Below are 55,037 nucleotides of genomic sequence, written 5' to 3'. Positions count from 1 at the left end.
TGGGCAGCGCCATTCCCGCCGACCAGCAGCAGCGCTACCAGCCGCGCGCGCTGGCCAGCGAGGACACCGACTGGCATCTGGAGCGCCTCTACGGCGAGATCGCGGAAGAGCTGGGCGCCAGCCTGATAGCGCCGCATTACTCGCGCTACCTGATCGACCTGAACCGCCCGCCCGAGGACACGCCCATGTACCCCGGCGCGGCCAACACCGAGCTGTGCCCGACGCGCTTCTTCACCGGCGAGCCGCTCTATCTGGAGGGCCAGGAGCCCGATCTGGCCGAGAAGCAGCGCCGCCGCGAGCAGTATTGGCTGCCCTACCACCGCGCCCTCACGGCCGAGATGAACCGGCTCAAGAGCCTGTATGGCCACGCCCTGCTGTTCGATGCGCACAGCATCCGCTCCGAGCTGCCCTGGCTGTTCGAGGGCCGCCTGCCCGACCTGAACCTGGGCACCGCCGAGGGCAGGTCCTGCGACCCCGCCATCACCGCGTCCTTAAGTGATCTGCTCGCCTCGCAAAGTACCTACAGCCAGGTGGTGAATGGCCGTTTCAAGGGCGGCTTCATCACGCGCCACTATGGCCAGCCGCAGCAGGGCTGGCATGCGGTGCAGATGGAGATGTGCCAGTGCTGCTATATGAGCGAGCAGCCGCCGTACGACTACGCACCGGCTCTGGCGGCCGGGGTGCAGCCGCTGATGCGGGCGCTGCTGCTGCGCCTGCTGGCCTGGAGGCCCGCCCCATGAGCCCCGCACGGCCGCCCGAAGGGGCGAACTCCCGCTTGGCGGGACAGCGCGCAGCGCGAAGGGTGCCCCAATGAGCCGCCTCTACTTTGCCCGGCAGGCCTGGGTGGGCGGCGGCTGGCAGCGCGATGTGCTCCTGCGCGTGGATGGGCGCGGCCATTGGGCCGAGATCCTGCCGGGCCAGCTGAAGCCGGTGGCGGCCGAGGAGCTGCCCGGCCCGGTGATCCCCAGCCTGGTCGATGCCCACAGCCATGCCTTCCAGCGCGCCATGGCCGGCCTGGCCGAACGGCGCGAGGCGGGCGAGGATGATTTCTGGTCCTGGCGCGACCGCATGTATGGCCTGGCCCTGCAGCTGAACCCGGCGCAACTGCAGGCGATCGCGGCCCAGCTCTATCTGGAGCTGCTGCGCGGCGGCTATACCCAGGTCTGCGAGTTCCACTATCTGCAGCACCAGCCCGACGGCTCGCCCTATGCCGACGAGCTGGCGATGAGCTGGGCCCTGGCCGATGCCGCCGAGCAGGTAGGCCTGGGCCTGACCCTGCTGCCGGTGCTGTACGCCCGCTCCGGCTTCGGCAAGCCGGGGCTGCGCGAGGACCAACGCCGCTTTGCCACCGATGCCGCCTGGGTCTGGCGTGCCAGCCAGCGTGTGCAGGCGGCCGGCCGGCCGCTCGTCAGCGCCGGCGTGGCCCTGCATTCGCTGCGCGCCGCCAACACCGAGGACATCCGCGCCCTGCAGGCCCTGGTGGGCGATGCCGATCTGCCCATCCACATCCACATCAGCGAGCAGCAGCAGGAGCTGCGCGACTGCCTGGCCGCCACCGGCCAGCGCCCCATGCAATGGCTGTGCAATGAATTCAAGCCCGATGCGCGCTGGCATCTGGTGCATGCCACGCACAGCACGCCCGCGGAGATTGCCCAGGTGGCCGCGAGCGGTGCCAGCGCGGTGATCTGCCCCGGCACCGAGGGCAATCTGGGCGATGGCCTGTGCGACCTGAGCGGCTGGCTGGACGCCGGCGTGCCGATCAGCATGGGCTCGGACAGCCACGTCACGCGCGCCTGGGTGGAGGAGCTGCGCTGGCTGGAATATGGCCAGCGCCTCGGCCTGCAGCAGCGCAATGTGGCGGCCGCGCCGGGCCGCGGCGAACCCGCCACCGCGGCGCGCCTGTTCGAGGCCTGCGTGCGCGGCAGCGCCGCCCCGGCCGGTTTCAAGCAATGGGGGCTGGAGCCCGGCGCGCGCGCTGACTTCCTGGTGCTGGACACGCGCTGCTCGGGCCTGCTGGGCGTGCCGGCCGCGGCACGGCTGGACGCGCTGGTGTTCGCCAGCCAGGGCGAGGCGCTGCGCGAGGTCTATGTGGCGGGCGAATGCCGGCTGCGCGAGGGTCAGCATCCGGCCCAGGCAGGGGTGGCGGCGGCGTTTGAGGCGAGCATGAAGGAACTCTGGGGCAAGGACTGACCCCCTAGAATTCCTGGTAGGGCCAGGGGTTTCACTGCTACGCTTAGCGCTCAAATGCCAGTCGCTGGGGGTATGCCATGCTTGACCTGCGCAACTACACGATCCGGGCTCGTCTGTATCTGCTGGCCGGCCTGGCCATCGTCACCATGCTCATCATCGGCGGCAACGGGCTTTACAGCCTGGCCCAGGCGCGCGCCGACTTCACCCACTATGTGGACAACGACGTCGAATCGCTGGCCCAGCTCGCCACGGTGCGCGCCGGCGTCGGCAATCTGCGCCGCTACGAGAAAGACCTGCTGATCAATCTGGTCGACACCAAGGCGGTGGAGAAATACCGCGGCGAATGGGAGCACAGCTACCAGACCGTGGCCAAGGGCCTGGACGTGATCGAGCAGCTCAATATCGCGCCGCAGGCCAAGAAGATGCCGCCCGAGCTGCGCAAGTCCCTGGCCGACTACCGCAGCGGCCTGCAGTCCATCATCGAGCGCGTGCTGAAGGGCGAGTTCCCCGACACCGCGAGCGCCAACCGCGCCACCGAGCCGATCAAGGGGCCGGTGCGCGCGATGGATGCGCAGCTGGCCGAGATGACCAAGCTGATCACCGAGCATGGCGACGAGGAGGTCAAGCGCCTGGACGCGAAGGAGCACAGCATCCGCTTCTCGCTCAGCGCCGTGATCCTGGTGGGCGTGCTGGCGATCGGCACCTACACCTTCTTCAATATCCGTTCCATCCTGGCGCCGCTGACGCATGCGGTGGAGAGCTCGGAGCGCATGGCGCGCCAGGATCTGAGCCAGCGCATCCAGGTGCAGGGGCGCGACGAGACCGCCGCGATGATGCGCGGCGTGCAGGGCATGCAGACGGCGATACGCGAGGTGGTGTCGGGTGTGCGCAGCGCCACCGACAGCATTGCCACTGCCTCGGCCGAGGTGGCCACCGGCAGCCATGACCTCAGCCACCGCACCGAGCAGGCGGCCTCCAATCTGGAGGAGACGGCCTCGGCGATGGAGCAGCTCACCGCCAGCGTGAAGCACAACGCCGAATCGGCCGGGCAGGCGAACCGCTTGGCCAGCGAGGCGGCCGAGGTGGCGCAGCGCGGCGGCGCGGTGGTCAGCGATGTGGTGGCCACGATGGACCGCATCAGCGCCTCCTCGCGCAAGATCAGCGACATCATCTCGGTGATCGACGGCATTGCCTTCCAGACCAGTATCCTGGCGCTCAACGCGGCCGTCGAGGCGGCGCGCGCCGGCGAGCAGGGGCGCGGCTTTGCGGTGGTGGCCAGCGAGGTGCGCAGCCTGGCGCAGCGCAGCGCCGAGGCGGCCAAGGAGATCAAGGGCCTGATCACCAGCAGCACCGAGAGCGTGGAGGCCGGCGCGGCCCTGGTCGCGCGTGCCGGCGAGACCATGCAGGACATCATGAGCTCGATCGGCCGCGTCAGCCATATCGTCGGCGAGATCAGCCATGCCACCGCCGAGCAGAGCTCGGGCATCAACCAGATCGGCATGGCGATCAGCCAGCTCGATCAGATGACGCAGCAGAACGCCGCGCTGGTGGAGCAATCGGCGGCGGCGGCGCAGAGCCTGCAGCAGCAGGCCGACGAGCTGGCGCAGACGGTGGCGGTGTTCAAGCTGGCCTAGGGCCTGGACCCTAGAGAATCTCCACGCGGTTGCGGCCGGCGCGCTTGGCGGCATAGAGGGCGTGGTCGGCGCGGTCCACCAGCAGCTTGGCCTGCTCGGGCGGCGCGCCGCCGGTCAGGCCCAGGCTGATCGTCACCGCCAGGCCCGGTGCCAGGTCTTGCCAGGAATGCGCGGAGATCGCCACGCGCAGGCGCTCGCAGATGTCCTGGGCCTGCAGCAGCGGCAGGCCCACCAGGGCGATCATGAATTCCTCGCCGCCGACGCGCGCCAGCAGGTCTGCGCTGCGCGTGTTGTAGCGCAGCACCCCGGCAAGCTGGCGCAGCACCTCGTCGCCCACGCCGTGGCCGTGGCGGTCGTTGATGTCCTTGAAGTGATCGACGTCCAGCATCGCCAGGCAGATCACGCTGTGCTCCTGGCGGGCGCGCTCCAGCAGCACCGGCAGGGCGAACTCGGCATGGCGGCGGTTGTGCAGGCCGGTCAGCACGTCCTCATGGGCGGCGCGTCCCCATTCGGCGGCCTGGTGGCGCAGCCGCTCCTGCTCGCGCTCCAGCCGGGTGGCGCGCTCGCGCTCGCGCCGCGCGTCCACCAGCGCGTGCTCGGCGCGCGCATGGGCCTGCTCGACGTCCTGACGTATCAGCATCACCTCGGTCTGCAGCGCCATGGTCTCGCGCGCGATCTGGCGCTCCAGTTCGGCATGCTGCTCCAGATAGGCCAGCGCGGCCTCGAAGTCGCGCCCCGCCTTGCTGGCCTCGTAGAGCGCATGGATGAGCTTGCGGCGCAGCGCCGGTGGCAGATGCTCGCGCCGCTGCGCCAGTATCAGCATCAGGCTGGCCACGCAGGCCTGGTGCTGGCCGCGCAACATCAGCAGCCAGGCGCGCTGCATCTGCGCCTGCAGCTCCAGCGCCAGATAGCCGTGGCGGTGGGCGAGGGCCTGGTATTCGTCGATCAGGGCCACGCTGTCCTCGTGATCGGCCATGCCCAGCATGGCTTCGACCAGATTCGACAGCGCCACCGTGACCTGGAACTCGCTGCGCGAGGCGCGCGCCTGCGCACTGGCCTGCTCGGCAAGCGCACGGGCCTGGCTCAGGGCCTCGGGCAGCAGCTTGGCCTCGCTGGCGCCGTTGTGGGCCTCGGCCGCGAGCTGCAGCCAGAAGTAGGCGAGGTTGTTGAGGCAGGAGAAGCTCAGCTCGCCATCGCCCAGCGGCGTGGCTACCTCGAGCGCCTGCTGGGTGCTTTCGCGCGCCTGGGCGATGTTGTCCATGCTGCCATAGGCCACGCCCAGGCGGTTCAGCGCCCAGGCCTCCTGCACGCGGTTGCCGGCGCGGCGCGCCGCCTTGAGGGCATGCAGGGCGGCGTCCAGGGCATCGCGCCCCATCAGCAACTGGGCATAGACATAGGACAGCGAGGTCTGGGCCTCGGCCACCAGCCGGGGTTCGTCCATGTGCTGGCACAGCGCCACCGCCTCGCTGGCGCAGCGCACGCTGTCCTGCAGATTGCCCAGGCGCGGGTAATGGTGCGCCAGCAGGGCCAGCACGCGCGCCCGTGCGGTGTCGTCATGGCATAGGGGCAGGGCCTGCTGCAGCGCCGCAACGGCATCGACGTAGTCGCCCCGCAAGGCGTGCTGCGCGGCGGCGCCAAGCAAGGCATCGAAGTCGGGGTGGCTGGTTTGGCGGAGGGATCCCATGTCGGCGCAGGCTGCTGCCGCCCAGCATCGGGCAGCGGCCCGCCCGCGTCAAGCCGCTGTGGGGACTTCGCGACCGGCCGTCCCGGCATCGGCCAGGCTCACGCGCACCTGGTTGCGCCCGGCATGCTTGGCGGCGTAGAGGGCCTGGTCGGCACGCTCCAGCAGCCGGCCATGTTCCTCGGCGGTCTTGGCGCAGGCCAGGCCGATGCTGACGCTCACCGTCAGCTCGGGCGCCAGCGCCTCCCAGTCGTGCCCGGCAATCGCGCTGCGCATGCGCTCGCAGATCTCGCGCGCCTTAGCCAGCGGCGCCCCCAGCAGCGCGACGACGAATTCCTCGCCGCCGATGCGCGCCATCAGATCGGCGCTGCGCACGCTGGTGCGCAGGTGCTGGGCCACGGCGCGCAAGACCTGGTCGCCCATGGCGTGGCCATAGCGGTCGTTGATCTGCTTGAAGTGATCGAGGTCCAGCATCGCCAGGCTGAGCGGCTGGCCCTGGCTGATGGCGCGCTGGCTCAGCACCGGCAGGGCCTGGTCGGCGTGGCGGCGGTTGAAGAGGCCGGTGAGCACGTCCTCCACGGCAATGCGGCCCAGCTCGGCGGCCTGGCTGCTGAGGGCCTCGTGCTCGTGCAGCAGGCGCTCGGCGCGTTCGCGCTCGCGCTCGGCATCGCGGCTGGCGACGTCGGCGCGCGCCTGGGCCTGCGCCACTTCCTCGCGTATCAGCAGGGCCTTGCTGTGCAGGGCCAGCTTGTCCCGGGCCCAGCGGCGGTCCAGCTCGGCCAGCTGCTCGAGGCATTGCAGGGCCTCGTAGTAATCGCCTCGCTGCTTGTGCAGGCCGACCAGCATGTGCACGGCGCGACGCTTGAGCTTGGGCGGCATGCGATCCAGATCGGCCGCCAGCAGGCTGCGCAGGATGGCGATCGCGCGCCCCGCCTGATCGCCCAGCTGCAGTAGCCGCGCGCGTTGCAACTGGGCGTGCAGCACCAGCCAGGCAAAACGATGTTCCTGCGCCAGTGGCAGGTACTCGTCGATCAGGGCCGCGGCCGTGTCGAGCTCGCTGCCGGAGAGCAGGGCATCGACGCGATTCGCCAGCGCCGCCGCCCGCCAGTGCACATTGCCCGAGGCGCGGGCCAGCTGGCAGGCCTGCTCGGTCAGCTGCAGGGCCCGCAAGGCATGACCCTGGGCGCGCGCGTCCTGATGTTCCAGCAGGGCCTCGTGCTCGGCCAGGCTGGCAAAGCAGCAGAGGTTGTTGATGGCCGCGAAGTGCAGCTCGGCCAGCTCCTGGCGCTGCGCGATCTCGAGCGATTGGGTGGTCGAGGTCTGGGCCTGCTGCAGATCGCCCAGGGCTTCGTAGGCCAGGCCGATGCGGTTCAGTGCCCAGGCCTCCAGCTCCGAATTGCCGGCCTCGCGGGCGCTGTGCAGGGCGCGCAGGCCGGCCTGCAGGGCCTCCTGGCCCATGCGCAGCATGGCGTAGCAGAAGGAGAGCGCGCAATGCGCCGTCGCCAGGCCGGCCAGCCCGCTGGGCAGGCGCTCGAACAGTTGCACCGCCTCATGCGCCGCGCGCAGCCCCTGCTGGCTCTGGCCCAGGCGCGGGTAGTTGACGGCCAGGCGGTTCAGCAACTGGCCGCGCAGGCGCGGGTGCTCGGGGGCGAGCTCGGCCAGCAGGTCTTCCAGCAGGGCGACAGCCTGCGCATGCTGGCCCGCGGCCATCATGGCGTCGGCTGTGGCCATGCCGGCCTTTGCTGCGCTGCTGTCTGACTCCACGCCGCCAACCCCCTTGCCCGGATCTGCGTCCGGGCCGGATCAGCTTCCACCCGCGGCCGAGCAGCGTCAAGCCCGGGAAAACCTTGGCCTTGCCTTCAGCCCAAGCCTCAGCCCTGGCCGACGAAGGCGCGCAGTTCGCCGGCCATGCGGGCCAGCGAAGGCTGGTGGATGTACATCATGTGGCCGCCCTCGAAATAGCTGACCCGGATGCGGTCCTGCAGGCTGTGGTGCAGGCCCAGGTGGCTGAGCGTGTAGTCGCCCGCCGCATGCGGGGTGGCGAGGTCGTAGTAGCCGCTGGCCACGTAGACGCGCATGTCCGGGTTGGCGTGCAGGGCGCGCCGCAGGCTGTCGCCAGCGGCGATGTATTTGTTCTCGAAGCCCTTCCAGGACCAGGTCTTCCACAGCGGCGCATGCACGAGATAGGGGCTGTCGCTGCGGTAGTCGAGCTTCTCCACCAGCAGGCGGTTGATGCCGGAGGCATAGGCGCCGATCAGCTGGTTCATGCTGGCGTCTTCCTCCGGATGCTCGCCGGCATCGTCCTTGTCCAGGCCGAGGAAGCGCGAGTCCAGCCGGCCCACGGTCTGGCCGCGCGCGCGCAGCAGCTCCTTGAAGAAGCGGAATTCGTCCACGCGCAGCCGGCAGCGCAGCACGAACTCGATGCAGAGGCCGCTGTACATCGCCACCTGCTCGGCAATGTGCTGGCGCTCGGCCTCGGGCAGGCGCGAGCCCTGCATCAGGGCCAGCGTGTAGTCGCCGTTGGCGAAGGCCTCGGCCGCCGCCACCACCTCCTTCAGGGGCTTGTTCTGCAGCGTCGGCCGCAACGCCTGGTGGTACCAGGCGGTGGCCGCGTAGGTGGGCAGGTAGAGCGGGTAGGGCAGGTCGTTGCCATGGTCGAAGCTGAGGGTCTGGAAGTCCATCGCCAGCGAGACCAGCATCAGCCCGTTCAGGTAGATGTCGTGCTTCTCTTGCAGATGGCGCGCCAGGCCGGCGGCGCGCGTGGTGCCGTAGCTTTCGCCGATCAGGTACTTGGGCGAGCCCCAGCGCTCGTTGCGCGTCACGTAGAGGCGGATGAATTCGCCCACCGAATCCAGGTCGCGCTGGTAGTCGTGGAACTCGGCCGGTTTCTCGCCCTCGGCGACGCGCGAGTGGCCGGTGCCGACCGGGTCGATGAAGACCAGATCGGAGTCGGTCAGCAGGCTGTACTCGTTGTCGGTGAGCTGGTGCGGCGGTGCGCCGCAGTGGCCCTTGTCGTCGCAGGGCACGCGTTGCGGCCCCAGCAGCCCGAGGTGCAGCCAGACGCTGCTGGAGCCGGGCCCGCCGTTGAAGCTGAAGGTGAGGGGGCGCTGCTGAGCATCCTTCTTGCCCGTCTTCAGCGTGTAGGCGATGAAGAACACCGTGGCGCGGGCCTTCTCGCCCTTGTAGCCTTCCTTGCCGTCGCCAGCCTTGGCTTCGCCCGCATCAGGTTCGCGCAACACCAGGGTGCCGCAGGTGGCGGTGTACTCGAGCGTCCTCTTGCCGATCTGCAGTTTGTGCTCGGTGCTGACGATGCGCTCCACGGGGGCGGGCTGGTCGCCGGGCTTGGGCTCGGTGCTGGCGGCGTCATTGGGCATGGAGTCTCCGGGGGGCGCGGCTAAAGTGCCAGCCATGCACTCTAGCGCTCAATCCACAGGCCTGCCGCTGATCGGGGTCGACTTCAGTAGTTCCCCCAGTAAGCGCAAGCCCATCACCCTGGCCCAGGGGCAGCTGCGGGGTCAGGTCTTGCTGTTGCAGGGCCTGCGCCTGTTCGACACCCTGGCCGGCCTGGGCGACGAGCTGGCGCGCCCCGAGCCCTGGGTCGGCGGCTTCGACTTTCCTTTCGGCCTGCCGCGCGAGCTGGTGCTGGCGCTGGGCTGGCCGACCGACTGGCTGGCGCTGATGCAGCATTACTGCGCCCTGCCACGCGCGCAGATCCGCGCGCAGTTCGCGGCCTTCTGCGCGGCGCGCCCCGTCGGCGGCAAGTTCGCGCACCGCGCCTGCGACCTGCCGGCCGGTTCCTCGCCCAGCATGAAATGGGTCAACCCGCCGGTCGCCTACATGCTGCATGCGGGCGTGCCGCTGCTGCTGCAGGCGGGGGCGCTGCTGCCGGGCCTGCATGCCGGTCTGCACTTTGGCGATAGGCGGCGCGTGGCGTTGGAGGCCTATCCGGGCCTGCTGGCGCGCGAGCTGCTGGGCCGGCGCAGCTACAAGAGCGACGAGCGCGCCAAGCAGACCGATGAGCGCCTGATCGCCCGCAAGGACCTGCTCGAGGCCCTGGAGCGGGGTCGCAGCCGGCTGGGCCTGCGCTTGAAGCTCAGCCATGCGCAACGCGACGAGCTGGTGGCGGACGCCAGCGGCGACAAGCTGGATGCCGTGCTGTGCCTGCTGCAGGCGGCCTGGGGCGCGCAGCGCGAGGGCTGGGGGCTGCCGGCGGGCATCGATCCGCTGGAGGGCTGGATCGTGTCGGCCTAGCCAGGCGACTTCACTTGCGCATGAGGGTGGACTTGCCGAACAAAGATTCGATCAGGTCCACCGCCAGCAGCGCGGTCTTGTTGCGTACGTCCAGCGCGGGGTTGAGTTCCATCACGTCCAGCGAGGCCATGCGCCCGGTGTCGGCAATCATTTCCATGCACAGCTGGGCCTCGCGGTAGGTGGGGCCGCCGGGGATGGTGGTGCCCACGCCGGGAGCGATCTCGGGGTCGAGGAAGTCGACGTCGAAGCTGACGTGCAGATGGGTGTTGGCGTCCAGCGTGGCGAGCGCCAGCTCCATGGTGTGGCGCATGCCCATCTCGTCGATGTAGCGCATGTCGAAGACCTCCAGGTCCTGCTCATGCACAAAGCGCTTCTCGCCCTCGTCGACGCTGCGGATGCCGATCTGGCGTACCCATTTGGGGCTGATGGCGGGCACATGGCCGCCGATCTCGATCAGCTCCTGGGGCCCGAAGCCGCACAGGCAGGCCACCGGCATGCCGTGGATATTGCCGCTGGGGGTGAGGGCGCTGGTGTTGAAGTCGGCATGCGCATCCAGCCACAGCACGCGCAGCTTCTTGCCGGCCTCGCGGCAGTGGCGCGCCACCGCGCTGATCGAGCCCAGGCCCAGGCAATGGTCGCCGCCCAGCAGGATGGGCAGGCGGCCCAGTTGCAGCTCGGCATAGACGGCCTCGTGCACGGCGCGGTTCCAGGCCGTCACCTCGGGCAGGTGGCGGTAGCCATTCACCGGCGGCTGCCAGGGGTTGTAGGGGCCGCTGAGGTTGCCGCGGTCCACCACCTCGACACCGTGGCCCTCCAGCGTCTGGGCCAGATTGGCCACGCGCATGGCCTCGGGGCCCATGCTGGCGCCGCGCGCGCCGGCGCCGATGTCGGTCGGGGCGCCGATGAGGGAGACGGATCGGAGGATGGTCATGATGGACTCTGGCTCAATCGTTGTGGTCGTGGTTGGGGTTCATGTCGTACTCGCGCTCGAGCAGGGCCCAGGCCTCCTCGGCGTTCTCGACATAATGGAAAAGTTGCTCGTCACCCGGGCTGATCATGCCGGTCTCGATCAGGTAGTCGAAATTGATCAGCTTGCTCCAGAACTCGCGCCCGAACATCAGGATGGGGCGGCGACGGCTCTTGCCGGTCTGCACCAGGGTCATGGTCTCGAACAGTTCGTCGAGCGTGCCGAAGCCGCCCGGGAAGCACACCAGCGCCACCGAGCGCATCAGGAAGTGCATCTTGCGCAGCGCGAAGTAGTGGAAGCGGAAGCACAGCTCGGGCGTGATGTAGGGGTTGGGCAGCTGCTCGTGCGGCAGCACGATGTTCAGGCCGATGCTCTTGCCGCCGACCTCGTGCGCGCCGCGGTTGCCCGCCTCCATGATGCCGGGGCCGCCGCCGGTGACCACATAGATGGGGTTGTGCCGATCGCTGGAGGCCTTGGTGACGAGCGAGGCAAAGCGGCGCGCTTCCTCGTAATAGCGGCTCATGGCCAGCTGCATCTCGGCGCGCTTGATGGCCGCGGCGTCGCCACCGGCCTTGGCGGCCTGCACGGCGGCCAGCGCGCTCTCGCGGTCGAGGATGCGGGCGCTGCCGAACATCACGATGGTGGAGTGGATGCCCTGCTCCTGCTGCACCAGCTCGGGCTTGAGCAGCTCCAGTTGCATGCGCACCGGGCGCAGCTCCTCGCGCAGCAGGAAGTCGGTGTCGGTGAAGGCCAGGCGGTAGGCGCTGTCCGGGCCTTCGTAATCCGGCGAGGGTTTGAGGTGCTTGGCTTCTTCCTTGGCGGTGGGGAAGTTGCGAGCGTGCAGTTTGTTGTGCTTTGACATGGCAATGTGGTCTGGCGGGGACTGTAAATCGTCCGATGGGAAATTTTGTTTCTTAGTTTGGCGAATCCGTGGCCAAAGATTGGCCGCCGCAACAGCTGCAGCCGGGATCGCGCTGCACCTGGATCTCGCTCCACTCCATGCGGCGCGCATCCAGCATCTGCAGCCGGCCGGCCAGGCTGCCGGGCAGGCCCATCAGCAGCTTCAACGCCTCGGCCGCCTGCATGCTGCCGATGATGCCCACCAGGGGGGCGAATACGCCCATGGTGGCGCAGCGCACCTCCTCGTAGGCGGCGTCGGGCGGGAACAGGCAGGCGTAGCAGGGCTGCCTGCCGTCGCGGCTGTCATAGACGCTGATCTGGCCGTCGAAGCCGATCGCCGCGCCCGCCACCAGCGGCCTGCCATGGCGCACGCAGGCGGCGTTCACCGCATGGCGGGTGGCGAAGTTGTCCGAGCAGTCCAGCACCACATCGGCCGTGGCCACCAACTCGTCGAGTTGGGCGGCATTGGCGCGAAGCTGCAGGGCCCGGACCTGCACCTCGGGATTGAGCTGGGCCAGCGTGCGTGCGGCCGAGGCCACCTTGGGCGTGCCCACGGCGTCGAGCCGGTGCACGATCTGGCGCTGCAGATTGGTCAGGTCCACGGTGTCGTGGTCCACCAGGGTCAGGCGGCCGACGCCGGCGGTGGCCAGGTAGAGCGCCACCGGCGAGCCCAGGCCGCCGGCACCGATCACCAGGGCATGCGAGTCGGCGAGCTTTTGCTGGCCTTCCACGCCGATTTCGTCCAGCAGGATATGCCGCGAGTAGCGCAGCAATTGTTCGTCATTCATGCGCCGAGCATACTGCGCCGCCAAGCACAACGGCCCGCAAAAAGGCCCGCGCTAGGCGGGCCGTTCGCGTGCGGGAAAGCGGTGCCTTATTCGCCCGGCTTGGCCTCGGCCTTGCGCTCCACCGCCGTCTTGGACACGGCCACCGGCCGGCCCTTGAGCTGGTTGAGCGCCTGCTGCAGCGGGAAGTCCTCGGCCGAGCCGAATTCGGGCAGGGGCTTGGGCGGCTCGTTCTTCTTGGCGAAGTCGGCCTCGAGCTTCTGGCGTGCTTCCTCGCGTGCCTTCTCGCGCGCCGCATCCTTCTCTTCGGCACCGTTGTTGAGGTGCTTCTCGAGATCGGCCTCGCGCATGCGCAGGGCGGCGAACACATTGCCCTCGGCGGTTTCGTCCAGCAGCACGTCGGGCACGATGCCCTTGGCCTGGATGGAGCGGCCGCTGGGCGTGTAGTAGCGCGCGGTGGTGATCTTCAGCGCGGTCTCAGGGCCCAGTTGGCGCACAGTCTGCACCGAGCCCTTGCCGAAGGTCTGGGCGCCCATCACGATGGCGCGCTTGTGGTCCTGCAGGGCACCGGCGACGATCTCGCTGGCCGAGGCCGAGCCTTCGTTGACCAGCACCACCAGGGGCACGTTCTTCAACGCGGCCGGCAGCTTGCGCAGCGGGTCGCTGCCGCCACGGCGCTGATAGAAGTCGGGGCTGGCCTTGAAGCTGGCCTTGGACTCGGCGATCTGGCCGTTCGTGCTGACCACTTCCACGCCTTGCTGCAGGAAGGCGGCGGAAATCGCCACCGAGGCTTCCAGCAGACCGCCGGGGTCGTTGCGCAGGTCCAGCACCAGACCCTTGAGATTGGGTTCGGCCTTGTAGATTTCTTCCAGCTTGCGCGCGAAGTCTTCCACCGTACGGTCCTGGAACTGGCTCACACGCAGCCAGGCATAGCCGGGTTCCACGACCTTGGAGCGCACGCTCTGCACGCGGATCTCTTCGCGCGTGATGGTGATGGGGAAGCTGCGGCTTTCGCTCTTGCGGTAAATCGTCAGCGAGACCTTGGTGTTGGGCTCCCCGCGCATGCGCTTGACGGCCTGATCCAGCGAGAGGCCCTTGACGGCCGTGTCGTCGATCTTGCTGATCAGGTCGCCGCTCTTGAGGCCGGCGCGGAAGGCGGGCGAGCCTTCGATCGGCGAGACGATCTTCACCAGACCGTCTTCCATGCCGATCTCGATGCCCACGCCGACGAACTTGCCGGTCGTGCCTTCACGGAATTCCTTGAAGCTCTTCTGGTCGAAGAACTGCGAGTGCGGATCCAGGCCGGAAACCATGCCCGAGATGGCATCGTTGATGAGTTTCTTCTCATCCACCGGCTCCACGTATTCGGCCTTCACCAGCCCGAATACCGCCGCCAGTTGCTGCATCTCTTCCAGGGGCAGCGGAGTGAGGCTGCTGCGGGCGTTCGCCTGCAACTGCATCGTGGTCAGCGCCCCGGCCACGGCGCCCAACGCTACCCAGCCTGCGACTTTCAGTTTGGCACCCATGATGCGAGTGTTTCCTATCGGTGAGATCCTGCACGACTGCAGTCTGCGCCCCCTGTGAGGCGGGCAGACCCTCTGCGAAACCAGTATATGCGCAGCCCTGCGCCGAATGCTTGGGTGTGAGCCCGGATTGGGGCACCAATTCCGGGGATCGCAGTGAACAAATAGACGAAACCGGGCCGGCCCGGCATCAGCCTTCAGTCCGCCGCCACGCCGGCCGGAATGCCGAAAGTCACGACATGGTCCACATGGGCGCGTATGCCTATCCATTCGCCCAGCTGATGGTCGTGGTGCGAGGGCACATGGGCCATCAGGCGTTCGCCGCTGGCCAGGCGCAGGGTGTAGAGGAACTCGGCGCCGCGGAAGATCTTGCGCTCGATCTGCGCCTTCACCGGCGCGAGGTCGTCGTGCACGATGTCGTCGGCGCGCAGCAGCACCTCGCAGGCGCCATCGGGATAGGCCGTCGGCAGCGGGCATTCGCCCGCATCGGTCAGCTCGCCCACGGCGGTCCGCACCAGCGGGCCGTCCGGCCCGGCAACGATGCGCGCCGGCGTGAACACGCCATGGCCGATGAAGTCCGCCACGAAGCGCGTGGCCGGGCGGTGGTAGACGGTGTAGGCCTCGTCCCATTGCTCCAGCCGGCCCTGGTGCATCACGCCCACCACGTCGCCGATCGCGAAGGCCTCGGCCTGGTCGTGCGTGACGAACAGGGCGGTGGTGCCGCTGGCGTGCAGGATGGCGCGCAGCTCCTGCGAGAGATGCTCGCGCAGGTCCACGTCCAGGCTGGAGAAGGGTTCGTCCAGCAGCATCAGGCGCGGTGCCGGCGCGAGCGCGCGTGCCAGCGCCACACGCTGCTGCTGGCCACCCGAGAGCTGGTGCGGCGCGCGCTTGGCCGCATGGGCCAGGCCCACCAGTTCCAGCATCTCGTGGACGCGCTGCTCGCGTTGCTGGCGCGGCAGACCTTGCAGGCCGAAGCCGATGTTCTGGGCAATGCTGAGGTGCGGGAACAGCGCGTAGTCCTGGAACACCATGCCGATGCGGCGCGCCTCGGGCGGCAGGTGCAGGCCGCTGCCGGCGTCGGCCAGGGTTTCGCCATCGATGCGGATGCGGCCGGCCTGCAGCCGTTCCAGCCCGGCGATGCTGCGCAAGAGCGAGGTCTTGCCGCAGCCCGAGGGGCCGATCAGCACGCCGATCTGTCCGCGCCCCAGCGCCAGGGTGACGGCATCGACCGCAGCACGGCGGCCATGGGAATTCGGGTAGCGCAGACCGACCTGGTCGAGGGCAAGAAACATGGTCCTATGATACCGGCCTGAGCCCGTTTCTCGAATGCGCATTATTCGCATTTGATCCCTGTCAAGCCGAATGCTGCGCTTCATCATCCTTGTCTGCCTGTTGCTGGCCGTGCCCGTTGCGGGCGTTCTGGGCTCCTGGCTGGCTCTCGACGCCCAGGCCTGGGCCATCCTGGCGCACCAGTGGCAGACCGTGCTGCCCGAATACGCCTGGTCTTCGCTGCTGCTGTCGGTGAGCGTGGCCCTGGGTGTGGCATTGCTGGGCGGGGCCACGGCCGCCGCGGTGAGCCTGTTCGAGTTTCCGGGCCGGCGCTGGTTCGAATGGGCCTTGCTTCTGCCCATGGCGATGCCGGCCTATGTGGCCGCCTATGCCTATACCGATGTGCTGCAGTACAGCGGCGCGCTGCAGAGCACGCTGCGCCAGTGGACCGGCGCGCAGGGCGCGCTGTGGCCGGATCCGCGCAGCCTGCCCGGGGCGGTGCTGCTGTTCGTGCTGTGTCTCTACCCCTATGTCTACCTGCTCACCCGCACCGCCCTGGCCGAACGCGGCGTGGCACTGATGGAGGCGGCGCGCATGCTGGGCGCCGGCACCTGGAGGCGCGTGCGCGAGGTGGCGCTGCCGCTGGCGCGCCCGGCGCTGGCGGCGGGCGTGGCCCTGGCGCTGATGGAAACCCTGGCCGACTATGGCGTGGGCGCCTATTTCGGCCTGACCACGCTGACCACCGGCATCTACAAGGCCTGGCTGGTGATGAACGATCGCATCGCCGCGGCCCAGTTGGCCTCGGTGCTGCTGCTGGTGGTGGCGCTGCTGCTGTGGCTGGAGCGGCGCGCCCAGGCCAGGCTGCGTTTCGTCGGCAGCCGCAGCGGCGCCCTGCATGCGGCCGAAGCCAGGCCGCTGCCGCTGCAGGGCCTGGCCGCACTGGGCGCCTTCCTGCTGTGCGCGCTGCCGGTGCTGCTGGGTTTTGTGCTGCCGGTGCTGGTGCTGCTGCAGCTGCTGTGGCAGGAGGGCATGCATGGCGAGATGGGCCTGCCGCTGGCGCGCTTTGCGCAATGGGCCTGGACCAGCCTGCAACTCGCCGGCCTGGCGGCCGTGCTGGCGGTCTCGCTGGCCCTGGTGCTGGCCTATGCGACCCGGGTGCGCAGTGCCTCGCCCACGTTGGCGGCGCTGCTGGGCGTGTCGAACCGCATCGTCTCGCTCGGCTATGCCGTGCCCGGTGCGGTGCTGGCGGTGGGCATCCTGCTGCCGCTGGGCTGGCTGCAGACCCATGCGCCGCAGCTGGGTCTGACGGCGCTGATGACGGGCAGCATCGCCGGCCTGATCTATGCCTACCTGGTGCGCTTCTCGGGCGTGGCCCTGCAATCGGTGGAGGCCGGCTATGCGCGCATCTCCACCACCGTGGACGAGACCGCACGCATGCTGGGCGCCTCGCGCCGCCGCCTGTTCCTGGAGCTGCATGCGCCGCTGCTGGCGCGCTCGGCACTGGCGGCCGCCTTGCTGGTGTTTGTGGACGTGATGAAGGAGTTGCCCGCCACCCTGGTGCTGCGCCCCTTCAACAGCGACACCCTGGCGGTGGTGGCCTACCAGCTGGCGCGCGACGAGCGCCTGGGCGAGGCGGCCCTGCCGTCGCTGGCCATCGTGTTGGTGGGTTTGGTGCCGGTGCTGATGCTGTCGCGCGCCATGCGCAAGAAACCTGGGACTTGACCACCACGCCCCGGCGCTTTGATACTGACTCGCAATATGCGTCGTACAGGAGCCCGGATCCGCTATGGATAGCAACCACTGGCTGATGGCCATCGCAGGCCTGGTGATCGGCATCGGCCTGGCCTGGGGCGCCGCGATGTGGTGGTTCGGCCGGCTGCTGAAGCAGGCCGCGCTGCGGCTCGAGAAGACCGAAAAGGCCCGCCAGTTCTCCGCCACCCAGACGACCCAGGCGCGCAAGCAGATCGAGGCGCTGCAGCATGAGCTTGGCGAACTGCGGCATGCGATGCAGCACAAGGCCCATATCGCGCGCTCCCTGCCGGACAGCCCGGAGATGATTCTCCCGGTCGCCGACACACCGGCAAGCCGGTCCGGCCCCGGCGATGGATTCGCCGATACCCAGATACTGCTGCCGAGCAAGCGCTGAGTCTGGTCCCCCCGACAGGAATCGAACCTGTATCTGCCGCTTAGGAGGCGGCCGTTCTATCCATTGAACTACGGGGAGCGGGTGCGGATTCTAGCGGGGCTTTGCGCCGGGCCCCGATCGGCCGGCCTACATCGCCAGCCGTCTGAACATCAGGTCGACGCTGGACCAGGATTGCCGTTGCAGGCAAAGCTGCCAGGTGAGCAGCAGGGTGCCCGCAAACAAGGCCACATAGTAGAAGGGCGAATGGATTTGCGCCGTGCCGACCAGCGTCAGCACGATGGCAAGCGTCTGCAAGAAGATGCGATGCATGACGAAGGAGCCGAGCGCGTAGGCGCCGATGAGTTCGATCGCACGGCCCATGCGCGACGGTAGCCAATGGACGGCGGCTACCGCCAGCAGATAGACGCAGCCGAACTTGGCGACCGCGCCGAAGCTGCCGCGCAGCACGTGCCACAGCGCAGTCTCCGGCCACCAGGTCGAGGCATAGAGCAGACACTGCAGGACGACCAGCGAGCCCAATATGGGCAGCTTGCGGCTTTTCCGCTGGCGGACGGCCATGCCTATCCAGATGCCCAGACAGCCGTTCACCAGGAAGGGCAGCAGCGGGAAACCGCCCAGCCCTTCCGTCAGCAACAAACGCACAAACCAGTTGGTGGCCAGTTCGGCGCCATGCAGCTGCAGCTTCAGCATGGACAGCGCCAGCTGGCAGGCCGCCAAGCCAGCCAGGACGAGATAAGGCGCGCGCGCGACGCCGCGTATCACGGCGGGGGCCAGCAGCAGCAGCGTGGCCGTGGGGAACAACACACCGGAGATGGTCCATGGCGTCTCCAGCGTCACAAAGCCAAGCCACCATTGCGGATGCAAGGCGCTCGCCAGGTGCCCGTCGGACAACTGGCGAAGCAGGGCGAACGCGATATTCGACACCAGCATGACGGCGAAGATCTGCATGCCGCGGCTGCGCAGCGCGCGGTCGCGCGCGATCTCGGGCCGTCGCTCGGAAAACAGGTAGCCGGCGCCGTAGCCGGACAGCACGACAAAGGCCACCGTCGCCCAGCCGTTCGGCAGCCAGAGATCGGAGCGCAGCCAATGCGCGGCATCGATCTGCGCCAACGAAAGCGCGTGGGTGTTGCACATCAATACGAAGAGCATGCCGCGGCACATATCGATGGCGCTATTGCGGTTCACGATGTCTCCAACGAAATTTTCTCAATCATGTTGCGTGGACCCTTGCGTCGATTCAGCTGACAGGCGAGTGCTGGCCCAGCGGCTACCTGACTTTATATGGCGACAGATGGCTCAGCGGGGAATGTAGCGGCAGTCGGGGTTCCAAGCCGATGTGCCGGTGTAAATTTGTGCACGGCGCTCACTCCCATTTCCACTGCCAGATGAAGTCCAGCGCGTTGTCGTCGCCCGATTGGGCGCGCAGGGTGAAGCGCTGGGCGATGCGGTAGATCAGCTGCCAGCTGCCGGTGGTGGCGTTGAGCCCGCGCTCGTAACCCACGTAGACGCGTTTGCTGAGCTGCTTGCCCAGGCGCACCACCGTGCCCTTGGCCTCGTCGGCATCCTGGTGCACCGAGAGCTCGTCCAGGCCCAGGTTGCGCATCAGCTTGCCGCTGGCGCTTTCGCCCTCGCCGCTCAGCAGCGCCATGGCGGCGCGCTGCAGCAGGGCGGTGTCGCCGCGCCCCAGGCTCTCGGGGGCGCGGCCCAGCACCAGCCAGGAGAGCTTGTCGCTGTCGCGCATCTCGGGCTCCGAATAGAGCTTGATGCGCGGGTTCAGCGCCGTGCCGGTGACGGTCACGCCCACCCGCACGTCGTCGAGGCCGGGGCGTATCGCCAGCACGTCCAGGCGCGGGTTGTCGGCCGCGCCAGCGAAGCTGATCTGGCCGCGCTCGATCTCGAGCTTTTGCGCATAGGCATCGAAGCTGCCGCCCACCGCCGAGACCACGCCATGCAAGGCCGGCTTGCCGTTGCTGTGCGTGAGCCTGAGCTGGCCCGCCAGCAAGGTGTCGAGCCCGCGGCCGCGCAGGCGCAGCTTCTTGCCCAGGTCCAGCTCCAGCTGCACATGCACGGGCAGCTTGCTGGCGCCGTTGCCGGCCTCGCTGCGCTCTTCCTGGCTGTCCTCGGGGCGCAGCACCAGCACATCCTCGTCCAGCTGCGGTGCGTTGCCGCGTGTGAAGTCGAACAGGCCCTCGTCGGCGCGCAGCTTGCCGCCCACGTCCAGGCCCTGGCGGCTGAGCTTGACCAGGCTTTCGCCGCTCAGCACCAGGCGCCGGTCGACGCGGCGCAGCAGCGCGAAGCGCTCGGCGCTGAGCCTGAACTCGGCGCTGGGCTCGGCGCCCAGCAATACCTGACCCTCGGCGCGCAGGCTGCCTTCGCCGCCGCGCGCGCTGAGATGCTCGAGGCGGGCGCTTTCGCCGCTCAGGCGCAGGCCGAACTCGCCCTGCTGCAGGTCCACGCCATAGAGCGGGTTGCGCAGCGAGAGCCCCTGGCCGCCGGCCTGGCCGGTGATCTGCGGCGCGCCCAGCTTGCCGCCCAGGCTGAGGCTGGCGAACAGGCTGCCACCCAGGCGCCAGCCGGTCGGCACCCAGGCGCCCCAGGTGCCCAGATTGGCCACGCGCGCCTCCAGCACGCCCTCCAGCGGCGCGGCCGGGCCGGGCAGCAGATGCGGGGCGGCCGCATGCGCGGTGAGGGCGCCGCCCAGCGCGCCGAGGTTCTGGCCGGCCATCGCCTGCGTGAGGTGCCACACGCCCTGGTCGGCCAGCAGCCCGAAGCGCAGCTCGGTGAGGCCCAGCGCCTGGGTGCCGCGTTCGTCGGTCACGCTCAGGTCACCGGCGCTGCGCTGCACCGCCACGTCCACCTTGAGATTGCGGGCGCCGCTGCTGACGCGCGCCGCACCGCCCATCACCAGATTGCCGCCCCAGCCGAAGCCGGGCTGCCAGCGTGCCAGCAGCGGTGCCACCGCCAGCGGCTCCATCGCCAGCTCGAGTTCCAGCTGGGGGGCGGCCGCGGTCAGCGCATCGAGCTGGAACTGGCGCCAGGCAAAACCTGCCCCCAGCAGCTCGAGCCGCCCCGGCGCGGCCTGCAGGGCCTCGAGGCGGCCCTGCGCGCCGAACTCCAGCTGCAGGGCCAGCTGGGAGGCCGCCAGCCAGGCCGGCAGGGCCGCGTTGTCCGGCCGGGCCAGCAGCTCGAGCTGGCGCGCCTGCCAGCGCGCGCCCTCGCGCCAGGCACGCGCCAGCGGCTGCGACCAGGCGCCCTCCAGGCTCAGCCTGAGCCCGCCGCTCTGCAGCGGGCCCTGCGCACTGCCGTTCAACCAGCCGGGCAGGCGGTAGTCGCCCTGGGCGCTGAGCGTGAGCTGGTGCTTGGACCAGGGCCCGTTGAGCGCCAGCGCCAGCTCGCGCAGATGCAGGCTGCTGCCGGCGTCGAGCTGCTGGACGCCGGCCTGCAGCCGCAGCTGGGCATCGTCGCCGCCGCCCAGGGCGGCTTGCAGCTGCGCCTGCCTGATCTGCAGCGCCGGCAGCTGCTTGGCGCTCAGGCGCAGCTCCTTGATCTGCAGCTGCGCCTCGCTGCTCAACTGCCAGGGCAGTGCGGCATCCTTGCCGGCGGGGCTCAGCTCCAGGCCCAACGAGCCGGCCAGCTCGCCCTGCAGGCTCAGGCCGGGCAACAGGGCGGGGAATAGGCCGCCCAGCCAGGGCTGCAGGGCCGCCAGCTGGGGCGCCTGCCAATCGCTCTCCAGGCGCAAGCGGTCGGCACCACGGTCGGCGTCGCGCCCGGCCAGCTTGGCCTGCAGCTGGTTGCCTGCCAGCTTGAGCGCGAGCTGGGCCTGCGGCGCGGCCTCGGCCTGGCGCGCATAGCGCAGCTCGCCCGTCAGCGGCAGGCCCGCCAGCTGGCTGGGCTGGATCTGCAGCAGGGCCTGGCCCTGCGGTGCGTGGCGCCAGGGCGCGGTGCCCGCGGCGTTCGGGCCGCGGCTCAGCCTGGCGTCCAGGCTGGCGTTCAGGCTCTGGCTGCCGCTGCGCCAGGCGCCGCCGGCGGCGCCGCGCCAGAAGTGGCGCAGGTCCAGCGCGCTCATGCGCGCCTGCAGCTCGGCGTTCCAACCGCGGCTCCACTGGCCGGCCTGCTGCAGCGTCAGCGCGCCCTGCGCCTCGAGGCGGCCGCCGCCCGAGAGCAGGCGCCATTGCCGCAGCTTTGCGCCGGCGAGGCTCAGCTCGCTCTCGGCCTGCAGGCTGAACTCGGCGGCCTGCAGCTCGGGCGCGAGCCGGCCCTTCAGGTCCAGCGTCAGCGTCACCGGCGGCCAGCTCGCCAGCGCCTGCATGCCGGCCTGGCTGTGCAGGCGCAATTGGCCGGTGGCCAGGGCGGGGGCGAGCCGGCCGTCCAGCAGTTCGCTGCGCAGGCCATCGATCTCGATGCTGAGCGTGGAGCCCGCCTGGCTGGCGCTGCTGCCAAGAGCGCCTAGATTGCCTACCGCATGCAGACGGCCGGCGGCCTGCGTCTGCGTGCCCAGCTGCAGATCGAGCTGGTGCAGGCGCAGGCTGGCCGGGTCCCAGGGTTTGAGCTCCAGATCCAGTGCCAGCTGGCGCAGCGGCAGGGCCTGCGCGTCGAAGCGGCCGGCCATGCCATTGCGCAGCGCGGCGCTGATGCGCAGCGGCGCCTGGGCCTGCGCGGCACGCAGGCTGACGCTGCCCACCAGGCTGGTGCGTGGCGCGCCGCGCTGCAGCTGTGCCAGGTCCAGGCCCTGGGTATGCAAGTCCAGGGCTTGCAGCGGCCAGGCCTCGAAGGGCGCCAGCGTGGCGCTGGCCTTGAGCGTCTGCGGGCTGCTTGGCTCGGAGCTGTAGCCAGGGCTGTCCAGCTGCGCCTGCACCGGAAGGTGCAGGAGCGGCCCGTCGGCCTGCAGCCGCGCCGTCCAGGCCGGCAGCTGCGCGGCACCGAGGCTAGCAGCGGCGGGCTGGCGCGCCAGCAGCTGGGCCTGTACGCGCATCTCGCCGCCGCTCTGCACGCTGGCCTCGCCGCTCAGCTCGCGCTGATCCCAGCGCAGTGCGGTGATGCGCGCGCGGTGCAGCGCGCCGCCTTCCGCGCTCAGCGACAGGCTGGCTTGCAGGGCCTGCAGCGGCTGATCGCTCAGCGAAGGGATGCGCAGTTCGGCAACGCTCAGGCTGGCGATCTCGAGCGCGAAGGGCAGGCGCAGGTCCTGCGGCGCGGCCGTGGCCTCGGTGGTCGGCGCAAGGCTGAGCTCGACGCGCTCGGCGCTGACGCTTTCGAGCAGCAACCGACCCCAGAGCTGAGGCGAGCGATGCCAGCCGAGCGCGGTGCCATGCGCCCGCAGGCCCTGGATGGTGAGCGTGTCGGCGCCGCCGGGAAGGTGGTAGCGCAGGCGGCGTGCAGAGAAATCGCCCAGCACAGTGCCCTGCGCACCTTCCAGCTCCAGCCCCGGCACCTGGCGCAGCAGCCAGGCGCTGCCCGGCTCGGTGGCCAGACCCCACCACAGCGCCAGGCCGCCGCCGGCCAGTGCGCAGGGCAGCAGCAGGGTGCCCAGCAGCAGGCCACGGCCGGGCTTGCGTCGGCGGGCGGCTGGTGCGGGCGCGCTCACGGGCTCATTCACAAAGCGATCCCCACGCTGAAGTGGAGGCGCCAGCTGCCCAGGGCCTGGGCGCGCGCCACGTCCACGCGCAGCACCCCCACCGGGCTGCGCAGGCGCAGGCCGAGGCCATAGCCCAGCGTGGGCTTGAGTTCATGCCAGTGCATCGCGGCCTGGCCGGCATCCACGAACACCGCGCCCAGCAGGCTGGGCAGCTTGCGGCTGAGCGGATGCGCCAGCTCGGCGCTGCCGGTCCAGAGCACGCGCCCGCCGACCTTGTTGCCCAGCGCATCCTGCGGCCCCAGATCCTCGGGCGCATAGCCGCGCACCGAATCGTCGCCGCCGGCGCGGAAGCGCAGCGCATCGGGCAGGCCGACGGCGTCGCCGGCCAGCAGCTGGCCCAGCTCGGTGCGCAGGGTGCTGGTCCAGTCGGCGCCCAGGCGCTGGTACCAGAACAGGCGCGCATGCAGCTTGCCGAACCAGCCGTTCTGGGCCACCGAGTTGTCGGCGCGGCCCAGGCCCAGCAGCCAATGGGCGGTGAGGCCCTGGGTGGGCACGATGATGCTGTCCACGCGGCGCCAGCTGCGGTCCAGGTTCAGCGAGATCGCACTGCCATGCACCTCGCTGCCGGGAAAGCGCTCGTCGGTGCGCAGCCACTCGAGGTAGTAGGTGCGATCGTTGTTCTCGGTCTCGCGCTGGCGGCCCAGGCGGGCGCGCCAGTTGAGCTTGGTCTGGTTCTCGATCAGCTGGTCGCGCTCCACCGCGAAGGCGGCGAGATTGCGCTCCATATCGGTCTGCGGGTGCGAGGTCAGCTCCAGGTCCAGCGCGCTGCGGTCGCGCCCCAGCTCGATCTTGCTGCGCGCGCGCAGGTCCAGGCCGAAGGGGCGGCGGTGCAGATGCTCGAGGCCCACACGGGGGCCATTGGTGGTGTGGTAGCCGATGCTGGCGGTGGCCTGCTGGCGCGCGGCCTCGCGCACCGTCACCAGCACCGGGGAGGCGGAGGCTGTCTCCGCATCGGGGCTGATCTCCACGCTGATGCTGTCGAACAGCCCGGTCTTGATGAGGCGCTCCTGGAAGTCCAGCAGCGTCTTGGCGCTGTAGGCATCGCCCTCGCGGTAGGCCGCCAGGCGTTCGATGCTGGAGGCGGGCTGGTGCTTGAGCCCCGCTATCCTGAGCGCGCCGAGGCGGAACAGCGGGCCGCTGGCTAGCGTCAGCGCCAGCTCGGCGGCATTCGTCTCGGTGCGCACCAGCGCGCGGCTGCTGGCCCAGTGCGCGAGCGGATAGCCCTCCGTGCGCGCCAGATTGAGCAGGCCGTTCTTGGCCTCGCTCCAGGCCGGCTGGTCATAGGCCGCGCCGACGGGCAGGGCCCAGGCCTCGCCAAGGCGCTGGCGCAGTGCCGCGCCAGCGGGCTCCGCCAGCGCGCCGGCAAAGTCCAGCTGCACGGCGCTCACCTGCGCCTGCGGGCCGGGCTCGACCGCCATGCGCAGGCGCTGCAGCTGCGCGTCGCCCTGGCGCTGCATTGCGACCTTGGCGTTGAAGTAGCCGGCCGTCTCGAGCAGGGCGCGCGCCTGTTCGGGGGCGGCGGCGCTGAGGCGGTCCAGCTCCACCAGGCTGAGGCGCTCGTCCTCGGCGGTGTTGCGAAAGCGTGCCAGGTCCAGATGCTCGTAGAGCAGGGCACGCAGGGCCGCGGGCGCGTCGATGTCGAGTTCGTAGGCGGCCACCAGGCGGGCGGGCGCGCCGTCCTGGGCGGCCTGGATGGCGGGTTTGCGGCTGAGGGCATCGCTCAAACCCTTGAGGCTGGCGCAGCCGCCCAGCCCTAGCGCGACCATCAGCATGGCCGCGATGCGCAAGCCGCTCATTTGCTCAGCAAGCGCATCGCACCTTCCAGCCCGGCGAGCGAGAGCGGGAACATGCGCTGGTGCAGCAGCTGCTGGATCAGCGCGATGCTCTGCCGGTACTGCCACACGCCCTGCGGCTCGGGGTTGATCCAGGCGTTCTTCGGGAAGGCGTGGGTGAGGCGCTGGATCCATTCGGCGCCGGCCTCCTCGTTGTTGTATTCGACGCTGCCGCCGGGCTGCAGGATCTCGTAGGGGCTCATGGTGGCATCGCCGACGAAGATCAGCTTGTAGTCCTTGTTGTACTTGCGAATGATGTCCCAGGTGGGCGTCTTCTCGGCAAAGCGGCGGCGGTTGTTCTTCCACACGAAGTCGTAGACGCAGTTGTGGAAGTAGAAGAACTCGAGGTGCTTGAACTCGCTCTTCACCGCCGAGAACAGTTCCTCCACGCGGTGGATGTGTTCGTCCATGGTGCCGCCCACGTCCATCAGCAGCAGCACCTTGACCTTGTTGTGGCGCTCGGGCTGCATGCGGATGTCCAGCATGCCGGCGTTGGCGGCGGTCTTGTGGATGGTGTCGTCGAGGTCGAGCTCGAGCTCCGAGCCCTCGCGCGCGAAGCGGCGCAGGCGGCGCAGCGCCACCTTGATATTGCGCGTGCCGAGCTCGAGGTTGTCGTCGTAGTCCTTGTAGGCGCGCTGTTCCCAGACCTTCACCGCGCTCTTGTTCTTGCCGGCACCGCCGATGCGTATGCCCTGCGGGTTGTAGCCGCCATGGCCGAAGGGGCTGGTGCCGCCCGTGCCTATCCACTTGCTGCCGCCCTCGTGGCGTTCCTTCTGTTCCTCGAAGCGCTTCTTGAGCGTCTCCATCAGCTCGTCCCAGCCCATCTTCTCGATGGCCGCCTTCTGCTCGGGCGTGAGCTCCAGCTCCAGGTGCTGGCGCAGCCATTCCAGCGGCACCTCCTTGGTGAAGTCGGTGAGCATCTCCACGCCCTTGAAGTAGGCGGCGAAGGCGCGGTCGAACTTGTCGAAATGCGCCTCGTCCTTGACCAGGCTGGTGCGCGCCAGGAAGTAGAACTTGTCGACCGTGGGGCCGCCTTCGTCGTCGATCACGCCGGCCTTGAGCGCCTCCAGCAGGGTGAGGAACTCCTTGACCGAAACCGGCAGCTTGGCAGCGCGCAGGGTGTAGAAGAACTTGATCAGCATGGTGTGGCGGCGCTCGGGGGCTTCGGTTCATTATCCATGTCCGCCGGCTTGCTTTAGCATCGGCACACCGCAGCCACCGGCCCTCGCGATGAACATCGAAGTCGAACAGATGCTCAAGGCACTCTACGGCGCCATTTCCGACGATGGCGAGGGGCGCTGGGTGGCGCGGCTGGGCGAGCAGGTGCTGCGCAGCAGTTTCCAGCCCATCTACAGCTTTCCGCACCGCCGGCCGGTGGGCTACGAGGGCCTGATACGCGTGACCGATGCGGCCGGCCAGCCGCTCTCGCCCATCAGCGCCTTCGAGCGCGTGGCCAGTTTCGACGAGCAGGTCAAGCTCGATCGCCTGTGCCGCCTGCTGCATGTGCACAACTTCGTCGAGCAGAAGGTGCCCGATTGCTGGTTGTTCCTCAACATCCACCCGGCCGTGTTCGTGCACGCCGCCAACCAGGCCGAGATGCTGGCCAAGGCGGTGGAGGTGGTGCACCAGCTGGGCCTGCCCATGCACCGGCTGGTGTTCGAGGTCACCGAGGACGTGATGGCGCAGGATGCCAAGTTCGAGGCCGCGGTGGAGAGCGCACGCGCCACCGGCTGCCTGCTGGCGCTGGACGACTTCGGCGCCGGCCATTCCAATTTCGACCGCATCTGGCGCATCCGCCCCGAGATCGTCAAGCTGGACCGCAGCCTGCTGCAGCGCGCCATGGGCTCCGGGCGCATCTCACGCGTGCTCACGCAGATGGTCGCGCTGCTGCACGAGTGCGGCGCGCTGGTGCTGCTGGAGGGCGTGGAGACGCGCGACGAGGCGCATCTGGCGCTGGACGCCGACATCGACCTGGTGCAGGGCTATGCCTTCGGCCGGCCGCAGCCCGAGCTGATCTCGGACGGCGCCGTCTCCAGCGAACTGGAGAGCATCTGGGCCCTGTTCGACGACCGCCACCTGGTCGGTCGCGCCGCCTACCAGGAGCGCGTGGCGCCCTACCAGACCGCCATGGCCCTGGCCCTGTTGCCGCTGCAGCAGGGGCGCGGGTTGCGCGAGGCCTGCGACGCCTTTCTGCGCCTGCCGGGCGTGCAGCTCTGCTACCTGCTGGACGAGCAGGGCCGCGAAATCGGTGCGCGCGTGGCGCCGCTGGGCCTGGACCAGGCGCACGACCAGCGCTTCGGCCCGCTCGAGCGCGCCGGCGACGCACGCTGGGCGCGCCGCCCCTATTTCCGCCGTGCCATCTCGGCAGTGGGCGAGGTGCAGGTGACGCGCCCCTACCTCAGCCTGCACGGCGCGCGCATGTGCATGACCGTCTCGGTGGCCTATTGGCAGGACGGGCGGCTGCGCGTGCTGTGCGGCGACGTCGACTGGGCCCAGGGCGAGCCGGGCTGAAGCTCAGCGCTTCTTGTCGTACTGCTTCAGCCAGCCGAAGAATTCGCCGTACCAGAGCTTGCTGTTGCGCGGCTTCAGCACCCAATGGTTCTCGTCCGGGAACCACAGCAGGCGCGCATCCACGCCGCGCGCCTTGAGCGTGTTGTAGTAGGCCAGGCCCTGGGCATCGGGCACGCGGTAGTCCAGCGCGCCGTGGATCACCAGGGTGGGCGTCTGCATATGCTGGGCGAAGGCATGCGGGCTTTGCGAGGCCACCTTGGCCGGGTCGTCCCAGTACCAGGCGCCCAGCTCCTTGGCATGCCAGGTGTAGGCATCGTCGGCAAACATGGCCTGCCAGTCGTAGCAGCCGGCATGGCAGACATAGGCCTGGTAGCGGCCCGGTTTCACATGGCCGTTCATCCAGGCGACCATATAGCCGCCGTAGCTGCCGCCGGTGGCGAACACGCGCTGCTTGTCGGCCCAGGGCTTCTTGAGCAGCAGGGTGGTGGCGGCCTCCACGTCCTGCAGCTCCAGCTCGCCCCAGCGCTGGGTGATCGAGTCCAGGAAGGCATGGCCGAAGCTCGAGGAGCCGTGGTAGTTCACGCAGGCCACCACATAGCCCTGCGCGGCAAAGGCCTGGTGGTTCCAGCGCCAGTGCCAGCTGTCGCCAAAGGCGGTGTGCGGCCCGCCGTGGATCACATGCATGAGCGGGTATTTGCGGCGCGCGTTGAAGCCGGGCGGGTAGATCAGCCACATCTGCACCTGCTCGTCGTTCGCGCCCTTGAACCAGACTTCCTCTTCCTTGCCGAAGGCGTACTGCGCCAACAGCTTGTCGTTGACGCTCTCGATGCGCCGCCACACGGCGCCCAGGCCTTCCTCGTCGCCCTCGCTCTCGAGCACCGAGATGCGCGCGGGATGTTGCACGCCGTCGTGGTTGACGACGATGGTGCCGGCCTCCAGCGCAAAGCTGGCCGCATGGCCGCCGCGGAACAGCACGAAGGCGCCGCCGGTCTTGACGTCGAAGCGCCAGAGATGGCGACGGCCGCGGTCCTCGGCGCAGAACAGCAGACCCAGATCGTCCTCGTCCCACAGCAGCGGGGCGGCGACCTCGTGGTCCCAGTGCTCTGATAGCACGGCCCAGTGGCCGGCCGTGTCCAGCACCGCCAGCTGATTGGGCATGGTGTGCTTGAGCCCCTGGTGGCTGGCCAGAAAGGCCAGGTGCTGGCCGGCGTGGCTGTAGACCGGCGCGGTGAAGTCCCAGGCCTCGTCCTGCAGCAGGGTGCGGATCTCGCCGCTGCGCAGCTCCACCTCGGCCAGCGCATGGCAATGGTCCAGGCGCTGCTCGGGCTGGGGGTCGTAGCTGAAGACGATGCGCTTGCCGTCGGGCGAGATGTCGAAGCTGTTGGCGCTCTGCTCGGCGCGCGTGAGCTCGAAGTCGCTGCCCTCGAACAGGTCGCGGGTCCTGCCGGTGGCGATGTCCAGCACATGCAGATGCGCCACCCGGCCCATCGGGATGTGATGGTCCCAGTAGCGATAGAGCGCCTCCGAGGTCACGTAGCCGCTGGTCTTGCGATCCTTGAAGGCCTGCAGGGCCTTGGCCTGCGCGGCCGCGCCCTTCAGCCCGGGCCAGACCCAGGAGATGAAGGCAATGCGCTTGCCGTCGGGGAACCACTTGAAGGCCTCGACGCCGGTGGCCACGCTGGAGACGCGCCGCGCCTCGCCACCATCGGGCGGGATCACATAGAGCTGGGTTTCCTCGTCCTTCGTGCCCTCCTGCTCGCGGCGCGCCATGAAGGCGATCAGATCGCCCTTGGGGCTCCACAGCGGCGCGCCGTCCTTCTCGCCGCAGCTGGTGAGCGTGCGCGGCTCGCCGCCCAGGGTCGAGAGCAGGCTCAGCGTCGAGCTGCCCTTGTTCTTCTCCATGTCGTAGCGGGCCAGGCTCACGACCGCCTGTGCGCCATCGGGCGAGAGGCTGGGCGCGCCCAGGCGCTCCAGCTGCCAGAGTGCATCAACGTCAAACAGGGGCTTCTTCGCCATGGCGCGAACCTTTGTGGGGTGAGGGCAGGGGGGAAGGCAGTGGGGGCTCAGCGCGGTCGCGCCAATTGCCACTGCAGATGGGTTTTGATGGTCGGCCACTCGGGCGCGATGATGCTGTAGACGCAGGTGTCGCGCAGATTGCCGTCGGCGGTGCGCAGGTGCGAGCGCAGGATGCCGTCCAGCTGCGCGCCCAGGCGCTCGATGGCGCGCCGGCTCTGCGTGTTGAGGCGATGGGTGCGGAACTCCACCGCGATGCAGCCCAGCGTCTCGAAGGCATGCGTCAGCAGCATCAGCTTGCACTGGGTGTTGAGGCCGGTGCGCTGCACGCGCGGCGCGTACCAGGTGGAGCCGATCTCGACGCGCCGGTTGGCGTGGTCGATGTTCATGTAGGTGGTCATGCCGGCGATGCGGCCGGCGGCGTCGAACACCGTGAAGGGCAGCATGCTGCCGGCCGCGTGCAGGGCCAGGCGGCGCTCGATCTCGGCCGGCACGCGTGCCGGCGCGGGCACGGCGGTGTACCAGAGCTGGTGCACACCGCCATCGGCGGCGGCTTCGGCCAGCCCCTCGGCATGCGAGCTGTGCAGGGGCTCCAGGCGGGCATGCTGGCCCTGCAGGGTGACCCAGTCGGTCAGCTTGGGGGCCGCGGCGCCTTCACTCATGGCTTGATCAGCAGCCGGCGCAGCAGCCAGCGGCCCAGGCCCGAGCCGGCCACGATCAGCACCAGGCTGGCGATCTGCGGCAGGCCGTAGCCGGGGGTGTTGACGAAATCCAGGCCGAACTGCTGGCCCAGCAGCCAGCCGCCCAGGGCGCCGACGATGAAGCCGATGCCATCGGCCAGGCCCTCGCGCAGCGCGGCTTCGGTTTGCTTGCTCATCAGCGGTTGTGGCGTTGCATGAAGACGAGCTTTTCGAACAGGGTCAGGTCTTGCTCGTTCTTGAGCAGGGCACCCACCAACGGCGGGATCGCGACCTTGTCGTCCTGGCTTTGCAGGGCCTCGGTGGGGATGTCCTCGGCCACCAGCAGCTTGAGCCAGTCCAGCAGTTCGGAGGTGCTGGGTTTCTTCTTCAGGCCCGGCAGATTGCGCACGTCGAAGAAGGTCTTCATGGCCGCCGCGAGCAGCTCCTTCTTGATGCCGGGGAAATGCACGTCGACGATCTGCTGCATGGTCGGCGCGTCGGGGAACTTGATGTAGTGGAAGAAGCAGCGGCGCAGGAAGGCGTCGGGCAGCTCCTTCTCGTTGTTGGAGGTGATGAAGACCAGCGGCCGGTGCTTGGCCTTCACGAGCTGGCGCGTCTCGTAGACGTAGAACTCCATGCGGTCGAGTTCGCGCAGCAGGTCGTTGGGGAACTCGATGTCGGCCTTGTCGATCTCGTCGATCAGCAGCGCCACCGGCTGGTCGGCCGTGAAGGCCTGCCAGAGCACGCCCTTGACGATGTAGTTCTCGATATTGCGGACCTTGTCCGAGCCCTCGATGGAGGCCAGCTGGCTGTCGCGCAGCCGGCTCACCGCATCGTATTCATACAGGCCCTGCTGGGCCTTGGTGGTGCTCTTGATATGCCACTGCAGCAGCGGCAGGTCCAGCGCCGTGGCGACCTCCTCGGCCAGCATGGTCTTGCCGGTGCCGGGCTCGCCCTTCACCAACAGGGGGCGCTGCAGCGCGATGGCGGCGTTCACCGCCAGCATCAGGTCAGCGGTGGCAACGTACTGGTCCGAACCTTGAAACTTCATGGTGTAGATCAAACCCAAAGAGGCGGCGGGCCAGTATAAGGTGGTGCCTATAATGCGCCCCGGTGTCAGAACAAGACTTTCGGGATCATGAACAAACTTCTGCATATTGCACTCGCCCTCGCCACCACCTGCGCCGCTGGTCTGGCGCAAGCTCAAGACGTGAAGGCCGGTGAGACGAAGGTCGCCATGTGCATTGGCTGCCATGGCATCCCTGGCTATCAGGCCAGCTTCCCCGAAGTGCACAAGGTGCCGATGATCGCGGGTCAGAACGCCAAGTACATCGGCGCCGCGCTGACGGCCTATGCCAAGGGCGAGCGCAAGCATCCCACCATGCGCGGCATTGCCCAGACCCTCAGCGATGCGGACATCGCCGATGTGGCCGCCTTCTACGAGCAGCAGGCCAAGGCGCCCGAAGCGCCGCTGACCATCAACACGCCCAGCGATGAGGTCAAGGCCCTGCTGGACAAGGGCGCCTGCGCCTCCTGCCACGGCGGCAACTTCAGCAAGCCGATCGATGGCGCGTATCCCAAGCTCGCCGGCCAGCATGCCGACTATCTCTACGTGGCGCTGAAGTCCTACCAGACCGAGGGCAATGCGGTGGTGGGTCGCGGCAACGCCATCATGGGCGCGCAGGTCAAGCAGTTCAGCCACAGCGAACTGAAGACCCTCGCCAAGTACCTGGCCTCGCTGCAGGGCGAACTGCGCACAGTGCCGCAAAGCAAGATGCGCTGATGCTGCTGTCGCCTGGGTGACAGGCGCAGCCAACAGTGATCTGCAGCAAGCCGCCGACACGGGCGGCTTTTTGTGTCCGAATGCGCATGCGGCCGCGGCCAAGGCGTCGCATACTGGCGGCGTACCCCGCCGCAGTCGCCCGCTTCATGCTCAAAAAGATACCGACCAGCCAGCTCAAGCTCGGGATGTTCCTGCAAGCGATGGAGGGGTCGTGGTTCTCCCATCCCTTCTGGAAGACCAAGTTCGTGCTGCGCGAACAGGGCGATCTGGACGCCTTGCTGCGCAGCGAGGTGGCGTTCTGCGTGATCGATGTGTCGCAGGGCCTGGACGTCGAGGCCGCACATGACACTGCCTTTGCCGCCACCGAACCCGCGCCGCTGCGGGTCGAGCAGGCGCCCGACGCCCCGGTCATGGCGCCGAGCCCGCCCAAGCCGGCCGCAGAGGCGCGCGTCAGCATGTCCGCGGAGCTGGAGCGCGCGGCCCAGTTGGTGAACCGCTCCAAGCAGGCGGTGGTGTCGCTGTTCGGCGAGGCCCGCATGGGCCGCGCCATCGATGCCGAGCAATGCCTGCCCCTGGTCGAGGAGGTGGCCGACTCGGTGGCGCGCAACCCCTCGGCGCTGATCAGCCTGGCGCGCCTCAAGACCAAGGACGACTACACCTATATGCACTCGGTGGCGGTGTGCGCGCTGATGGTGTCGCTGTCGCGCCAGCTGGGCCTGAGCGAGGCGCAGACCCGCGAGGCGGGGCTGGCCGGCCTGCTGCATGACGTGGGCAAGATGATGATGCCGCTGGAGGTGCTCAACAAGGCCGGCGCCCTCACCGACGCCGAGTTCAGCGTGATGCGTTCGCACCCGGTGCGCGGCTACGAGGCGCTCAAGGCCGGCGGCATGGTGCCCGAGTCGGCCCTGGACGTCTGCCTGCACCACCACGAGAAGATGGACGGCAGCGGCTACCCGAACAAGCTCAAGGGCGACGACATCAGCCTGCTGGCGCGCATGGGCGCGGTGTGCGATGTCTACGACGCCATCACCTCCACCCGGCCCTACAAGGCGGCCTGGGGGCCGGCCGATTCGCTCGCACGCATGGCGCAATGGTCCGGGCATTTCGATGCCGCGGTGTTCCAGGCCTTCATCCGCAGCGTGGGCATCTATCCGGTGGGCACGCTGGTGCGGCTGCAGTCGGGCCGGCTGGCGGTGGTGATCGACCAATGCCCGGCATCGCTGACCATGCCCACGGTGCGCGTGTTCTTCTCCACCAAGTCGCAGATGCCCATACCCGTGCAGGTGGTGGACCTCGCCCAGCCCGGCTGCAACGATCGCGTCACCGGCCGCGAGAACCCGGCCGACTGGGGCTTCACGCATATCGACGAGCTCTGGTCGCGCCCCACGGCGCATTAGGGTCGCCCCGCTGCGCCGACGCGCGGGCGCTCCCTACACTCGGCCGCAACAACATCGTTTGGGGGCTGGGCATGAAGCATCGCTTGCTGATGGTGGGTGGTTGGGCCGTGGCGGCGCTGTTGGCTGCCGCGGGCAGCTCAGCGCAGACGCTGCGATGGGCCAGCCAGGGTGATCCGCAGACCATGGATCCCCACTCTCAGAACGAGAGCATGACCAACAACATGAACGGGCAGATCTACGAGCGCCTGACCCGTCGCGACAAGCAGCTGCAGCTCGCCTCCAGCCTGGCCACCGAATGGACCCAGCTCGCGCCGTTGCAGTGGCGCGTCAAGCTGAGGCCGGGCGTGAAGTTCCACGATGGCACGCCCTTCACGGCCGACGACGTGGTGTTCTCGGTGAATCGCGCCAAGGAGCAGACCTCGCAGATCGCCGTCTACGCCAATGCGGTGGGCGTGCCGCGCAAGCTCGACGAGCTAACGGTCGAGTTCCAGCTCGCCAGCTTCAACCCGATCTTTCTGCAGCACCTGGACACGCTGTGGATGATGAGCAAGAGCTGGTGCGAGAAGCACAAGGCCACGCGGCCGCTGGACTTCAAGAACCGCGAGGAGTCCTACGCCGGCATGAATGCCAATGGCACCGGGCCTTACCGCCTGGTGACGCGGCAGCCCGGCATCAAGACGGTGCTGCAGCGCAACCCCGCCTGGTGGGACCGGCACGAGGGCAATGTGCAGGAGATGATCTACACGCCCATCAGCAACGATGCCACGCGGCTGGCGGCGCTGGTATCGGGCGAGATCGACTTCGTGCTCGACCCTGCGCCGCGCGATGTGCCGCGCCTGCGCGCCACGCCCGGGCTGAAGGTGATCGAGGGGGTGGAGAACCGCATCGTCTTCATCGGCATGGACCAGCAGCGCGAGCAGCTGCAATACGCCAAGGTGCCCGCCCTGAATGGGCAGGAGCGGAACCCGTTCAAGGACCTGCGCGTGCGCCGCGCCCTCTACCAGGCGGTGGACATCGAGGCCATCCGCAGCAAGCTGATGAACGGGCTCTCGGCACCCACCGGCGGCATCACCGCCTCCACCCTGGGCGCCTACAACGACCCCGCGCTGGAGACCCGCCTGCCACTGGACCTGACGGCGGCACGCCGGCTAATGGCCGAGGCCGGCTATCCGGATGGCTTCGAGGTCACGCTGGACTGCCCCAACAACCGCTATGTCAACGACGAGTCCATCTGCCTGGCCCTGGCCAGCATGTGGGCGCAGATCAAGGTGAAGGTCCGGGTCAACGCGATGCCGCGCGTCAACTACTTCCCCAAGATCGAGAAGTACGACACCAGCATGTACATGCTGGGCTGGGGCGGCGCCATCACCGATGCCGAGACCCTGCTTACCGCGGTGCTGCGCAACCCGGGCGAGAAGGGCGTGGGCTCCTACAACTACGGCCGCGCGCGCAACGACAAGTTCGATGCCCTGGCGGCGCAGAGCAGCAACGAGCCCGATGCCAGGAAGCGCGAGGCCCTCATCAAGGCCGCGCTGGCCGAGTACCGCGAGCAGATCCAGCTGATCCCGCTGCACCGTCAGGTGATCCCCTGGGCGGCGCGTGCCGGCGTCAATGCGGTACACCGCGCCGACAACTGGCTGGAGCTCTCCTGGGTGAGCATGGCGGCTGCCAGGTAGGCAGGCTTCTTGCTGAGCATGCCGGCATGACCGACGCCCCACCCGCACATCCCTCCTGGCACGCCAGCCTCGCCCTGCAATACGCGCTCGAGCAGGGCCGCACGGTGGCCCGGCATCAGCACGAGGGGCCGCTGCGCATACTCAAGAGCCTCTATCCCGAGGGCGACGCGATCTGCCACAACGTGCTGGTGCATCCGCCCAGTGGCCTGGTGGGCGGCGACACGCTGGCCATGCAGCTGGAGCTGGGCGAGGGCGCGCACGGCCTTGTCACTACCCCGGGCGCGACGCGCTTTTACCGCAGCGCCGGCGCCCAGGCCGCGCAGACCCTGCATGCCAGGCTGGCGCCCGGCGCGCGCCTTGAATGGCTGCCGCTCGAGGCCCTGGCCTACCCGGGCTGCCATGCGCTCAACCGCGCCGTGTTCGAGCTGGCGCCGGAGGCCGAGCTGCTGACCTGGGACATCACCGCCCTGGGCCTGCCGCAGGCCGGCCGGCCCTTCGAGCATGGGCGCTTTGCCCAGCATCTGGAGATCCCCGGTATCTGGCTGGAGCGCGGCGTGATCGCGGCCGAGGACGGCCTGCTGCTGGACGGCGCGCTGGGCCTGGCCGGCCAGCGCTGCCTGGCCACCCTGGTGTTTGCGGCGGGGGCGGCCTTGCCGCGCGCACGCCGGGAGCGCGCGCTGGACGCCGTGCGCGCCCTGATCGAGGGCCATGCCTTGCGCAGCATGGCCGGCGCCACCGCCGCCCACGAGCGGGTGCTGGTGCTGCGCTGCCTGGCGCCGCTGGTGGAGCCGGCCGCCGATCTGCTGCGCGCCTGCTGGGCCGCCTGGCGCCGCGAGCTCTGGGGCCTGACGGCCGTGCCGCCGCGCACCTGGTCACTCTAGTAAGGGACTCGCCCTGCGGGGGGGGCGGGCGTAGAGTCGGCGGCTGGTCTACCGGTCGACGAGGTGCTCCCTATGCCCGCAGTTGCTCGCCCCCTGCGCCCCCTAAGCCGTCTGGCGCGTTCAATCGCGCTGTCGCTGGCCTGCGCCGCGGCAGGCCCGGCCCCGGCCCTGGTGATCAATGCCAGCTTCGGTGCCGGCGTGGACCCTGCGGCCCAGTCCGTCATCCTCGGCACCATCGATATCTACGAGGCGCTGTTCAGCGACAACATCACCCTCGGCATCCGCTTCGAGAACATGAACACCGGCCTGGGCCAGAGCAGCACCAATATCTACCAGGTGCCCTATGCCAGCTTCATGGACAAGCTGCGTGCCGATGCCAGCAGCCCGATCGACAGCCTGGCCCTGGCGCATATCCCGCTGGGGGCCAACCCGGTGAACGGCGCTGCCAACATCATCCTGACCCGTGCCACCGCCAATGCGGTCGGCTTCAATGTGCCGGCGCCGCTGAACGGCCTGGACGCCACCATCAGCCTCAACCTGGCGACGATGAATTTCAGTCGCCTCAGCATCGACCCCGACAAATACGATCTGCAGACCGTGGCGTCGCACGAGATCGATGAGGTGCTGGGCACCATCTCGGGCGTGGGCGGCAGCCTCATTCTTCCGGTGGACCTCTACCGCTACAACGCGGCTGGCGCGCGCAGCTTCACCACCCTGGGCGACGATGCCTATTTCTCCATCGACGGCGTCAACATGCTGGTGCGCTACAACCAGAACCCGGCCGGCGACTATGGCGACTACTGGGGCGCCGGCCCGCATCCGGTGCATGTGCAGGATGCCTTCGGCACGCGCGGCAGCTTCGCCGACCTGGGCGTGGAGATCATCGCGCTGGACGCCGTCGGCTTCACCCTGGCCGCCGCGGTGCCCGAGCCCGCTCCTGTGGTGATGCTGCTCGCTGGCCTGGGCATGCTGGGCTGGCTGAAGCGCCGCCAGGCCTGATCGCCTTCAGATCGCCACGATCTGCCGCACGCCCCTGGCGGCCATCTCGCTGCCCAGCCCCTGCGAGATCACCGCGCCGCGCTCCAGCACCAGGTAGTCGTCGGCCAGCTCCTCGGCGAAGTCGACATACTGCTCGCACAAGAGGATCGCCATGTCACCGCGGTCCGCCAGCAGGCGGATCACGCGGCCGATGTCCTTGATGATGCTGGGCTGGATGCCTTCGGTAGGCTCGTCCAGGATCAGCAGCTTGGGGCGGGCGCAGAGTGCGCGCGCGATCGCCAACTGCTGCTGCTGGCCACCGGAGAGGTCGCCGCCGCGGCGCTTGAGCATGGCCTTCAGCACCGGGAAGAGCTCGAACAGCTCGGCCGGTATCGGCGCGCTGGCGGGCTGGGTGGCCAGGCCCATGCGCAGGTTTTCCTCCACCGTCAGGCGCGCAAAGATCTCGCGCCCCTGCGGCACATAGCCGATGCCGGCGCGTGCGCGCTCGTAGGGGCTGGCCTTGCTGATGTTTGTGCCGTTGAATTCGATGCTGCCGCTCTTGATCGGCACCAGGCCCATCAGGCTCTTCAGCAGGGTGGTCTTGCCCACGCCGTTGCGACCCAGCAGCACGGTGATGCGTCCCAGCGCAGCGCGCACCGACACATCGCGCAGGATGTGCGAGCCGCTGTAGTACTGGTGGATGTTCTTGGCTTCCAGAATCATGGCGTTCAGCGCCCCAAATAGACTTCGATGACGCGCTCGTCGGCCTGCACCTGGTCCAGGGTGCCCTGGGCCAGCACGGCGCCGTCGCAGAGTACCGTCACCGTCTCGGCGATGCGCGCGATGAAGCTCATGTCGTGTTCCACCACCATCAGCGAGTGCCTGCCCTTGAGCGAGAGAAAGAGCTCGGCGGTGCGCTCGGTCTCCTGATCGGTCATGCCGGCCACCGGCTCGTCCAGCAGCAGCAGCTTGGGGTCCTGTACCAGCAGCATGCCGATCTCCAGCCACTGTTTCTGGCCGTGGCTCAGCAGGCCGGCGGGGCGCTGCCATTCGTCTTGCAACCGGATCAGCTCCAGCACCTCGGCCAGGCGCGTGCGTTGCGCGCCGGAGAGCTTGTGCCACAGCGCACTGGGCACGCTGCGCGAGCCCTGCAGTGCCAGCTCCAGGTTCTCGAACACGCTGAGCGGCTCGAACACCGTGGGCTTCTGGAACTTGCGCCCTATGCCCAGCTGGGCAATCTCGGCCTCGCTGTGGCGCAGCAGGTTGATGGTGCTGCCGAAGAAGACCTGGCCGGCATCGGGGCGGGTCTTGCCGGTGATGATGTCCATCATGGTGGTCTTGCCCGCACCATTGGGCCCGATGATGCAGCGCAGCTCGCCCGGCGCGATGTCCAGCGAGAGCCCGTTGATGGCCTTGAAGCCGTCGAAGCTCCTATGCACATCCTCCAGGTAGAGGATGCGGCCATGCGCCAGGTCCAGCGCGCCGGGCTCCAGCACGCGGCCGTAGCCGGCCTCGCGGCCCCCCGAGAAATGCTGCAGGCGCTCGCTGCCTTGTTCCATCAGCTCGGGGGTCATGCCTTGCCTCCTGCGCGCCGCGTGATCTTCCTGGCCAGGCCCGCCAGGCCCTGCGGCAGGAACAGGGTCACGCCGACGAACAGCGCGCCCAGGAAATAGAGCCAGATCTCGGGCGCGCTGACGGTGAGCCAGCTCTTCGCGCCGTTCACCGCGAAGGCGCCGGCGATCGGGCCGATCAGCGTGCCGCGCCCGCCCACCGCGGCCCAGACCGCGATCTCGATCGAGTTGGCCACGCTCATCTCGCTGGGGTTGATGATGCCCACCTGCGGCACATAGAGCGCGCCGGCCACGCCGCACATCACCGCCGAGAGGGTCCAGATGGCCAGCTTGTAGGGCAGGGGCGAGTAGCCGCAGAACATCAGGCGCGACTCGGCATCGCGCACCGCCTGCAGCACGCGGCCGAACTTGGCGGCCATGATCCAGCGCGCCAGCAGCAGGCAGGCCAGCAGCGTGAGCCCCGTCAGCACGAACAGGCCCATGCGCATCTGCGGCGTGGCGATCGGCAGGCCCAGGATGCGCTTGAAATCGGTGAAGCCGTTGTTGCCGCCGAAGCCGGTCTCGTTGCGGAAGAACAGCAGCATGGCCGCATAGGTCATGGCCTGGGTGATGATGGAGAAGTACACGCCCTTGATGCGCGAGCGGAAGGCGAAGTAGCCGAACACCAGGGCCACCAGGCCCGGCACCGCCACGATCAGCAGCAGGGTGGCGGCGAAGCTGTCGCTGAAGTGCCAATGCCAGGGCAGGCTCTTCCAGTCCAGGAACACCATGAAATCGGGCAGGGCGCTGCGGTACTGGCCATCGCTGCCGATCTGGCGCATCAGATACATGCCCATGGCATAGCCGCCCAGCGCGAAGAACAGGCCATGGCCCAGCGAGAGGATGCCGGTGTAGCCCCAGATCAGGTCCATGGCCAGGGCGCAGATGGCGTAGCACATGATTTTGCCCAGCAGGGCCACGGCGTAGTCGCTCAGGTGCAAGACCTGACCCTCGGGCACCCAGAGATTGAGCAGCGGCGCCACGCCGCAGACCAGCAGCAGGGCGATCAGAAAGGCGGCCCAGCCGCGGCGCGAGAACAGGGTTTGTGCTGTGTTCGTCATCATCATGCTTCCGCCGATCTGCCCTTCATCGCGAAGATGCCCTGCGGCCGCTTCTGGATGAAGACGATGATGAACACCAGCACGGCGATCTTGGCCAGCACCGCGCCCACCACGCCCTCCAGCAGCTTGTTGCTGAGGCCCAGGCCCAGCGCGGCGTAGACGGTGCCGGCCAGCTGGCCCACGCCGCCCAGCACCACCACCATGAAGGCGTCGACGATATAGCTCTGGCCCAGGTCGGGGCCGACATTGCCGATCTGGCTGAGCGCGCAACCCGCCAGGCCCGCGATGCCCGAGCCCAGCGCGAAGGTGAGGGTGTCCACGCGCGCGGTGTTCACGCCCATGCAGGCGGCCATCGGGCGGTTCTGCGTCACGCCGCGCACGAACAGGCCCAGCCGGGTGCGCTTGATCAGCAACGTCATGCCGCCCAGCACCAGGCCGGCGAAGAGGATGATGAGCAGGCGGTTGTAGGGCAGGCTCAGCGAAGGCAGCAGCTGCAGGCCGCCGCTCATCCAGGCCGGGTTCTCCACGCCCACGTTCTGCGCGCCGAACAGGCTGCGCACGCCCTGCATCAGCGCCAGGCTCAGGCCCCAGGTGGCCAGCAGGGTTTCCAGCGGGCGGCCGTAGAGCCAGCGCAGCACGCCGCGCTCCAGCACCGCGCCCACGCCGGCCGAGGCCAGGAAGGCCACCGGCAGGGCGGCCAGCAGGTAGTAGTCGAACAGGCCCGCCGGCAGGAACTGGCGGAAACCTAGCTGGACCAGGTAGGTGGCATAGGCGCCGATCATCATCAGCTCGCCATGGGCCATATTGATCACGCCCATCAGCCCGTAGGTGATGGCCAGGCCCAGCGCCACCAGCAGCAGGATGCTGCCCAGGCTTAGGCCGGTGAAGAGGGCGCCGAGGCGCTCGCCCCAGGCCAGCGAGGCTTGCACCTTGCGCAGGGAATTCTGCAGCGCGCTCTTCACCGCCACATCGCTCTCCTCGGCCAGGCGCTGGTTCAGCAGCAGCAGGGTGCTGGGGCTGTCCGAGCCGCCCAGCAGCCTGGCGGCATGCAGGCGCTTGTTGACATCGGCGCTGCCGGCCAGGGCGGCGGCGCTGGCGAGTTGCAGCTCGGCGCGCACGGCCGCATCCGACTCCTGCGCCAGCGCATTCGCCAGCAGCGGCAGGCGCGCCTCGCTGGCGTCCTGCTGCAGGGCCTTGGCGGCGGCCAGGCGCTCGCTCGGCTTGGCGCTGAAGAGCTTGAGCGCGGCCAGCGCCTGATCCAACTCGCCACGCAGGCGGTTGTTCAGGCTCACGTCGTCCAGCGTGGCGGGGGGGGCCGTGATGACGGCGCCGCTGAGCGCGTCCTCGGCCTTGCCGTCGGCGTGCACGATCAGCAGCTGCGCGCCGGCGAGCTTCAGCTCCTCGGCGGCCAGGGCCTGCAGAAAAGGCTGCAGCCGCGCGTCCGGCTTCACCGCCACCGCGGCCAGGGCCGCATTCATCGCGGCGATGCGCGCATCGGTGTCATCGCCGCTGGCGATCGCGTGGGCCTGTTCGGGCGTGAGGGCCCGCGCAGGCGCCGTGCACAGCAGCAGGCAGAGCAGAAGCGGTAGCAAGCGGAACATGAGACCTCGGGCCGTCGTCGTCGGGGTGTGTCGGCGCGCCCCATGTCAGCGACAGGGGGCGCGCTCATGCGCCTGCTTGCTTACTTCTTCACCGGCTCGTCGGGCTTCTTGTCGTTGCCTTCGATGTAGGGGCTCCAGGGCTTGGCCTTCACCGGGGCGGGCGTCTTCCACACCACATTGAACTGGCCATCGGCCTTGATCTCGCCGATGAACACAGACTTGTGCAGGTGGTGGTTCTTCTCGTCCATCTTGGAGCTGATGCCCGAGGGCGCGGTAAAGGTCTGGCCGGCCATCGCGGCGATGACCTTGTCCACATCGGTGCTCTTGGCCTTCTCGACCGCCTGCTTCCACATATTGATGCCGATATAGGTCGCCTCCATCGGATCGTTGGTGAGCGGCTTGTCCTTGTGGCCGGGCAGCCCCTTGGCCTTGGCGTAATCGCTCCACTTCTTGATGAACTCGGTGTTGGCCGGGTTCTTGATCGACATGAAGTAGTTCCAGGCGGCCAGATGGCCCACCAGCGGCTTGGTGTCAACGCCGCGCAGTTCTTCCTCGCCCACCGAGAAGGCCACCACCGGCACGTCCTTGGCCTTCAGGCCGGCGTTGCCCAGCTCCTTGTAGAAGGGCACGTTGGAGTCGCCGTTGATGGTAGAGACCACCGCGGTCTTGCCACCGGCCGAGAACTTCTTGATGTCGGCCACGATGGTCTGGTAATCGCTGTGGCCAAAGGGCGTGTACTTCTCGTCGATGTCGCCGTCCTTCACGCCCTTGCTCTTCAAGTAGGCGCGCAGGATCTTGTTGGTGGTGCGCGGGTAGACGTAGTCGGTGCCCAGCAGCACCCAGCGCTTGGCCGCGCCGCCGTCCTTGCTCATCAGGTAGTCCACCGCGGGGATGGCCTGCTGGTTGGGTGCGGCACCGGTGTAGAACACGTTCTTGGAGAGCTCCTCACCCTCGTACTGCACCGGGTAGAAGAGCAGGCCGTTGAGCTCTTCCACCACCGGCAGCACCGACTTGCGCGACACGGAGGTCCAGCAGCCGAAGATCACCGCCACCTTGTCCTGGGTGAGCAGCTGCTTGGTCTTCTCGGCGAACAGCGGCCAGTTGGAGGCCGGGTCCACCACCACTGGCTCGAGCTTCTTGCCCAGCACGCCGCCCTTGGCATTGATCTCGTCGATGGCCATCAGCACCGTGTCCTTGAGCACGGTCTCCGAGATCGCCATCGTGCCCGAGAGGCTGTGCAGCACGCCCACCTTGATGGTGTCGGCCGCCTGGGCCGACAGGCCCGTGAAGCTCAGGCCCGCCAGGGCGCTCGCAGTGGCGAGGGTCTTGAGGGAGAAGGATCGGCGCTTCAGCATGGGGTTTCGCTCCTGAATGACCGGCACGCGGTCAGGTTGGTGGGCTTGTCGCGCGGCAGCAAGTGTGTGCCAGGCGGACAGGGCCAATGTAGGGAGCGAAGGGCAGGGTGGATATACGGCGGATGGCGTATGGAGACTGTCCGCTCAGCGGTTCAGGACTGCGGGCGAAGCGCAGGCCTTGATGCAGCTGAAGTGCTTGAGCGGTCGCACCTAACGCTGCTCAAGGCAGCACGGGGCGGTGCGCAGTGGTTGGGGTAGGGCGCATTCACAATTCCGTCTCGCGTTGTTGCGCAGGCAGGTGACCCTGCCAGCCTGGGTCGCGATCCGAGCAACAGCCGCTGGCCGCGCCTACCCCCGCACCGCGCTCCTGAACGCCGCCGCCAGCGCTCCCAGCGCCTGGTGCGGCCGGCCACTCTTGACGCGCGAATGCAGCAGCACCGGCAGGCGTGGCAGCGCGGGCAGACCGAGCCTGGGGCCAACGTCGACGGCGCCGAAGGGCAGCATGCGCGGCGCTAACGCCGCAACGCCCAGCCCGGCCATCACGGCCGCGGTGACTGCCGCCACGCCACCTCCGCAGAAGATTTCCTTCCAGGGCTGGCCCGCCGCATCGAGCAGCTGGCCGGCCATCGCCCGCACGCCGCAGGGCTCAGCCAGGGTGGCCAGCGGCAGCGGTTCGCCGGCGCGATGCTGCCAGCCCGGCGCGGCGAACCAGCCGAACTGTTCCTCGGCGAGCAGGGTGCCTCCGCGGCGCCCCAGATGCTGGCGCACGATCACGGTGTCGAGCTCGCGGCGGTCGAAGGCTTGCAGCAGGTCGCCCGACGACGCGATGCGGATCTCGATCAGCAGCTGCGGGTCCTGGGCATTCATGCGGGCGATCAGCGCGGGCAGGTCCGGCCCGGCCACATGGTCGCTGATGCCGATGGTGAGCCGCTGCCGGGCCTCGACAAACACGGCGAGTGCACGCTCATGGGCGTCCATGAGCGCGTGGGCATGGTCCAGAAAGGCGGCGCCCTGCGCCGAGAGCTGCACATAGCGCGGCGTGCGTTCCAGCAGCCGGCAGCCCAGCCTTGCCTCCAAACGCTTGAGCTTCAGGCTCACCGCTGCCTGCGTGGTCTGCAGCGCTTCGGCCGCGCGCGTGAAGCTGCCGAGTTCGGCGATGCGCACGAAGGTCCGCACGGCATCCAGATCCAAGGGGCGATCAATCATTTCAAACCATTATCTTTGATATCCAGGTTGATGGCTTGTTGAAATGATGCGCGCCACTTACCGTGGAGCCCGCACTGACTGAAAGAAACGGACGCCGCACATGCCCCTGATTCACCTTTCCATGCGCGCCGGCAAGCCGGCCGCCTACCGCCAGGCGATTCTTGACGGTCTCTACCGCGCCATGCGCGAAACCTTCAACGTGCCGGAAGACGATCAGTTCATGCTCATCACCGAGCATGAGGCGGCGAACTTTTGCTACAACGCGTCCTACCTGGGCGTGGCGCGCAGCGACGCGCTGCTGTTCATCCAGATCACCGCCAACAACACGCGCGGCCTGGAGCAGAAGCGGGCGCTGTACCGGCGCATCGTGGAGCTGCTGGGCGAGAGCCCGGGCATCCGGCCGGACGATGTGTTCATCAACCTCGTGGAGGTGGCGAAGGAGAACTGGTCCTTCGGCCACGGCCTCGCGCAATACGCGTGATGGCTCAGGTCTTGTGCTGCTGCGCTGCGGCCGCGTCCTCGGCGATGTGCCGCAGGAAGTAGCGGATGTAGAAAACGCCCATGCCCAGCATGAAGAGCAGGCCGGCCGCGCTCATCAGCCCCACGTCGGAAGTGAACAGATCCTTGAAGACGTTCATGCTTGACTCCAGTCCGGGCTGCTTGCCCATGGCTGAATTGGGCGCCCGGCCGCGCGGCGCTGGCTTGCGCTGGCGCAAGCGGGGGCATCGTTGTGCCGCACCGGCCCGCATCGCATACTGCGCGCTGCGGCCAGCTGCCGCCCATCGAAAGGACCCCATGACGCCTGACCCGATCTCCCGCTGGCACCAGATCATGCAAAACCGCGACGTCGCCGGCCTGGACGCGCTGCTGGCCCCGGACGCGGTGTTCTTCTCGCCGGTGGTGCACAAGCCCCAGCAGGGCAGGGCCATCACCCGCATGTACCTGGCGGCGGCCTTCTCGGTGTTCGGCAACGAGAGCTTCCGCTATGTGCGGGAGCTGAAGTCCGAGCGCGACGCCGTGCTGGAGTTCGAGCTGGAGCTGGACGGCATCAGCATCAACGGCGTGGACATGATCAAGTGGAACGAGGCCGGCCAGATCAGCGAGTTCAAGGTGATGCTGCGCCCGCTCAAGGCGGTGAACCTGATCCACCAGAAGATGGCGGCGATGCTGCAGGCCATGGCCTGAGGCCGGCTGACACCGGAAGACGGGACACAAGCGGCGCCGGCGTCCGGCCCGCTTCGCCTGCGGCTGCCTCAGTCCGGGCCAGATGGCTAAACATACAGGCGGGAAAACCGCGTCATGGCGGGCCTTGACGCATCGCATAGTGGCCTCGCGCAGCTGTGCGCAAGCGCCATCACCAGCGCCTTCTTGGTGAAGGAGTCCTTGCCATGAGTCTCACCAGAATCGCGATCGCCTCGCTCTTCGCATCCGCCACACTCATGCTGGGCAGCGCGGCCAGCGCCCAGAGTTCCAGCTACACGCCCGGCACGGTCTGGACCTTCTCGCACATCAAGGTCGAGCCCGGGCAGTTCGAGAACTACATGGACTTCCTGGCCAAGACCTGGAAGAAGTCCAACGAGTTCGGCATGAAGGAGGGCACGGTGGTTTCCTACCATGTGTTCTCGGTGAACAACCCGCGCGAGGGCGAGCCCGACCTGATCCTGGCGATCGAAGCCAAGGACTATATGAACAACGCCGATCAGCAGGCGCTGCAGAAGAAGTTCGAGGCCTTCATGGCGATGGACCAGCGCAAGATGGACCAGGCCGGCGGCGAGCGCAAGGTGATGCGCAAGCTGGCCGGCAGCATGGAGCTGCAGGAGCTGAAGCTCAAGTAAAACGAGCGCAGGCTCAGGCGCCGCGCAGGGCGGCGTCGGCCAGCTTCCAGCTGCGCTCCAGCGCGGGCTTGAGTTGCTCGGCCTCGGCCTGCCGGCCCTGCGCCAGCAGGGCGCGGCGCAGGCCTTGCAGGGCCCAGCCGCTGTGCGGATGCTCGGCCAGGCTGGTGCGGTAGCTGGCCTCGGCCTCGGCATAACGCCTGGCCTGCAGCTGCATGGCGCCCAGCTGCAGGCGCGCACCGCCGGCCAGCATGGGCGGCTCGCTGCGGTCGGCCACGGCGGCGACGCTCACCACCTCGGTCTGCAGGGCCAGGGCCTCGTCGACGCGTCGCTCGGCCCATGCCAGCTCGGCGCGCAGCTGCAGTTGCGCACTCTGCGCCAGGCTGCGCAGCATCTTGTGGAACTCGCTGGCGCCGGCAAACTTCTTCAGCAGCGCGGCCGCGGCCGGCTCCAGCTTGGCCAGGGCCTGGGCGGCCTCGGCGGTCTGGCCGCTGCGCGCCAGCGCGGTGCCGCGCGCCAGCTGGCCCAGCAGGGTGGCCACGCCCAGCTCGCCGGTGGGCAGCGGCTCCTTGAGCAGCTCGTCCCAGCGCTGCAGGCGCAGCAGGGTCAGCATCGGCAGGCTGCGCTGGTACTCGGCATAGCTGTAGTTGCCGCTGCCCAGCGCGGCGGCGGCGCGCGCGGATGACAGTGCCAGCTCGCCGCGGCCCTCCATCAGCGCGCCATACCACTGGAAATGCGTGTTGTGCTGGCGCCAGTCCTTGCTGACGCTGAAGTTCTGCGTCTTCAGCTCGGCCATCATGGCCAGGTCGGCTGCGTTCGCCTGCTGGTTCACGCGCGTGGCGTCGGCATAGCGGCCGATCTGCGCGTAGGTGTGGGCCGGCATGTGCAGCAGGTGTGGCGACTTCGGCGCCAGCGCACCCAGGCGGTCGGCGGCGGCCTCGGCGCGCTGCGCCACCTGCGGCGCATCCACCGTATGGATCAGGTAATGGTTGAGGCCGGTGTGATCGGGATGCCGGGCCAGGCCGGCCTCGAGCCGGTCGGCCAGCTCGCCGATGCGGCCGGCGGGCTTGCCGCTCGCCGGATCCCACCAGTCGCCGCGCGTGGCCACCAGCTCGGCCTCGGCATAGATCGCCAGCACGTCGGCATCGCCGGCAAAGCGATCGGCCAGTTCGCGCATGCGCTCGGCATAGGCGATGTCCAGCGGGTCGGCCTTGTCCTCGGCCTGGTCCGAGGCGCCGCAGACGGCGGCCTGCAGCGGGGCGAGATTCCTGGCCTCGCTGCCATGGCCGTAGCGCAGTGCCAGCGATTCGATCAGCGCCCGCTCCAGCGGCGTGGCAGCGGCGCTGTGCTTGAGGGCATGGTCGATATGGCGCAGCGCCTCCTTGAGATCGCCGCGCGTGGTGTTGTTGATATTGGGGCCCAGCTGGTAGGCCACGCCCCAGGCGCACAGGGCGCAGCCGGGGTCCTGCGCGAGCGCGGCCTTGAAGGCACGCACCGCCTCATGCTCGTTGAAGCCGTAGGCCTGGCTCATGCCCTGGGCGAACAGGCGGCGCGCCGCGGCGTTGGCATGGCTGGGCGTGAGGCCCACGGTGCCAAAGCCGTCCAGCAGCGGCGCGGTGGCGTGGCGGTCGGGCCCCCAGGGCAGCATCGCGCAGGCCCCCAGGGCCAGCAGGCTCAGCGTCAGGAGCGTCGGGCGCCAGGCGCGGCGCGCTGGGAGGTGGCTGGGCATGGTGGCTTGCAGGCAGTGGAGGGCGGTGGCGCAGTATCGCCCGCGCCGGCCGGCCTTGGGGGCGCGGCTTGACGCCTGCAAAAGGCCTACCGCCAGGCCGGGGTTCCCGGAATAATGGCGCCTCATTCGCTAGCCCTGGAGTGCACAAGATGACGCATCTGCTCAGCCTCGTGGTCTGTATGGCGGGTATCAGCTGGTTGCTGCTGCTCGCGGCCAGCCTGATACGTGCCCAGGCCTGGACCCCCGCGGGCATGCGCTACGCGATGGGCAATCGCGATCAGGCGCCGGCGGACACGGCCTTTGCCGGGCGCGCCGAGCGCACCGCCAGGAACACGCTGGAGAACTTCGTGCTGTTCGCGGCGCTGGCCCTGGTGGCCCATGTGTCGGGCGTGCAGTCGCCGCGCATCGCCCAGGGCGCCGAGCTGTTCTTCTGGTCGCGCCTGGTGTTCATCGCCGTCTACTACCTGGGCATCCCCTATCTGCGCACCCTGGTGTGGGGCGTCGGCGTGGTGGGCCTGGGGATGATGGCCTCGGCGCTGGCCTGAGGCCGCGGCCGGTAATGCCGGCAATACGGGTACTGGCCGTTCAGCGCGGCAGCAGGCCCGCCACGCGCAGCACCTCCATGCCCGTGCCGGCCAGCGCCGCTCCCAGCAGCACCGCGGTGGGGATCAGGCTGAGCATGAAGCCGAGGTTGCGGCTGGTGGGCTCGCGCAGGTAGGCGCGCACGTAGACGAGCCGGCCGACCAGATAGACGCAGCCCACCGCGGCCATGCCGCGCGGCCACCAGTATTGCGAGGCCAGCCACAGCGAGGGCACCAGCACGACCAGCAGCTCCAGCGTGTTCATCTGCACACGGTAGTAGCGCTCGAACATCTCGTGGCCCGTGACGGCGGGCCCGCGCACGCCATAGCGTTCGCGCGCGCGCGCCACCAGGGCAGCGAACACCAGGTATTGCAGCAGCGCCAGCGCGGTCACCAATCCGACAGCATGCATGATGTCTTGTCCTCTCTCGTCAGTGAGGCGGCCGGGGTCAGGCCTTGCCACCGCGCCGATGATACGAGGCTTCGCACGGCCGCGGACAAAAGCTGGCACGGAAGCTGCAATACCCAAGCATCGACGTTTGTCTCCTCCACCGCCCCTGGGTGGACTTCAGCCCCAGGCCACAAGCCTGGGGCTTTTTTTCATGCCTGCTTGCCGGGCATGCGGCCGCCGCAGCGCACGCTATGCGGGCGGCAATGCACCAGCAGGGCTCAGGCGGGGCGCGCCGCGAAGTGCCGGGCCTCGCCGTCCTCGGGCACCCACAGGCGCGGCAGCCAACCCTGGGCGCCGGCCAGCGCGCGCATGCCGGCACGGCTGCCCGGGCAATGGTCCAGCGCTTCCAGATGGTTGGCGATGATGGTGCCCCGCGGCAGCAGGGCGGCGGCGCTGGCCACATCGGCGGGCGACAGGATGACCTCGCCGCCCATGTCGAAGCGCGCACCGCCGGCCGGCAGCACCGCCAGGTCGGGGCGTAGCGCCTGCAGGCAATGCCGCAGCGGCGCGCACAACACGGTATCGCCGGCCAGGTAGACGCTGGGCTCGCCGGGCAGTTCGAGCAGATAGCCGTGGCCATGCTCCATCAGTCGGCCCACCAGGCCATGGCCGTGCACGCAGGGCACCGGGGTGATGTGGCCGCCGCCAAAGAAAGGCTGGCGCTCGGCGCCCAGCAGGGGCCAGACCTGCAGGCCGCGCTGGCGCAGATAGTCGGCGTCGCGCGGCATGCAGATCACCGGGATTTGGCGCTCGCGCAACCAGCGCTTGCCGGCGCGGTCCAGGTGGTCGAAATGGCCGCGCTGGCAATGCGTGATGAGGCAGTGCGTGACGCGCGCCAGCAGCGCTTCGGCCGCATTGGGCAGCGCCACCAGCGGATTGCGGCGGCGCTGGCCGCCCAGGTACTTGAGGCTGGGCAGGGCGCCCCGTGGGGCCAGCATGGGGTCGACCAGGATCACGAAGTCCTGGCCCTCGGCCTGAAATTCGAGCACCAGGGTGGCGTTGCGCAATTGGGTGATCAGCATGAGCTCGGGCTCCAACTCTTGGGGTGCGGCCATTGTTGGAAAAGCGGCGCCGGCGCAGAATGGCTAAAAATGAAAATCTCCTAGCGTTTCATGCCAAACCCTCTGCCCACCACGCTTGGCCTGCTGCTGTTCGAGGGCTGCATGCCGGCCGGCTTGTTCGCAGTGGCCGATCTGGTGGCCGCCGCCAATTTGCGCGCCGGCCGCGAACTGCTGCGCCTGCGCTGGCTGAGCCTGGATGGCCGGCCGGTGGCGTGCGCCCGTGGTCTGGCGCTGCCGGCCGAGGCGGCGCTGGCCGAGCAGCCCTGCGATGCGCTGCTGCTGCCCGGCCTGTGGGTGATCTCCGAGCCGGGGCTGCGCGCCGCGCTGCAGACCCTGGCGCCGCTGGTGCGGGCGCTGCGCGATCTGCCGGCGCGCTGCCAGCTGTGGAGCTACTGCGCGGGCGTGCCGCTGCTGGCGGCCAGCGGGCGGCTGGACGGCCAGCCCGCCACCGCCACCTGGTGGATGGCCGGGCCGCTGCAGGCGCTGTTCCCCAAGGTGCAGTGGCGTTTCGACGCGCCGCTGGTGAGCGCGGCGCGCTGCGTCACGGCGGCGGGGGCCAGCGGCTACCTGCCGCTGATGCTGGCGCAGCTGGCACGCCGTATGGAGCCGGCCGCGCTGCGCGAGGTGCAGGAGGTGCTGATGCTGCCGCTGCCGCGCGTGCGCCACGCGGCCTTCGCCAGCGTGGAGCTGCTGGCCCTGCAGCAGCCCTGGCTGCGCGAGCTGCTGCTCACCGCCCAGCAGACGCCCGCCACGGCGCTGACCCTGGAGGCGGCCGCGGGGGCGCTGGCGCGCTCGCCCCGCACCCTGTGCCGCCATGTGCAGGCCGCCACCGGCCTGCCCGCCGCCCGCTGGCTGCGCCTGGTGAAGCTGCGCCAGGCGGGCGAGCAGCTGATGCGCGGCGGCCAGCCGGTGAAGACGATTGCCGAGCAGCTGGGCTTCAGCAGCGAGGGCGCGCTGCACCGCATGTTCAAGCAGGCCACCGGCATGACGCCGCAGGCCTACCGGCGCGCCTACGCGGAGCGCGCCGCGGCATGACGAATGCATGCGGGCGCCGCGACGCCGATACTCGCCGCTTTGCCAATCCGGGCCTCCCCATGCTCAAACGCGTTTGCCATCTCCTTGCCGGGTTTGCCCTGCTTGCGGGCCTGCCGATGGCCGCCGCCGCGCCGCCCGACTGGGTGGGCAGTTGGTCGGCCTCGCCGCAGGCGGCCATGGCCGGCAAGCCGGCGGCTTATGCGGACCAGAGCCTGCGCCTGATCCTGCGCCCCAGCCTGGGTGGCGAGCGGCTGCGCGTGAAGCTGTCGAACCGCTATGGCGAGCAGCCGCTGGTGCTGGGCAACGCCCGCCTGGCCTTGCGCCAGGCGGGCGCCGGCATCCAGGCGGGCAGCGACAGGGCGCTCAGCTTTGGCGGCCTGCCCGGCGTGACCTTGGCGCCCCATACCGAGGTCTGGAGCGATGCCCTTGATCTGCCGGTGCCGGCATTCGCCGAGCTGGCGCTGAGCCTCTACCTGCCCCAGCCCACGCTGGCCAGCACCTCGCATTTCCTGGCCATGCAGACCAGCTATGTGGCGGCGGGCGACCAGACCGCCGCCGTCGCCTGGCCCGAGGCCAAGACCATCGGCGCCTGGCCCTTTGTGGTGGGCCTGGATGTGCAGCGCGAGGGCGCGGCGGCGCAGGCCCTGGTGGTGTTCGGTGACTCTTCAGTGGATGGCGATGGCTCCACCGAAGACGCCAACGGCCGCCTCACCGACGCCCTGGCGCAGCGACTGCAGGGGCGCGGCTGGGCGGTGCTGAACCAGGGCCTGATCGGCAACCGGCTCTTGCGCGATGCACCGCGTCAGCCCAGCAACCCGGCCGGCGCGGCGCTCGGCGAGGCGGCCACGGGGCGCTTCGAGCGCGATGTGCTGCAGCAATCCGGCGTGCGCGCCGTGTTGCTGCGCATCGGCACCAACGACATCGCCTTCCCCGGCTCGCTGGCCACGCCCGAGGCGCCGGTTTCGGTGGCCGCGCTGATCCAGGGCTACCGGGCGCTCGCCGCGCGTGCGCGCCAGCAGGGCCTGCGCGTGATCGCCAGCACCATCCCGCCCTTCGAGGCGGCCGATATCGCGCCGGGCTACTACAGCCTCGCCAAGGACGGGCAGCGGCGCGCCTTCAACCGCTGGCTGCGCGCTCATGCGCGTGAGTTCGATGCCCTGGTCGATGCGGATGCGCTGCTGCGCGATCCACGCCGGCCGGCGCGCTTGCTGCCGGCCTACGACAGCGGCGACCATGTGCACCCCAATGACGCCGGCTATGCCGCCATGGCCGCGGTCGTGCCGCTGTCCCTGTTCGTCAACGACTGAAGCTGCGCTTCAGCACCGCCACGCCGGCGCCGCTGCCGCTGTCGGGCGCGGTGCTGTCGCGCGTGTCGAGCGGGGCCTGTGGCGCGCAGCGCAAGGAGGCAAAGGTGGCCGCCAGCTCGGCCCTGAGCTGCTGCAGCTGGCCGATCTGGCCATCGATCTCGGACATCTTGGCCTGCAGCTTGTGCTCGATCTCGGCGCGCCCGAACTGGCCCTCGGCCAGCTGCGGCAGGATGGCTGCAATCTCCTTGAGCGAGAAACCCAGCGCCTGCGCGCCGCGTATGAAACGCAGCCGCTCCAGCTGCGCCGGCCCGTAGCGGCGATAGCCATTGGGCTGGCGGCCCGCGGCCTGCAGCAGCCCCTGCTTCTCGTAGTAGCGCAGGGTGTCGGTGGAGATCTGGCTGGCCTTGGCGAGCTGGCTGATGTTCATGGCGGCAACAAGGTGCGTGAGGGGCTTGACCTTGGAGCATAGACCCAGCTTTAGGCTGCGCCCATGCTCAAACGAATCCTTCCACTCCTCGCCCTGAGCCTGGCGCTCAGCCATGGTGCCCATGCTGCACCGTCGGTGCAACTTGCCATCATCAAGACCGCCCGCGTCGCCGTGGCCGAGGGCCTGCTGGTGCCCGGCGGCAGTTTCACCAAGCAGATCGATTCCAACTTCTCGGCCTTTCTGGTCCGCCATGGCGACGACATGCTGCTCTTCGATACCGGCATGGGCAGCCAGATCGACGCCCAGTACCGGCAGGACATGCCGGCCTGGTGGCGGCCCTTCTTCAAGTACGAGGCGCCGGTGCGGCCGGCGCGCCAGCAGCTGGACGAGGCCGGCCTGGCGCCGCCCGGCCTGCTGCTGCTGAGCCACAGCCATTGGGACCATGCCGGCGGCGTGCCGGACTTTCCGGCCGCGCGCATCGGCGTGGCCGCGGCGGAGCTGCCGCTGATCCAGCGGCCCAGCCGCGGCCCGGGTGGCAGCTGGGCCTCGCAGCTGGCCGCGCCCGGCATCCGCTGGGAGGCGCTGCAGTTCCAGGCCCGGCCGCATCGCGGCTATGCGCAAAGCCTGGACCTGTTTGGCGACGGCACGGTGGTGCTGGTGCCCATGCCCGGCCACACGCCCGGCTCCATGGGCCTGTTCGTCAAGGTGGACTCGGGGCGCGAATTCTTCTTCATCGGCGACGTGGCCTGGACCCTCGCCGCGCTGCGCGCAGGCACGCCCAAGTTCTGGGCCGCCAGCCTGCTGGTGGACGGCCATGCGCAGCAGACCCTGGAGAGCCTGGCCCAGGTGCGCGCGCTGATGGCCGCCGAGCCCGCCCTGGTGGTGGTGCCGGCGCATGACAGCGCGGTGCAGGACGCGCTCGGTTACTTCCCGCAATGGTTGAATTAGTTCGGTACGCAGGCGCACAGAGCGACGGCAGGGCGCGCACTATCCTTCCAACACTGCATTCGTACACCGGAGGATCAAGCCATGCGACACACCCTGGTCATGTTGACGATGCTGATGGGCCTGGCCGGACCCGCCACGGCCCAGTTCACGGTCTCGATCGGCATCAACGTGCCGAGCTATCCCGAGCTGCGGCGCGTGCCCGGCTACCCGGTTTACTACGCCCCGGGCCTGCGCGTCAATTTCTTCTTCTACGACGGGCTTTACTGGGTGCTGGAGGGCGACGACTGGTATGCCAGCCCCTGGTACAACGGGCCATGGCGGCTGACGCGACCCGAGATGGTGCCGCTGTATGTGCTGCGCATTCCGGTGCGCTACTACCGCAGCCCGCCCAGCTATTTCCAGGGCTGGCAGCCGGGCGCGCCGCCGCGCTGGGGCGATCACTGGGGCCCCGCCTGGCAGCAGCAGCGTCCGGGCTGGGAGCGCTGGGATCGCCGCAGCGCGCCGGCGCCGGCGCCGCTGCCCAGCTACCAGCGCCAGTACCCGGCCGCGCGCTACCCGCAGCCCGAACAGCAACAGTCGCTGCAGCAACAGCAGTACCGCTATCGGCCACGCGATGCCACGGTGCGTGAGCTGATGCCGCCGCCGCCGGCCCCGCATGCCCCGACGGTGAAGCCCAACCCGCCGCCGCGCAGCGAGGCCCTGCGTCAGGCGCCGCCGCCGGCACCCATGCGCGAGAAGCCTCAGGCTCATGAAAGGCCGCCGGAGCGCGAGCAGCAGCCGCAGGCGCATGAGCCACCGGCACGCGGCAAGCCGCCCGCCGCCGAGAAGCGCAAGGAGCATGGCGACGAACGCGGAAATGAACGCGGCAACGAGCGCGATCAGGATCGCAAGAAGTAGCGAGCGCGCTACAGCTCCCAGCTGGGATGCAGCTGGCGGATGCGCGTGAGCGCCATGGCCGCCGCGGCGGTGCGCGTTTCAACGCCCAGCTTGGCGTGGATGCGCTCGAGGTGCTTTTTCACCGTGGCGGTGCTGGCGCCCAGGATGTCGGCGATGTCGCGGTTGATCTTGCCCTTCACCACCCAGTACAGCACCTCGGCCTCGCGCGAGGTGAGCCTGAAGGCCAGGCCCATCGATTCGATGATGGCGGCATCGCTGAGCTCGTGCATCACGATCAGCCAGTCGCCGCTTTCTTCGCCCGCCTCCTCGCCGGCGCCGAGCCGCTGGTGCAGGCGCAGGCTCAGGCGCTTCTTGCCCAGCTCGGCATAGAGCCGCGGCGGCTCGATCTGGGCCTGGGCCTCGTGCAGATGGCGGCGCAGCCAGGCCAGCACCGGGGCGGGCGTGGTGGGGGCCTGGGTGCCGTAGTAGCTCATCAGCAGTTGGCGCGCCAGGGGGGTCTGCCACATCAGCCGGCCATCCTCGGCATTCACCGTGATGCTGGCGTAGCCGAAGGCGTCGAGCGCGCGGCGCGTCTGCTTGGCCTGGCGCGCCTGGCGCGCGCCGCGTAGATGCACCTGCATGCGCGCCAGCACCTCCTTGGGCTTGATGGGCTTGGTGACATAGTCGCTGCCGCCGGCATCCAGCGCCGCCACCAGATGCTCGGTCTCGGTGAGGCCGGTCATGAAGATGATGGGGATATGGGCGGTGGCGGGTGCGGCCTTGAGGCGCTTGGCCACCTCGAAGCCGTCCAGCCCCGGCATCAGCGCGTCCAGCAGCACGATGTCGGGCAGGGCCTGGGCCGCGCGTGCCAGCGCCGCCTCGCCGCTGGTGGCCACCAGCACGGTGTAGCCGGATTCGTCCAATGCGTCGTGCAGCAGGGCGAGGTTGTCGGGCACGTCGTCGACGATCAGCACCAGCTCGCCGCTGCTTGGCCCGGCTTGTTGTTGCTGCTGCGTCATGCGGCGGACTCCGGGCGCAGCAGCTGGCTCATGGTGTCGAACTGGAACTGCCGCGCCAATTCGCGCAGCTGCTCGATGAAGCCCTGCTGCTCGGGCGCGAGGCGCGCGATCGCGTCCAGCTGCTGCAGCACGCCGCGGTAATAGCCCAGCTGCAGGGCCTCGTGCAGGGCAGCCAGCTCCTGGGCGGGCAGGGCCGTGCCGGCCGGGGC

Annotated in this window: 49 protein-coding genes and 1 tRNA gene (1 of these 50 running past the window's edge); 20 read left to right on the top strand and 30 right to left on the bottom strand. The window is 69.1% G+C overall.

The annotated features are described in order from the left end of the window. The 3 genes from hutG to AC3WQY_RS02390 all read left to right on the top strand — a co-directional run. Positions 1–740 carry the 3' portion of an N-formylglutamate deformylase gene (gene hutG / locus AC3WQY_RS02400; RefSeq protein WP_492705472.1) on the top strand. Its footprint begins 64 nt before the window's first position, so the window shows 740 of its 804 coding nt (coding positions 65–804); the start codon falls outside the window, past its left edge; its stop codon occupies positions 738–740. A gap of 70 nt (positions 741–810) precedes the next feature. Further along, complete coding sequence (locus AC3WQY_RS02395) at positions 811–2,190, top strand: formimidoylglutamate deiminase (RefSeq protein ID WP_285231179.1); 1,380 nt, start codon at positions 811–813, stop codon at positions 2,188–2,190. A gap of 77 nt (positions 2,191–2,267) precedes the next feature. Further along, positions 2,268–3,824 (top strand): methyl-accepting chemotaxis protein, encoded by a 1,557-nt coding sequence (locus AC3WQY_RS02390; protein ID WP_492705470.1) that lies wholly within the window; start codon positions 2,268–2,270, stop codon positions 3,822–3,824. Positions 3,825–3,834: 10 nt separating this feature from the next. Here the strand turns inward: AC3WQY_RS02390 and AC3WQY_RS02385 are convergent, their stop codons facing one another. From AC3WQY_RS02385 to AC3WQY_RS02375, 3 genes are all read right to left on the bottom strand, one after another. Next, complete coding sequence (locus tag AC3WQY_RS02385) at positions 3,835–5,508, bottom strand: GGDEF domain-containing protein (RefSeq protein WP_492705468.1); 1,674 nt, start codon at positions 5,506–5,508, stop codon at positions 3,835–3,837. Between the two features lie 48 nt (positions 5,509–5,556). Further along, a complete protein-coding gene (locus tag AC3WQY_RS02380; RefSeq protein ID WP_492705466.1) occupies positions 5,557–7,236 on the bottom strand; it encodes a GGDEF domain-containing protein in 1,680 nt (559 codons plus the stop codon). A gap of 140 nt (positions 7,237–7,376) precedes the next feature. After that, positions 7,377–8,879, bottom strand: a complete 1,503-nt coding sequence (locus AC3WQY_RS02375) for a S10 family peptidase (protein WP_492705464.1) — start codon at positions 8,877–8,879, stop codon at positions 7,377–7,379. A gap of 34 nt (positions 8,880–8,913) precedes the next feature. Between AC3WQY_RS02375 and AC3WQY_RS02370 the strand changes: the two genes are divergently transcribed. Then, complete coding sequence (locus AC3WQY_RS02370) at positions 8,914–9,756, top strand: DUF429 domain-containing protein (protein ID WP_492705462.1); 843 nt, start codon at positions 8,914–8,916, stop codon at positions 9,754–9,756. Between the two features lie 10 nt (positions 9,757–9,766). Here the strand turns inward: AC3WQY_RS02370 and rocF are convergent, their stop codons facing one another. From rocF to AC3WQY_RS02345, 5 genes are all read right to left on the bottom strand, one after another. Then, a complete protein-coding gene (rocF, locus tag AC3WQY_RS02365) occupies positions 9,767–10,687 on the bottom strand; it encodes an arginase (protein WP_285231185.1) in 921 nt (306 codons plus the stop codon). A gap of 13 nt (positions 10,688–10,700) precedes the next feature. Continuing rightward, positions 10,701–11,585: an LOG family protein gene (locus tag AC3WQY_RS02360; RefSeq protein WP_492705459.1), complete on the bottom strand. Its 885-nt coding sequence runs from the start codon at positions 11,583–11,585 to the stop codon at positions 10,701–10,703. 52 nt (positions 11,586–11,637) lie between these two features. Then, positions 11,638–12,411, bottom strand: coding sequence for a HesA/MoeB/ThiF family protein (locus tag AC3WQY_RS02355; protein ID WP_285231187.1), 774 nt, complete (start codon positions 12,409–12,411; stop codon positions 11,638–11,640). Positions 12,412–12,497: 86 nt separating this feature from the next. Then, the gene (locus AC3WQY_RS02350; RefSeq protein WP_285231188.1) at positions 12,498–13,934 is read right to left on the bottom strand and encodes a S41 family peptidase; all 1,437 of its coding nucleotides are present in this window, start codon (positions 13,932–13,934) and stop codon (positions 12,498–12,500) included. Between the two features lie 194 nt (positions 13,935–14,128). Further along, the gene (locus AC3WQY_RS02345) at positions 14,129–15,223 is read right to left on the bottom strand and encodes an ABC transporter ATP-binding protein (RefSeq protein ID WP_492705456.1); all 1,095 of its coding nucleotides are present in this window, start codon (positions 15,221–15,223) and stop codon (positions 14,129–14,131) included. 70 nt (positions 15,224–15,293) lie between these two features. Between AC3WQY_RS02345 and AC3WQY_RS02340 the strand changes: the two genes are divergently transcribed. Together AC3WQY_RS02340 and AC3WQY_RS02335 are read left to right on the top strand one after the other, a co-directional pair. Beyond that, positions 15,294–16,922: an ABC transporter permease gene (locus tag AC3WQY_RS02340; protein WP_285231190.1), complete on the top strand. Its 1,629-nt coding sequence runs from the start codon at positions 15,294–15,296 to the stop codon at positions 16,920–16,922. A gap of 64 nt (positions 16,923–16,986) precedes the next feature. Then, positions 16,987–17,346, top strand: coding sequence for a hypothetical protein (locus AC3WQY_RS02335; protein ID WP_492705453.1), 360 nt, complete (start codon positions 16,987–16,989; stop codon positions 17,344–17,346). 3 nt (positions 17,347–17,349) lie between these two features. Here AC3WQY_RS02335 and AC3WQY_RS02330 read toward each other — a convergent pair. From AC3WQY_RS02330 to AC3WQY_RS02310, 5 genes are all read right to left on the bottom strand, one after another. Further along, positions 17,350–17,424, bottom strand: a tRNA-Arg gene (locus tag AC3WQY_RS02330). A gap of 48 nt (positions 17,425–17,472) precedes the next feature. Beyond that, entirely contained in the window at positions 17,473–18,531 is a 1,059-nt protein-coding gene (locus tag AC3WQY_RS02325; RefSeq protein ID WP_492705451.1) for an acyltransferase family protein, read from the bottom strand. A gap of 178 nt (positions 18,532–18,709) precedes the next feature. Next, entirely contained in the window at positions 18,710–22,927 is a 4,218-nt protein-coding gene (locus tag AC3WQY_RS02320) for a translocation/assembly module TamB domain-containing protein (RefSeq protein ID WP_492705449.1), read from the bottom strand. 8 nt (positions 22,928–22,935) lie between these two features. Then, on the bottom strand, positions 22,936–24,774 hold the full coding sequence (locus AC3WQY_RS02315) for an autotransporter assembly complex protein TamA (RefSeq protein ID WP_492705447.1): 1,839 nt from the start codon (positions 24,772–24,774) through the stop codon (positions 22,936–22,938). Then, positions 24,771–25,952: a vWA domain-containing protein gene (locus AC3WQY_RS02310; protein ID WP_285231196.1), complete on the bottom strand. Its 1,182-nt coding sequence runs from the start codon at positions 25,950–25,952 to the stop codon at positions 24,771–24,773. Before AC3WQY_RS02310 ends, AC3WQY_RS02315 begins: the two co-directional genes overlap by 4 nt. Positions 25,953–26,040: 88 nt before the next feature. Here AC3WQY_RS02310 and AC3WQY_RS02305 point away from each other — a divergent pair, with 88 nt between their 5' ends. Continuing rightward, entirely contained in the window at positions 26,041–27,321 is a 1,281-nt protein-coding gene (locus tag AC3WQY_RS02305; protein ID WP_285231197.1) for a sensor domain-containing phosphodiesterase, read from the top strand. 3 nt (positions 27,322–27,324) lie between these two features. On the opposite strand, the gene AC3WQY_RS02300 is transcribed toward AC3WQY_RS02305, so the two are convergent. The 4 genes from AC3WQY_RS02300 to AC3WQY_RS02285 are packed head-to-tail and all read right to left on the bottom strand — an operon-like array spanning position 27,325 to position 31,065. Further along, entirely contained in the window at positions 27,325–29,337 is a 2,013-nt protein-coding gene (locus tag AC3WQY_RS02300; protein WP_492705444.1) for a S9 family peptidase, read from the bottom strand. A gap of 47 nt (positions 29,338–29,384) precedes the next feature. Continuing rightward, entirely contained in the window at positions 29,385–29,996 is a 612-nt protein-coding gene (locus tag AC3WQY_RS02295; protein WP_492705442.1) for a GNAT family N-acetyltransferase, read from the bottom strand. Next, positions 29,993–30,211: a hypothetical protein gene (locus AC3WQY_RS02290; RefSeq protein WP_285231200.1), complete on the bottom strand. Its 219-nt coding sequence runs from the start codon at positions 30,209–30,211 to the stop codon at positions 29,993–29,995. The genes AC3WQY_RS02295 and AC3WQY_RS02290 overlap by 4 nt, the downstream gene beginning before the upstream one ends. Next, on the bottom strand, positions 30,211–31,065 hold the full coding sequence (locus tag AC3WQY_RS02285; RefSeq protein WP_285231201.1) for an AAA family ATPase: 855 nt from the start codon (positions 31,063–31,065) through the stop codon (positions 30,211–30,213). The genes AC3WQY_RS02290 and AC3WQY_RS02285 overlap by 1 nt, the downstream gene beginning before the upstream one ends. 87 nt (positions 31,066–31,152) lie before the next feature. Between AC3WQY_RS02285 and AC3WQY_RS02280 the strand changes: the two genes are divergently transcribed. The 5 genes from AC3WQY_RS02280 (at position 31,153) to AC3WQY_RS02260 (ending at position 36,750) form a co-directional block, all read left to right on the top strand. Continuing rightward, positions 31,153–31,797: a c-type cytochrome gene (locus tag AC3WQY_RS02280; protein WP_492705439.1), complete on the top strand. Its 645-nt coding sequence runs from the start codon at positions 31,153–31,155 to the stop codon at positions 31,795–31,797. A 146-nt stretch (positions 31,798–31,943) separates the two neighbouring features. After that, complete coding sequence (locus tag AC3WQY_RS02275; RefSeq protein WP_492705437.1) at positions 31,944–33,194, top strand: HD-GYP domain-containing protein; 1,251 nt, start codon at positions 31,944–31,946, stop codon at positions 33,192–33,194. A 71-nt stretch (positions 33,195–33,265) separates the two neighbouring features. Next, entirely contained in the window at positions 33,266–34,870 is a 1,605-nt protein-coding gene (locus AC3WQY_RS02270; protein WP_492705435.1) for an ABC transporter substrate-binding protein, read from the top strand. Between the two features lie 26 nt (positions 34,871–34,896). Beyond that, positions 34,897–35,751: an urease accessory protein UreD gene (locus tag AC3WQY_RS02265; RefSeq protein ID WP_492705433.1), complete on the top strand. Its 855-nt coding sequence runs from the start codon at positions 34,897–34,899 to the stop codon at positions 35,749–35,751. A 72-nt stretch (positions 35,752–35,823) separates the two neighbouring features. Beyond that, entirely contained in the window at positions 35,824–36,750 is a 927-nt protein-coding gene (locus AC3WQY_RS02260; RefSeq protein ID WP_492705431.1) for an NF038122 family metalloprotease, read from the top strand. A 6-nt stretch (positions 36,751–36,756) separates the two neighbouring features. On the opposite strand, the gene urtE is transcribed toward AC3WQY_RS02260, so the two are convergent. The 6 genes from urtE to AC3WQY_RS02230 form a co-directional block, all read right to left on the bottom strand. Next, on the bottom strand, positions 36,757–37,449 hold the full coding sequence (gene urtE / locus AC3WQY_RS02255; protein WP_492705750.1) for an urea ABC transporter ATP-binding subunit UrtE: 693 nt from the start codon (positions 37,447–37,449) through the stop codon (positions 36,757–36,759). Between the two features lie 8 nt (positions 37,450–37,457). Next, complete coding sequence (gene urtD, locus AC3WQY_RS02250; RefSeq protein ID WP_492705429.1) at positions 37,458–38,303, bottom strand: urea ABC transporter ATP-binding protein UrtD; 846 nt, start codon at positions 38,301–38,303, stop codon at positions 37,458–37,460. Beyond that, a complete protein-coding gene (gene urtC / locus AC3WQY_RS02245; RefSeq protein WP_492705427.1) occupies positions 38,300–39,403 on the bottom strand; it encodes an urea ABC transporter permease subunit UrtC in 1,104 nt (367 codons plus the stop codon). The genes urtD and urtC overlap by 4 nt, the downstream gene beginning before the upstream one ends. Then, positions 39,403–41,001, bottom strand: a complete 1,599-nt coding sequence (gene urtB / locus AC3WQY_RS02240; RefSeq protein WP_492705425.1) for an urea ABC transporter permease subunit UrtB — start codon at positions 40,999–41,001, stop codon at positions 39,403–39,405. The genes urtC and urtB overlap by 1 nt, the downstream gene beginning before the upstream one ends. Before the next feature lie 80 nt (positions 41,002–41,081). After that, positions 41,082–42,356 (bottom strand): urea ABC transporter substrate-binding protein, encoded by a 1,275-nt coding sequence (gene urtA / locus AC3WQY_RS02235; RefSeq protein WP_492705423.1) that lies wholly within the window; start codon positions 42,354–42,356, stop codon positions 41,082–41,084. 348 nt (positions 42,357–42,704) lie between these two features. Then, complete coding sequence (locus AC3WQY_RS02230; RefSeq protein ID WP_285231211.1) at positions 42,705–43,562, bottom strand: LysR family transcriptional regulator; 858 nt, start codon at positions 43,560–43,562, stop codon at positions 42,705–42,707. A 100-nt stretch (positions 43,563–43,662) separates the two neighbouring features. Here AC3WQY_RS02230 and AC3WQY_RS02225 point away from each other — a divergent pair, with 100 nt between their 5' ends. Continuing rightward, the gene (locus tag AC3WQY_RS02225) at positions 43,663–44,043 is read left to right on the top strand and encodes a tautomerase family protein (RefSeq protein WP_492705420.1); all 381 of its coding nucleotides are present in this window, start codon (positions 43,663–43,665) and stop codon (positions 44,041–44,043) included. A gap of 4 nt (positions 44,044–44,047) precedes the next feature. On the opposite strand, the gene AC3WQY_RS02220 is transcribed toward AC3WQY_RS02225, so the two are convergent. Beyond that, positions 44,048–44,200, bottom strand: coding sequence for a DUF3149 domain-containing protein (locus AC3WQY_RS02220; protein WP_285231213.1), 153 nt, complete (start codon positions 44,198–44,200; stop codon positions 44,048–44,050). Between the two features lie 157 nt (positions 44,201–44,357). On the opposite strand from AC3WQY_RS02220, the gene AC3WQY_RS02215 reads away from it, so the two are divergent. Together AC3WQY_RS02215 and AC3WQY_RS02210 are read left to right on the top strand one after the other, a co-directional pair. Next, on the top strand, positions 44,358–44,747 hold the full coding sequence (locus tag AC3WQY_RS02215) for a nuclear transport factor 2 family protein (protein WP_285231214.1): 390 nt from the start codon (positions 44,358–44,360) through the stop codon (positions 44,745–44,747). A gap of 203 nt (positions 44,748–44,950) precedes the next feature. Further along, positions 44,951–45,397, top strand: a complete 447-nt coding sequence (locus tag AC3WQY_RS02210; RefSeq protein WP_285231215.1) for a hypothetical protein — start codon at positions 44,951–44,953, stop codon at positions 45,395–45,397. A 13-nt stretch (positions 45,398–45,410) separates the two neighbouring features. Here the strand turns inward: AC3WQY_RS02210 and AC3WQY_RS02205 are convergent, their stop codons facing one another. Beyond that, entirely contained in the window at positions 45,411–47,123 is a 1,713-nt protein-coding gene (locus AC3WQY_RS02205) for a tetratricopeptide repeat protein (RefSeq protein ID WP_492705414.1), read from the bottom strand. Positions 47,124–47,272: 149 nt separating this feature from the next. Between AC3WQY_RS02205 and AC3WQY_RS02200 the strand changes: the two genes are divergently transcribed. Beyond that, positions 47,273–47,668: an MAPEG family protein gene (locus AC3WQY_RS02200; protein ID WP_285231217.1), complete on the top strand. Its 396-nt coding sequence runs from the start codon at positions 47,273–47,275 to the stop codon at positions 47,666–47,668. Between the two features lie 40 nt (positions 47,669–47,708). On the opposite strand, the gene AC3WQY_RS02195 is transcribed toward AC3WQY_RS02200, so the two are convergent. Together AC3WQY_RS02195 and AC3WQY_RS02190 are read right to left on the bottom strand one after the other, a co-directional pair. After that, positions 47,709–48,116 (bottom strand): MAPEG family protein, encoded by a 408-nt coding sequence (locus AC3WQY_RS02195; RefSeq protein WP_492705412.1) that lies wholly within the window; start codon positions 48,114–48,116, stop codon positions 47,709–47,711. Between the two features lie 257 nt (positions 48,117–48,373). Next, positions 48,374–49,177 carry an MBL fold metallo-hydrolase gene (locus tag AC3WQY_RS02190; protein ID WP_492705410.1) on the bottom strand — a complete coding sequence of 268 codons (804 nt, stop codon included), beginning with the start codon at positions 49,175–49,177 and terminating at the stop codon, positions 48,374–48,376. 90 nt (positions 49,178–49,267) lie between these two features. On the opposite strand from AC3WQY_RS02190, the gene AC3WQY_RS02185 reads away from it, so the two are divergent. Then, a complete protein-coding gene (locus AC3WQY_RS02185; RefSeq protein ID WP_492705408.1) occupies positions 49,268–50,251 on the top strand; it encodes a helix-turn-helix domain-containing protein in 984 nt (327 codons plus the stop codon). Between the two features lie 59 nt (positions 50,252–50,310). Then, positions 50,311–51,558: an SGNH/GDSL hydrolase family protein gene (locus AC3WQY_RS02180; protein WP_492705406.1), complete on the top strand. Its 1,248-nt coding sequence runs from the start codon at positions 50,311–50,313 to the stop codon at positions 51,556–51,558. Here the strand turns inward: AC3WQY_RS02180 and AC3WQY_RS02175 are convergent. Continuing rightward, entirely contained in the window at positions 51,548–51,985 is a 438-nt protein-coding gene (locus tag AC3WQY_RS02175) for a heavy metal-responsive transcriptional regulator (protein WP_492705404.1), read from the bottom strand. The two genes, AC3WQY_RS02180 and AC3WQY_RS02175, sit on opposite strands and share 11 nt — an antisense overlap. Positions 51,986–52,048: 63 nt before the next feature. Here AC3WQY_RS02175 and AC3WQY_RS02170 point away from each other — a divergent pair, with 63 nt between their 5' ends. Then, entirely contained in the window at positions 52,049–52,933 is an 885-nt protein-coding gene (locus tag AC3WQY_RS02170) for an MBL fold metallo-hydrolase (RefSeq protein WP_285231223.1), read from the top strand. Positions 52,934–53,014: 81 nt separating this feature from the next. Then, positions 53,015–53,830, top strand: a complete 816-nt coding sequence (locus AC3WQY_RS02165; RefSeq protein WP_492705401.1) for a hypothetical protein — start codon at positions 53,015–53,017, stop codon at positions 53,828–53,830. 8 nt (positions 53,831–53,838) lie between these two features. Here AC3WQY_RS02165 and AC3WQY_RS02160 read toward each other — a convergent pair whose 3' ends face one another. Together AC3WQY_RS02160 and AC3WQY_RS02155 are read right to left on the bottom strand one after the other, a co-directional pair. Then, a complete protein-coding gene (locus AC3WQY_RS02160) occupies positions 53,839–54,828 on the bottom strand; it encodes a response regulator (RefSeq protein WP_492705399.1) in 990 nt (329 codons plus the stop codon). Continuing rightward, a partial coding sequence (locus tag AC3WQY_RS02155) for a hypothetical protein (protein WP_492705397.1) occupies positions 54,825–55,037 on the bottom strand: 213 nt, incomplete at its 5' end. The genes AC3WQY_RS02160 and AC3WQY_RS02155, both read right to left, overlap by 4 nt.

This window comes from Roseateles sp. FW301-B2 (assembly GCF_058788955.1).
This window is presented reverse-complemented; position numbering and strand designations above follow the sequence as displayed.

Bases quoted from the DNA above. Each gene is read 5' to 3' on its own strand.
- AC3WQY_RS02395 (WP_285231179.1), top strand. From the start codon at position 811: ATGAGCCGCCTCTACTTTGCCCGGCAGGCCTGGGTGGGCGGCGGCTGG.
- AC3WQY_RS02390 (WP_492705470.1), top strand. From the start codon at position 2,268: ATGCTTGACCTGCGCAACTACACGATCCGGGCTCGTCTGTATCTGCTG.
- AC3WQY_RS02385 (WP_492705468.1), bottom strand. From the start codon at position 5,508: ATGGGATCCCTCCGCCAAACCAGCCACCCCGACTTCGATGCCTTGCTT.
- AC3WQY_RS02380 (WP_492705466.1), bottom strand. From the start codon at position 7,236: ATGGCCACAGCCGACGCCATGATGGCCGCGGGCCAGCATGCGCAGGCT.
- AC3WQY_RS02375 (WP_492705464.1), bottom strand. From the start codon at position 8,879: ATGCCCAATGACGCCGCCAGCACCGAGCCCAAGCCCGGCGACCAGCCC.
- AC3WQY_RS02370 (WP_492705462.1), top strand. From the start codon at position 8,914: ATGCACTCTAGCGCTCAATCCACAGGCCTGCCGCTGATCGGGGTCGAC.
- rocF (WP_285231185.1), bottom strand. From the start codon at position 10,687: ATGACCATCCTCCGATCCGTCTCCCTCATCGGCGCCCCGACCGACATC.
- AC3WQY_RS02360 (WP_492705459.1), bottom strand. From the start codon at position 11,585: ATGTCAAAGCACAACAAACTGCACGCTCGCAACTTCCCCACCGCCAAG.
- AC3WQY_RS02355 (WP_285231187.1), bottom strand. From the start codon at position 12,411: ATGAATGACGAACAATTGCTGCGCTACTCGCGGCATATCCTGCTGGAC.
- AC3WQY_RS02350 (WP_285231188.1), bottom strand. From the start codon at position 13,934: ATGGGTGCCAAACTGAAAGTCGCAGGCTGGGTAGCGTTGGGCGCCGTG.
- AC3WQY_RS02345 (WP_492705456.1), bottom strand. From the start codon at position 15,223: ATGTTTCTTGCCCTCGACCAGGTCGGTCTGCGCTACCCGAATTCCCAT.
- AC3WQY_RS02340 (WP_285231190.1), top strand. From the start codon at position 15,294: ATGCTGCGCTTCATCATCCTTGTCTGCCTGTTGCTGGCCGTGCCCGTT.
- AC3WQY_RS02335 (WP_492705453.1), top strand. From the start codon at position 16,987: ATGGATAGCAACCACTGGCTGATGGCCATCGCAGGCCTGGTGATCGGC.
- AC3WQY_RS02315 (WP_492705447.1), bottom strand. From the start codon at position 24,774: ATGAGCGGCTTGCGCATCGCGGCCATGCTGATGGTCGCGCTAGGGCTG.
- AC3WQY_RS02310 (WP_285231196.1), bottom strand. From the start codon at position 25,952: ATGCTGATCAAGTTCTTCTACACCCTGCGCGCTGCCAAGCTGCCGGTT.
- AC3WQY_RS02305 (WP_285231197.1), top strand. From the start codon at position 26,041: ATGAACATCGAAGTCGAACAGATGCTCAAGGCACTCTACGGCGCCATT.
- AC3WQY_RS02300 (WP_492705444.1), bottom strand. From the start codon at position 29,337: ATGGCGAAGAAGCCCCTGTTTGACGTTGATGCACTCTGGCAGCTGGAG.
- AC3WQY_RS02295 (WP_492705442.1), bottom strand. From the start codon at position 29,996: ATGAGTGAAGGCGCCGCGGCCCCCAAGCTGACCGACTGGGTCACCCTG.
- AC3WQY_RS02290 (WP_285231200.1), bottom strand. From the start codon at position 30,211: ATGAGCAAGCAAACCGAAGCCGCGCTGCGCGAGGGCCTGGCCGATGGC.
- AC3WQY_RS02285 (WP_285231201.1), bottom strand. From the start codon at position 31,065: ATGAAGTTTCAAGGTTCGGACCAGTACGTTGCCACCGCTGACCTGATG.
- AC3WQY_RS02280 (WP_492705439.1), top strand. From the start codon at position 31,153: ATGAACAAACTTCTGCATATTGCACTCGCCCTCGCCACCACCTGCGCC.
- AC3WQY_RS02275 (WP_492705437.1), top strand. From the start codon at position 31,944: ATGCTCAAAAAGATACCGACCAGCCAGCTCAAGCTCGGGATGTTCCTG.
- AC3WQY_RS02270 (WP_492705435.1), top strand. From the start codon at position 33,266: ATGAAGCATCGCTTGCTGATGGTGGGTGGTTGGGCCGTGGCGGCGCTG.
- AC3WQY_RS02265 (WP_492705433.1), top strand. From the start codon at position 34,897: ATGACCGACGCCCCACCCGCACATCCCTCCTGGCACGCCAGCCTCGCC.
- AC3WQY_RS02260 (WP_492705431.1), top strand. From the start codon at position 35,824: ATGCCCGCAGTTGCTCGCCCCCTGCGCCCCCTAAGCCGTCTGGCGCGT.
- urtD (WP_492705429.1), bottom strand. From the start codon at position 38,303: ATGACCCCCGAGCTGATGGAACAAGGCAGCGAGCGCCTGCAGCATTTC.
- urtC (WP_492705427.1), bottom strand. From the start codon at position 39,403: ATGATGACGAACACAGCACAAACCCTGTTCTCGCGCCGCGGCTGGGCC.
- urtB (WP_492705425.1), bottom strand. From the start codon at position 41,001: ATGTTCCGCTTGCTACCGCTTCTGCTCTGCCTGCTGCTGTGCACGGCG.
- urtA (WP_492705423.1), bottom strand. From the start codon at position 42,356: ATGCTGAAGCGCCGATCCTTCTCCCTCAAGACCCTCGCCACTGCGAGC.
- AC3WQY_RS02230 (WP_285231211.1), bottom strand. From the start codon at position 43,562: ATGATTGATCGCCCCTTGGATCTGGATGCCGTGCGGACCTTCGTGCGC.
- AC3WQY_RS02225 (WP_492705420.1), top strand. From the start codon at position 43,663: ATGCCCCTGATTCACCTTTCCATGCGCGCCGGCAAGCCGGCCGCCTAC.
- AC3WQY_RS02220 (WP_285231213.1), bottom strand. From the start codon at position 44,200: ATGAACGTCTTCAAGGATCTGTTCACTTCCGACGTGGGGCTGATGAGC.
- AC3WQY_RS02215 (WP_285231214.1), top strand. From the start codon at position 44,358: ATGACGCCTGACCCGATCTCCCGCTGGCACCAGATCATGCAAAACCGC.
- AC3WQY_RS02210 (WP_285231215.1), top strand. From the start codon at position 44,951: ATGAGTCTCACCAGAATCGCGATCGCCTCGCTCTTCGCATCCGCCACA.
- AC3WQY_RS02205 (WP_492705414.1), bottom strand. From the start codon at position 47,123: ATGCCCAGCCACCTCCCAGCGCGCCGCGCCTGGCGCCCGACGCTCCTG.
- AC3WQY_RS02200 (WP_285231217.1), top strand. From the start codon at position 47,273: ATGACGCATCTGCTCAGCCTCGTGGTCTGTATGGCGGGTATCAGCTGG.
- AC3WQY_RS02195 (WP_492705412.1), bottom strand. From the start codon at position 48,116: ATGCATGCTGTCGGATTGGTGACCGCGCTGGCGCTGCTGCAATACCTG.
- AC3WQY_RS02190 (WP_492705410.1), bottom strand. From the start codon at position 49,177: ATGCTGATCACCCAATTGCGCAACGCCACCCTGGTGCTCGAATTTCAG.
- AC3WQY_RS02185 (WP_492705408.1), top strand. From the start codon at position 49,268: ATGCCAAACCCTCTGCCCACCACGCTTGGCCTGCTGCTGTTCGAGGGC.
- AC3WQY_RS02180 (WP_492705406.1), top strand. From the start codon at position 50,311: ATGCTCAAACGCGTTTGCCATCTCCTTGCCGGGTTTGCCCTGCTTGCG.
- AC3WQY_RS02175 (WP_492705404.1), bottom strand. From the start codon at position 51,985: ATGAACATCAGCCAGCTCGCCAAGGCCAGCCAGATCTCCACCGACACC.
- AC3WQY_RS02170 (WP_285231223.1), top strand. From the start codon at position 52,049: ATGCTCAAACGAATCCTTCCACTCCTCGCCCTGAGCCTGGCGCTCAGC.
- AC3WQY_RS02165 (WP_492705401.1), top strand. From the start codon at position 53,015: ATGCGACACACCCTGGTCATGTTGACGATGCTGATGGGCCTGGCCGGA.
- AC3WQY_RS02160 (WP_492705399.1), bottom strand. From the start codon at position 54,828: ATGACGCAGCAGCAACAACAAGCCGGGCCAAGCAGCGGCGAGCTGGTG.